Origin of the sequence: Rhodococcus sp. DMU2021 (genome assembly GCF_019641445.1) — a bacterium.
In the GTDB taxonomy this organism is placed as follows: Bacteria; Actinomycetota; Actinomycetes; order Mycobacteriales; family Mycobacteriaceae; genus Rhodococcus; species Rhodococcus pyridinivorans.
In genome coordinates this window covers 115344-173014 of record NZ_JAIFKB010000010.1, presented here as the reverse complement: position 1 = coordinate 173014, position 57671 = coordinate 115344, and the positions used below count along the sequence as shown (strand labels likewise).

General features: G+C 69.0%; 51 protein-coding genes and 2 pseudogenes (1 of these 53 only partly in view). 34 read left to right on the top strand and 19 right to left on the bottom strand.

Annotation, left to right across the window (positions count from 1 at the left end; translation table 11 throughout):
• The first annotated feature begins 111 nt into the window (after positions 1-111).
• The gene (locus K3M35_RS15635; RefSeq protein ID WP_220666660.1) at positions 112-756 is read left to right on the top strand and encodes a LysM peptidoglycan-binding domain-containing protein; all 645 of its coding nucleotides are present in this window, start codon (positions 112-114) and stop codon (positions 754-756) included.
• A gap of 27 nt (positions 757-783) precedes the next feature.
• Here K3M35_RS15635 and K3M35_RS15630 read toward each other — a convergent pair whose 3' ends face one another.
• Together K3M35_RS15630 and K3M35_RS15625 are read right to left on the bottom strand one after the other, a co-directional pair.
• Positions 784-1221, bottom strand: coding sequence for a carboxymuconolactone decarboxylase family protein (locus K3M35_RS15630; RefSeq protein ID WP_220666659.1), 438 nt, complete (start codon positions 1219-1221; stop codon positions 784-786).
• 98 nt (positions 1222-1319) lie between these two features.
• Positions 1320-1694, bottom strand: a complete 375-nt coding sequence (locus K3M35_RS15625) for a helix-turn-helix domain-containing protein (protein WP_006552145.1) — start codon at positions 1692-1694, stop codon at positions 1320-1322.
• A gap of 120 nt (positions 1695-1814) precedes the next feature.
• On the opposite strand from K3M35_RS15625, the gene K3M35_RS15620 reads away from it, so the two are divergent.
• The 4 genes from K3M35_RS15620 to K3M35_RS15605 all read left to right on the top strand — a co-directional run bounded on the left by K3M35_RS15620 (position 1815) and on the right by K3M35_RS15605 (position 7142).
• Positions 1815-2660: an SDR family oxidoreductase gene (locus K3M35_RS15620; protein ID WP_064061028.1), complete on the top strand. Its 846-nt coding sequence runs from the start codon at positions 1815-1817 to the stop codon at positions 2658-2660.
• 50 nt (positions 2661-2710) lie between these two features.
• On the top strand, positions 2711-5203 hold the full coding sequence (gene pepN, locus K3M35_RS15615) for an aminopeptidase N (RefSeq protein WP_220666658.1): 2493 nt from the start codon (positions 2711-2713) through the stop codon (positions 5201-5203).
• Positions 5200-6330: a tyrosine-type recombinase/integrase gene (locus tag K3M35_RS15610; RefSeq protein ID WP_071935018.1), complete on the top strand. Its 1131-nt coding sequence runs from the start codon at positions 5200-5202 to the stop codon at positions 6328-6330. The genes pepN and K3M35_RS15610 overlap by 4 nt, the downstream gene beginning before the upstream one ends.
• Before the next feature lie 128 nt (positions 6331-6458).
• Entirely contained in the window at positions 6459-7142 is a 684-nt protein-coding gene (locus K3M35_RS15605; protein ID WP_064061030.1) for a DNA alkylation repair protein, read from the top strand.
• Between the two features lie 867 nt (positions 7143-8009).
• Here the strand turns inward: K3M35_RS15605 and K3M35_RS15600 are convergent.
• Positions 8010-8147 (bottom strand): hypothetical protein, encoded by a 138-nt coding sequence (locus K3M35_RS15600; protein ID WP_155738849.1) that lies wholly within the window; start codon positions 8145-8147, stop codon positions 8010-8012.
• A gap of 273 nt (positions 8148-8420) precedes the next feature.
• Between K3M35_RS15600 and K3M35_RS15595 the strand changes: the two genes are divergently transcribed.
• On the top strand, positions 8421-10787 hold the full coding sequence (locus K3M35_RS15595) for a phosphoketolase (RefSeq protein ID WP_220666657.1): 2367 nt from the start codon (positions 8421-8423) through the stop codon (positions 10785-10787).
• Between the two features lie 3 nt (positions 10788-10790).
• Here the strand turns inward: K3M35_RS15595 and K3M35_RS15590 are convergent, their stop codons facing one another.
• The 4 genes from K3M35_RS15590 to K3M35_RS15575 form a co-directional block, all read right to left on the bottom strand.
• Complete coding sequence (locus K3M35_RS15590) at positions 10791-11555, bottom strand: HAD family phosphatase (protein WP_019289511.1); 765 nt, start codon at positions 11553-11555, stop codon at positions 10791-10793.
• Positions 11556-11571: 16 nt separating this feature from the next.
• Positions 11572-14058, bottom strand: coding sequence for a glycoside hydrolase family 65 protein (locus K3M35_RS15585; protein WP_019289512.1), 2487 nt, complete (start codon positions 14056-14058; stop codon positions 11572-11574).
• Positions 14055-14906 carry a trehalose-phosphatase gene (otsB, locus tag K3M35_RS15580; RefSeq protein ID WP_230810854.1) on the bottom strand — a complete coding sequence of 284 codons (852 nt, stop codon included), beginning with the start codon at positions 14904-14906 and terminating at the stop codon, positions 14055-14057. The genes K3M35_RS15585 and otsB overlap by 4 nt, the downstream gene beginning before the upstream one ends.
• 72 nt (positions 14907-14978) lie before the next feature.
• A complete protein-coding gene (locus K3M35_RS15575; protein WP_220666656.1) occupies positions 14979-16046 on the bottom strand; it encodes a helix-turn-helix domain-containing protein in 1068 nt (355 codons plus the stop codon).
• Positions 16047-16166: 120 nt separating this feature from the next.
• On the opposite strand from K3M35_RS15575, the gene K3M35_RS15570 reads away from it, so the two are divergent.
• Positions 16167-16628: a 6,7-dimethyl-8-ribityllumazine synthase gene (locus K3M35_RS15570; RefSeq protein ID WP_006552156.1), complete on the top strand. Its 462-nt coding sequence runs from the start codon at positions 16167-16169 to the stop codon at positions 16626-16628.
• A gap of 25 nt (positions 16629-16653) precedes the next feature.
• On the opposite strand, the gene K3M35_RS15565 is transcribed toward K3M35_RS15570, so the two are convergent.
• Positions 16654-17277: an SDR family NAD(P)-dependent oxidoreductase gene (locus tag K3M35_RS15565; RefSeq protein WP_255312744.1), complete on the bottom strand. Its 624-nt coding sequence runs from the start codon at positions 17275-17277 to the stop codon at positions 16654-16656.
• Here K3M35_RS15565 and K3M35_RS26915 point away from each other — a divergent pair.
• Both K3M35_RS26915 and K3M35_RS26910 read left to right on the top strand, forming a co-directional pair.
• A pseudogene (locus K3M35_RS26915) lies at positions 17186-17608 on the top strand (AraC family transcriptional regulator ligand-binding domain-containing protein); the annotation flags it as partial. The gene K3M35_RS15565 and the pseudogene K3M35_RS26915 sit on opposite strands and share 92 nt — an antisense overlap.
• Positions 17609-17912: 304 nt before the next feature.
• Positions 17913-18062 (top strand): helix-turn-helix domain-containing protein, encoded by a 150-nt coding sequence (locus K3M35_RS26910; protein WP_367889057.1) that lies wholly within the window; start codon positions 17913-17915, stop codon positions 18060-18062.
• A 151-nt stretch (positions 18063-18213) separates the two neighbouring features.
• On the opposite strand, the gene K3M35_RS15555 is transcribed toward K3M35_RS26910, so the two are convergent.
• Positions 18214-19359: an MFS transporter gene (locus K3M35_RS15555; protein ID WP_006552159.1), complete on the bottom strand. Its 1146-nt coding sequence runs from the start codon at positions 19357-19359 to the stop codon at positions 18214-18216.
• On the bottom strand, positions 19356-20255 hold the full coding sequence (locus tag K3M35_RS15550) for a PAC2 family protein (protein ID WP_064062048.1): 900 nt from the start codon (positions 20253-20255) through the stop codon (positions 19356-19358). The genes K3M35_RS15555 and K3M35_RS15550 overlap by 4 nt, the downstream gene beginning before the upstream one ends.
• Positions 20256-20306: 51 nt before the next feature.
• On the opposite strand from K3M35_RS15550, the gene metH reads away from it, so the two are divergent.
• The 6 genes from metH to hisG all read left to right on the top strand — a co-directional run bounded on the left by metH (position 20307) and on the right by hisG (position 27609).
• The gene (gene metH, locus K3M35_RS15545) at positions 20307-23876 is read left to right on the top strand and encodes a methionine synthase (protein ID WP_024101032.1); all 3570 of its coding nucleotides are present in this window, start codon (positions 20307-20309) and stop codon (positions 23874-23876) included.
• Entirely contained in the window at positions 23869-24576 is a 708-nt protein-coding gene (locus tag K3M35_RS15540; protein WP_064851807.1) for an HAD family phosphatase, read from the top strand. The genes metH and K3M35_RS15540 overlap by 8 nt, the downstream gene beginning before the upstream one ends.
• A gap of 1 nt (position 24577) precedes the next feature.
• Entirely contained in the window at positions 24578-25438 is an 861-nt protein-coding gene (locus K3M35_RS15535) for a rhodanese-related sulfurtransferase (RefSeq protein ID WP_019289517.1), read from the top strand.
• Positions 25439-25442: 4 nt separating this feature from the next.
• Positions 25443-26330: a pseudouridine synthase gene (locus tag K3M35_RS15530; RefSeq protein WP_019289518.1), complete on the top strand. Its 888-nt coding sequence runs from the start codon at positions 25443-25445 to the stop codon at positions 26328-26330.
• 40 nt (positions 26331-26370) lie between these two features.
• A complete protein-coding gene (locus K3M35_RS15525; protein ID WP_170318512.1) occupies positions 26371-26652 on the top strand; it encodes a phosphoribosyl-ATP diphosphatase in 282 nt (93 codons plus the stop codon).
• 93 nt (positions 26653-26745) lie between these two features.
• Entirely contained in the window at positions 26746-27609 is an 864-nt protein-coding gene (gene hisG, locus K3M35_RS15520; protein WP_006552165.1) for an ATP phosphoribosyltransferase, read from the top strand.
• 41 nt (positions 27610-27650) lie between these two features.
• Here hisG and K3M35_RS15515 read toward each other — a convergent pair whose 3' ends face one another.
• Positions 27651-28490 carry a thioesterase family protein gene (locus K3M35_RS15515; RefSeq protein ID WP_033098345.1) on the bottom strand — a complete coding sequence of 280 codons (840 nt, stop codon included), beginning with the start codon at positions 28488-28490 and terminating at the stop codon, positions 27651-27653.
• Positions 28487-29362 carry a RecB family exonuclease gene (locus K3M35_RS15510; RefSeq protein ID WP_220666655.1) on the bottom strand — a complete coding sequence of 292 codons (876 nt, stop codon included), beginning with the start codon at positions 29360-29362 and terminating at the stop codon, positions 28487-28489. Before K3M35_RS15510 ends, K3M35_RS15515 begins: the two co-directional genes overlap by 4 nt.
• A gap of 89 nt (positions 29363-29451) precedes the next feature.
• Between K3M35_RS15510 and K3M35_RS15505 the strand changes: the two genes are divergently transcribed.
• Complete coding sequence (locus K3M35_RS15505; protein WP_019289521.1) at positions 29452-30303, top strand: tRNA (adenine-N1)-methyltransferase; 852 nt, start codon at positions 29452-29454, stop codon at positions 30301-30303.
• A 21-nt stretch (positions 30304-30324) separates the two neighbouring features.
• On the opposite strand, the gene K3M35_RS15500 is transcribed toward K3M35_RS15505, so the two are convergent.
• Positions 30325-30804, bottom strand: coding sequence for a nuclear transport factor 2 family protein (locus K3M35_RS15500; protein ID WP_220666654.1), 480 nt, complete (start codon positions 30802-30804; stop codon positions 30325-30327).
• Between the two features lie 187 nt (positions 30805-30991).
• On the opposite strand from K3M35_RS15500, the gene arc reads away from it, so the two are divergent.
• The 6 genes from arc to prcA all read left to right on the top strand — a co-directional run bounded on the left by arc (position 30992) and on the right by prcA (position 36807).
• Positions 30992-32761 (top strand): proteasome ATPase, encoded by a 1770-nt coding sequence (gene arc, locus K3M35_RS15495; protein WP_024101038.1) that lies wholly within the window; start codon positions 30992-30994, stop codon positions 32759-32761.
• Between the two features lie 92 nt (positions 32762-32853).
• On the top strand, positions 32854-33240 hold the full coding sequence (locus tag K3M35_RS15490) for a nitroreductase family deazaflavin-dependent oxidoreductase (RefSeq protein ID WP_220666653.1): 387 nt from the start codon (positions 32854-32856) through the stop codon (positions 33238-33240).
• A gap of 55 nt (positions 33241-33295) precedes the next feature.
• Positions 33296-34789: a depupylase/deamidase Dop gene (dop, locus tag K3M35_RS15485; RefSeq protein ID WP_006552172.1), complete on the top strand. Its 1494-nt coding sequence runs from the start codon at positions 33296-33298 to the stop codon at positions 34787-34789.
• Between the two features lie 166 nt (positions 34790-34955).
• Positions 34956-35147, top strand: a complete 192-nt coding sequence (locus K3M35_RS15480) for a ubiquitin-like protein Pup (RefSeq protein WP_006552173.1) — start codon at positions 34956-34958, stop codon at positions 35145-35147.
• Positions 35144-35998: a proteasome subunit beta gene (gene prcB, locus K3M35_RS15475; protein WP_006552174.1), complete on the top strand. Its 855-nt coding sequence runs from the start codon at positions 35144-35146 to the stop codon at positions 35996-35998. The genes K3M35_RS15480 and prcB overlap by 4 nt, the downstream gene beginning before the upstream one ends.
• Positions 35995-36807 carry a proteasome subunit alpha gene (prcA, locus tag K3M35_RS15470; protein ID WP_220666652.1) on the top strand — a complete coding sequence of 271 codons (813 nt, stop codon included), beginning with the start codon at positions 35995-35997 and terminating at the stop codon, positions 36805-36807. The genes prcB and prcA overlap by 4 nt, the downstream gene beginning before the upstream one ends.
• On the opposite strand, the gene K3M35_RS15465 is transcribed toward prcA, so the two are convergent.
• Positions 36708-38306, bottom strand: a complete 1599-nt coding sequence (locus tag K3M35_RS15465) for a bifunctional phosphatase PAP2/diacylglycerol kinase family protein (protein WP_220666651.1) — start codon at positions 38304-38306, stop codon at positions 36708-36710. The two genes, prcA and K3M35_RS15465, sit on opposite strands and share 100 nt — an antisense overlap.
• A gap of 31 nt (positions 38307-38337) precedes the next feature.
• On the opposite strand from K3M35_RS15465, the gene pafA reads away from it, so the two are divergent.
• The 7 genes from pafA (at position 38338) to K3M35_RS26185 (ending at position 46981) form a co-directional block, all read left to right on the top strand.
• Positions 38338-39696, top strand: a complete 1359-nt coding sequence (pafA, locus tag K3M35_RS15460; protein ID WP_220666650.1) for a Pup--protein ligase — start codon at positions 38338-38340, stop codon at positions 39694-39696.
• Positions 39697-39784: 88 nt separating this feature from the next.
• Positions 39785-40780, top strand: coding sequence for a YafY family protein (locus K3M35_RS15455; RefSeq protein WP_064062096.1), 996 nt, complete (start codon positions 39785-39787; stop codon positions 40778-40780).
• On the top strand, positions 40777-41793 hold the full coding sequence (locus K3M35_RS15450; protein ID WP_193902032.1) for a YafY family protein: 1017 nt from the start codon (positions 40777-40779) through the stop codon (positions 41791-41793). Before K3M35_RS15455 ends, K3M35_RS15450 begins: the two co-directional genes overlap by 4 nt.
• A 127-nt stretch (positions 41794-41920) precedes the next feature.
• Positions 41921-42175: a Sec-independent protein translocase subunit TatA gene (tatA, locus tag K3M35_RS15445; RefSeq protein WP_033098352.1), complete on the top strand. Its 255-nt coding sequence runs from the start codon at positions 41921-41923 to the stop codon at positions 42173-42175.
• Positions 42176-42279: 104 nt separating this feature from the next.
• The gene (gene tatC / locus K3M35_RS15440) at positions 42280-43242 is read left to right on the top strand and encodes a twin-arginine translocase subunit TatC (protein WP_019289529.1); all 963 of its coding nucleotides are present in this window, start codon (positions 42280-42282) and stop codon (positions 43240-43242) included.
• A complete protein-coding gene (locus K3M35_RS15435) occupies positions 43239-45995 on the top strand; it encodes an RNA helicase (protein ID WP_033098354.1) in 2757 nt (918 codons plus the stop codon). Before tatC ends, K3M35_RS15435 begins: the two co-directional genes overlap by 4 nt.
• A 104-nt stretch (positions 45996-46099) precedes the next feature.
• The gene (locus K3M35_RS26185) at positions 46100-46981 is read left to right on the top strand and encodes a DUF4333 domain-containing protein (protein WP_252172712.1); all 882 of its coding nucleotides are present in this window, start codon (positions 46100-46102) and stop codon (positions 46979-46981) included.
• Between the two features lie 10 nt (positions 46982-46991).
• Here the strand turns inward: K3M35_RS26185 and K3M35_RS15425 are convergent, their stop codons facing one another.
• Positions 46992-47969, bottom strand: a complete 978-nt coding sequence (locus K3M35_RS15425) for a 5'-3' exonuclease (protein WP_217579769.1) — start codon at positions 47967-47969, stop codon at positions 46992-46994.
• Between the two features lie 35 nt (positions 47970-48004).
• Between K3M35_RS15425 and K3M35_RS15420 the strand changes: the two genes are divergently transcribed.
• Together K3M35_RS15420 and K3M35_RS15415 are read left to right on the top strand one after the other, a co-directional pair.
• A complete protein-coding gene (locus K3M35_RS15420; protein ID WP_159418188.1) occupies positions 48005-49135 on the top strand; it encodes a Xaa-Pro peptidase family protein in 1131 nt (376 codons plus the stop codon).
• Between the two features lie 45 nt (positions 49136-49180).
• Positions 49181-49927, top strand: coding sequence for an SDR family NAD(P)-dependent oxidoreductase (locus K3M35_RS15415; RefSeq protein ID WP_217579768.1), 747 nt, complete (start codon positions 49181-49183; stop codon positions 49925-49927).
• Between the two features lie 956 nt (positions 49928-50883).
• On the opposite strand, the gene K3M35_RS15410 is transcribed toward K3M35_RS15415, so the two are convergent.
• Positions 50884-52143 (bottom strand): acyl-CoA desaturase, encoded by a 1260-nt coding sequence (locus K3M35_RS15410; RefSeq protein ID WP_217579767.1) that lies wholly within the window; start codon positions 52141-52143, stop codon positions 50884-50886.
• Between the two features lie 217 nt (positions 52144-52360).
• Here K3M35_RS15410 and K3M35_RS26665 point away from each other — a divergent pair, with 217 nt between their 5' ends.
• Together K3M35_RS26665 and K3M35_RS15405 are read left to right on the top strand one after the other, a co-directional pair.
• Positions 52361-52522: a hypothetical protein gene (locus tag K3M35_RS26665; RefSeq protein WP_308257078.1), complete on the top strand. Its 162-nt coding sequence runs from the start codon at positions 52361-52363 to the stop codon at positions 52520-52522.
• Between the two features lie 301 nt (positions 52523-52823).
• Positions 52824-53276: a response regulator gene (locus K3M35_RS15405; protein WP_019289546.1), complete on the top strand. Its 453-nt coding sequence runs from the start codon at positions 52824-52826 to the stop codon at positions 53274-53276.
• A 39-nt stretch (positions 53277-53315) separates the two neighbouring features.
• On the opposite strand, the gene K3M35_RS15400 is transcribed toward K3M35_RS15405, so the two are convergent.
• From K3M35_RS15400 to K3M35_RS26180, 3 genes are all read right to left on the bottom strand, one after another.
• Entirely contained in the window at positions 53316-53567 is a 252-nt protein-coding gene (locus tag K3M35_RS15400; RefSeq protein WP_259444073.1) for a cold-shock protein, read from the bottom strand.
• A gap of 416 nt (positions 53568-53983) precedes the next feature.
• Positions 53984-54727, bottom strand: a complete 744-nt coding sequence (locus tag K3M35_RS15395) for a GAF and ANTAR domain-containing protein (protein ID WP_019289549.1) — start codon at positions 54725-54727, stop codon at positions 53984-53986.
• A complete protein-coding gene (locus K3M35_RS26180; protein ID WP_259444072.1) occupies positions 54727-54858 on the bottom strand; it encodes a hypothetical protein in 132 nt (43 codons plus the stop codon). Before K3M35_RS26180 ends, K3M35_RS15395 begins: the two co-directional genes overlap by 1 nt.
• Positions 54859-56461: 1603 nt before the next feature.
• Here K3M35_RS26180 and istA point away from each other — a divergent pair.
• A pseudogene (gene istA / locus K3M35_RS15390) lies at positions 56462-57671 on the top strand (IS21 family transposase); it runs 388 nt beyond the window's last position.

Sequence of the window (57671 nt, the reverse complement as noted above, 5' to 3'; positions counted from 1 at the left end):
ATACGAGATTCGGGTAGCGCGCTACGCGTGTGCCTGCTGCCTTTAGTGACCACCATGATCTTCGTCGATTCGATTCGGATCGCGGACGCTCGACACCACCGAGGTACGGTCATGGTTACGAAATACGAAGTCGTCGCAGGCGACACGCTCTCGAAGTTGGCGCAGAGGTTCTACGGTGACGCGACGCTGTTCCCCGTCATCGCCGTTCCGAACGGCATCACCGATCCGGACGAGATCACCGTCGGACAGGAACTGCTCATCCCGTACATCACCGAACGGCACACCGTTGCACCGGACGAGACACTGTCGGGATTGGCGCAACACTTCTACGGCGACGGGACCCTGTTCCCGGTGCTCGCGGCGGCCAACCACATCGCCGACCCGAATGTCATCCAGGGCGGCCGCTCACTGCTGATTCCCGAACTCGGGGACGTGGGGCACCACACCGTGGTCGCGGGAGAGACCCTCGGGGAGCTTGCACGCCGCTGGTACGGCGAGGCGCAGCTGTATCCGGTGATCTCGTTCCCGAACCACATCACCGACCCCGACCACGTCGAGGTCGGCCGCGTGCTGATTCGTCCGGGGCTCAACTACCGGCACACCGTCGTCCCTGGCGATACCCTGCGGGCTCTGGCGGAGGACCACTACGGGAACGCGGAGATGTTCGCGATGATTGCGGCTGCCAATCACATCGCTGATCCGAACAGGATCACCGTCGGGCAGGTGCTGTTCTTCCCGAACCTCACCAACTTCTGACCAGAGGGGCCGTGAGGCCGGTGCGGGTCACGTGGCGACGGGGTAGTGGCTCCGAACGGCGATGCGGTTCCACGCGTTCATGACGATCGCAAGCCACGTGACCGCGGAAACCTGCTCGTCACTGAGTGCACCGTTGTCCCACTCGTGACGACCGGGTTCCATGGGGCGTGTGACTTCTTCCGCCAGCGCGAGCGCGGCGCGCTCCTGGTCGGTGAAGTACTGCGACTCCCACCAGGCCGCGACGACCGCGAGACGATCGGTGGTCTCGCCCTTCTCCAGGGCGTCGCGCGTATGCATACGCAGGCAGAACGCGCATCCGTTGAGCTGCGACGTGCGGATCTTCACCAGTTCGGCGAGCTTCGCATCGAGACCGGCCTGCGAGACGGCCTCCTCGACCTCCTTGTTCAACGCCAGAACGTTCTTGTAGGCGGCCGGGTGCTGCTTACCGAGATTGATGTGCGCCATTGTGGATGTCCTTCCAGCGGGCGACATCGGCCGGAGCGACCGGCCGCTTCATTCTGTCAGCCGCATCCATGCCGGTGGGTGTGGTTCGCGCCTCCGGATCAGTGGGTGCGGTCGTACTCGTCCTGCGCGGCGACGATCTCGGGCATCGACTCCTCCACGACGTCGATGAGCGTCAGCAGGGGCGCGGTGATGCGGCGTCCGAGGTCGGTGAGCGAGTACTCGACATGCGGAGGGATCGTCCCCAGGACGGCGCGGTGGATCAGGCCGTCGCGTTCGAGGGTCTGCAGGGTCTGCGACAGCATGCGTTCGCTCACGCCGTCGACCCGGCGACGCAGTTCCGAGAACCGGCGCGTGTCGTCGACGAGGGCCGCCAGCACCAGCACACCCCAACGCCCGGTGATGTTCTGCAGCACCGGACGCGACGGGCACTCGCGCGCGAAGACGTCGGCTTCGGGGAGGCGATCGGTGCTCATGAATGCCGAGTATACGGCGGCTATGCGAGCGATGGATCCGACTCCAATGGTTGCACTTACGAAAAGTAAGTGATGGAATGGTGGCGTTCCCCATCCCGCTCGACCACTTCGAGGAGTCCCATGACCATCGCTGTCACCGGAGCTGCCGGCCACCTCGGCCGCCTGACCATCACCGCTCTCCGCACCCGCGGTATCGCCGCCGGCGACATCGTCGCCGTCGTGCGCGACGCCGCGAAGGCCGCAGACCTGGCGGCCGACGGGGTGCAGGTCCGTGTTGCGGACTACGCCGATGCGGCGTCCCTGCGCGACGCGCTGGCCGGTGTCGACAAGCTGCTTCTCGTCTCCGGCAGCGAAGTGGGGCAGCGACTGCCCCAGCACACCAACATCATCGACGCCGCCCAGGCCACCGGCGTCGCGTTCATCGCCTACACCTCGATCCTGAACGCGGCGACGAGCCCGCTGATCCTCGCCGGCGAACACAAGGCCACCGAGGAACTGCTCGCCGCCTCCGGTATCGACCACGCCCTGCTGCGCAACGGCTGGTACTGGGAGAACTACGACAGCTCGGTCGCCGCTGCCGCTGCCACCGGGGCGCTGTTCGGTTCGGCCGGCACAGGCCGCGTCGCCGGGGCCGCCCGCAAGGACTTCGCCGAAGCGTCCGCCGTGGTCCTCACGACCGAGGGACACGCCGGTGCCGTCTACGAACTCGGCGGTCAGCGACTGACCTACACCGAACTGGCGGAGGTCCTCTCCGACATCGTCGGCGTACCCGTGACCTACAAGGATCTGCCGAAGGAGGAGTACGCGACGATCCTCGAGAACGCCGGTGTGCCCGCACAGTTCGCCGCCGTGCTCGCCGACTCCGACGCGGGCATCGCCGTCGGCGCGCTCGACACCGACAGCGGAGATCTCGAACGCCTCATCGGGCGCCCCGCCACGCCGGCAGCCGAAGCGATCGGTGCCTGACACCCGCTAATCCCGTCGGGTCCGGGCGCGTGATGGCAGGATCAGGACTCGTGAGCTCCGCGAATCTGACCCGTGCCGAAACCGCCGCGCGCGCCCGCGCACTCGACGTGCACTCCTACCGCGTCGAACTCGACCTGCGGGGTGCCGTCGACGCCCGACGCACCGGATTCCCCACGGTCACGACGCTCGAATTCACCGCCTCCACCGACGAGGCCTGGCTCGATTTCATCGGCGACTCCGTCGAGTCGGTGACGATCAACGGTGAGCTCGTGCCCGTCGTCTACGACGGCGCGCGGATCACCATCGGTGGTCTGAAGGAGATCAACGTCGTCACCGTCGTCGCGACCGGCCGGTACAGCCGGTCGGGGGAGGGGCTGCACCGCTTCGTCGACCCCGTCGACGGCGAAACCTATCTCTACACCCAGTACGAACCGGCCGACGCCCGTCGCGTGTTCGCGTGCTTCGAACAGCCGGATCTCAAGGCGCCGTTCACCTTCGTGGTCACGGCCCCGCGCCGCTGGCAGGTGCTCTCGAACGAGGCCGCCGAGCGCACGGTGCAGCGCGACGACACCCAGACCGTGACGTTCGCGCCGACCCAGCCGATCTCCACCTACATCACCGCGATCGTCGCCGGCCCGTACCACCGGGTCGACGCGTCGTGGAGCCGCGACGAGCTGACGGTGCCACTGGGGGTGCTGTGCCGCGCGTCGCTCGCCGAGCATCTCGACGCCGACGAGATCGTCGAGGTCACCCGGCAGGGCATGGACTTCTACGCCGAGCACTTCGACTATCCGTATCCGTTCGGCAAGTACGACCAGGTGTTCGTGCCCGAATACAACCTCGGCGCGATGGAGAACCCCGGCTGCGTCACCTTCACCGAGGCGTACGTTTTCCGCGGTGCCGCCACCGCCGCCCAGCATCAGGGTCGCGCGAACACGATCCTCCACGAGATGGCCCACATGTGGTTCGGCGATCTGGTGACCATGAAGTGGTGGGACGACCTGTGGCTGAAGGAGTCGTTCGCCGATTTCATGGGCGCCTTCACCAGCGCTGAGGCCACCAAGTTCACCGACGCGTGGGTGGCCTTCGCGAACCGCCGCAAGGCCTGGGCGTATCTGCAGGACCAGCTGCCCACGACGCATCCGATCGTCGCCGACATCGTCGACCTCGAGGCCGCGAAGCTGAACTTCGACGGCATCACCTACGCCAAGGGCGCGAGCGTGCTCAAGCAGCTCGTGGCCTATGTCGGCCGCGACGCCTTCTTCGAAGGTGCCCGCCGGTACTTCCGCAAGCACGCCTTCGGCAACACCACCCTCGACGATCTGCTCGTCGAACTGTCGAGCACCTCCGGCCGCGACCTGACGTCGTGGGCGCAGGCGTGGCTGCAGACCACCGGCGTATCAACCCTGCATCTCGAGGAGTCCGGGACCGGGTACGAGATCGTGCAGGGCGATCCGCGCCCGCATCGCCTCGCCGTCGGCTGCTACGACTCCGACGACTCCGGCGACCTCGTCCGCACCCACCGCGTCGAGGTCGACCTCGCCGACGAACGCACCCCCGTCGACCTGCCCGAGGCGGCGCTGGTGCTGCTCAACGACGACGACCTCACCTACGCCAAGGTTCGCCTCGACACGCGGTCGCTCGACACGGTCGAGTCCTCCCTGGACCGCGTCCGCGAACCGCTCGCGCGCGGCCTGCTGTGGTCGGCGCTGTGGAACGCGACCCGCGACGGGGAACTCGCCGTCGACCGCTATCTGTCGATGGCCGCCGGGTTCGCCCCGTACGAGGCGGACATCGCGCTGCTCACCGCGGTGCTTGCCAACGCGGCCCAGGCCGTCGAACACTATGTGCCGGACTCGGCGCGCACCGATGCGCGGCGTCGCTGGCTCGACGCGGTCTGGGACGGAATGCACGGTGTCGCACCCGGCAGCGACGCCCAGCTGGCATTCGCCCGCGCGCTCGGTGTCGCGGCGAGCGTGGACGACCGGCACGCCGCCGACCTGCGAGCGATCCTGTGCGGCAACCTCGCACCGCCGGAGGGCCTGCGCCTCGACCCCGACCTGCGATGGAGCTGGTGGGCAGCGCTGACCACGACCGGCGACGCCGACGAGGCCGACCTCGACGAGGAACTGCGCAACGACGACACCGCCTCGGGACGCACCGCGCACCTGCGCGCGCTCGCCTCTCGCCCGCGCGCCGAGGTCAAGGCGCACGCGTGGGCGACGATCTTCGCCGACCACACCCTCACCAACGACCACCTCGACGCGACCATCGCCGGGTTCCGCGCCGGGGAGCGCCGCGACCTGATCTCCGCCTACGACACCGATTACTTCGCGGTGCTCTGTGAGACGTGGACGAGCCGCAGCATCGAGATCGCCCGCCGCATCGTCGTCGGATTGTTTCCCGCGGCCGACAGCCTCGAACCCGTCGACACCTGGCTCGAGGCCCACACCGATGCCCCGGCCGCGCTGCGGCGCCTGGTCATCGAACAGCGCGATCATCTCGCCCGCGACCTTCGTGTCCAGAGGATCAACACGCCGTGACCAGCCCGGATCTGCCCCGTCCCGAGGGGCCCGCGGTCCCGGACACGGTCGCCACCGCGATGCGGCGGCTGCGGGAGAAGGCGACTTCGGAGAACACCCGCGCCGCCCAGATCGGCGACTGGACGATCTTCACCCGCTGGTGCGAACGCACCGGGCACAGTCCGATGCCGGCCACCGCCGAGCAACTGAGCTGGTTCCTCACCGAGAAGGCCGCCGAAGTGCGCCCCGATGGACGCTGGGCGTACGCGCCGTCGACGCTGTCGCGCTGGGTGTCGACCATCAACAAGATGCACGCCCTGGCGGGCCTACCGAAACCCGGTGGGCACGAATCGGTCCGGGACCTGCTGCGAGGCATCCGACGCGATCGGGCCACCCCGCCGGCGCGCCGGACCCCGCTGCTCACCGACGACATCCGCACCATCCTCTCCGCGATGCGCGTCGAGGCGGCCGACGGCGGGTGGGCCGAACGCGTCGCCGAACGTCGCGACGCGGCGCTGCTGCTCATGGGATTGGCCGGGGCGCTGCGCCGCTCGGAGCTCACCGGGCTCGTCGTCTCCGACGTCGTCCCGCACCGCGCCGACGGGCTCTACGTGACGGTCCGCCGGTCCAAGACCGACCGCAGTGCGCGCGGCCGCACGGTCACCCTGCCGTACGGGTCCGATCCGCACACCTGTCCGGTGTGTGCCTATCGACGCTGGCGGGAGGTGCTCGACGCGTGGGACGAGTCCGGACGCGAGGCCGTCGTCGACCTGCTCGGTACCGCCGCGGCCGACCCGGCCGAGCACTGCTGCCGCGGTCTGGCGGCCGGGCGCACGCAGGACGGCGACCGGCCCCTGTTCCGGCCGGTGCACCACAGCGGCGCGGTGGGGACGACCGCGCTGTCGGGGCAGTCCGTGCACTCGATGATCCAGCGCCGCGCCCGCCGCGCCGGATTCAGCGACGACCTCGTCGCCACCCTGGGCGGGCACAGCCTGCGGGCCGGGTTCGTCACCCAGGCGGTGCGCGGCGGCGCGACCACACAGACGATCATGACGCAGACCGGACACGCGGACGAACGGATGGTCGCGCTGTACAGCCGCCACCACGCCGGTCTCGTCGGCAACGCGGTCACCCAACTCGGCCTGTGAACGGATCCGGGTGGATCCGATCCCACTCAGCGACGCCGAACCCACCCGAATCGACGATGGAACCAGCCCAGGCCGTCGCCCGACGCTCGTAGGCTGAGGCGCGACCGACATACGGACAGGAGATCGCGGTGGCACAGACGAAAACGGACGCTCCGACCATCGACGAGTTGCTCACCGAACTCGCTGCACTCGACGACCCGAAGATCCGCGCGGTGAACGAGAAACACGGCGACGACCACGGCGTGAACCTCAGCGCCCTGCGCGCCGTCGCCAAGCGGGTGAAGACGCAGCACGAGCTCGCGCAGCAACTCTGGGCCACCGGCGACACCGCCGCCCGGCTGCTCGCGCTGCTGATCTGCCGCCCGAAGGCGTTCACCGCCGACGAACTCGACACGATGGTCCGTGAGACCGGCACCCCGAAGGTGCACGACTGGTTCGTGAACTACGTCGTGAAGAAGAACCCGCACGCGGAGGAGCTGCGCGGGCGATGGATGACCGATCCAGATCCGATCGTCGCGAGCGCAGGCTGGGCACTCACCGCCGAGCGTGTCGTCAAGAACGCCGACGGCCTCGACCTGTCCGGCCTGCTCGACATCATCGACGCTCAGATGCGCGACGCCCCCGAACGATTGCAGTGGGCGATGAACACGTGCCTGGCGCAGGTCGGCATCGAACACCCCGACCACCGGGCCCGCGCGCTCGACATCGGCGAACGCCTCGAGGTGCTGAAGGACTATCCGACGTCACCGGGCTGCACGTCACCGTACGCGCCGGCCTGGATCGGCGAGATGGTGCAACGGAAGAGTACGTGAGCTATCGCAGGCCGCTGGGAAGGATACGACTATTCCTCATCGAGGGTTGCACTGCACGTTTGCGCGTCAGTGTTTATTTCCCACACGAACGCGTATTGGCTACCTTCGGCTACATCGATCGCCCCTGATTCCCTCAGATTGCAGCGCACTCCGAGCGAATTGCACTGCAGTAGTCCAGTCATGGAGTAGGGCTGCAATCCAATAGGAACATTCCGGATAGTATGGCGTGCCCCGGTCGGGATAATCACTTGATTCGCGATATGGACCGTAATATCCGCGGTGCACCCGTAGTCCTGATCTTCGTAAACGAGCGCAATCGTCGCTGTGGCGGGCTCGGATGATGGACTTGAGGTGTCGTTGGGGGGCGGGGGAGGAGGTTCTTGGCCCTGAGTGCTAACGATTACGCCGAGAACGGCCCCCAATGCGGTAATCAGTGCAGCCAACGCCCCGATGCCCTCTGCGGACTTCCAGAAACTCTTGCCTTCTCCGCTGGACTGGTCGGAGGGTGCGTTCATCGGATCCTCCCGCGTTCGTTGCAGTGGTTTCACAACGTTGGGTGAAGCGCCATCGGCATGGCTCCACCGGCGGCCTTGTGGCGGGCCCGGTTGGTGACATGACCAGTATGAGCTGTCCGAAGATGCGAAATTTCTGAATTGCCGATTTTCCCTGGAGTGTTCTCGCGGCGACATCCAATTTTGTGTGATAAGTAATGGAGTAATTTGGTGCGGGCAACTCTTTGCTGAGTGAATTTCGAGGTGGTGGCCTACGCGCAAATATCCCCGGAGCGACAGACGTCCCCGTACGCACCGGGCTGGATCGGCGAGATGGTGCGATGGAGGAACGAGGCGACGGCCACCCCCTCGTAGCTCACGCCACGTCGAGTGTGCGGATCTCCTGCCGGATCTCGTTCCACCCGGTGGTCCGTCCCGTCAGCAACCACACCCGGGCGTCGAACCAGTATCCGCGGCCACCGGCCACCGCCGTGACCAGGTGTGCGAACGCCACGAGCGCCCGATCACCCCCACCGCGCGGCCTGCGAACGGGATGGATCACCCGCCGCTGCGGTGCTTCGTAATCGACTGTGCGTTCCTGTGCGGTCCTGGCCCAGGGCATTCGCATTCGACTTCCGGTGTCGGATCGTTCCGGTCGGTACCGGGAGTGGGTACCTCCGCGATTGGGTACCGTTCCGAGCGAGGGTACGCGGCAGGCCGGGCCCCGCATGCGCATTCGCGGGAAAGCCCTGGCCGGCGCCGGATATCAGCGACGACGAGGAGAACGATGCAGCTCCCCACCACCGACACCGACTTCGGCACCCTCGACGCGTGGTGGCGGGCCGCGAACTATCTGTCCGTCGGCCAGATCTACCTCATGGACAATCCGCTGCTGCGCGAACCGCTGCGGCCCGAACACATCAAACCGCGGCTGCTCGGACACTGGGGCACCACACCGGGATTGAACTTCGTCTACGCGCACCTCAACCGCGCCATCACCACCCGCGACCTGGACATGATGTACGTCATGGGTCCCGGTCACGGCGGACCCGGACCGGTGGCCGCGGCGTGGCTCGAAGGCACCTACAGCGAGGTCTACCCGGATATCTCCCGCGACGAGGACGGCATGCGGCGCCTGTTCCGCCAGTTCTCGTTCCCCGGCGGCATTCCCAGCCACGTCGCCCCCGAGACCCCCGGATCGATCCACGAGGGCGGTGAACTCGGCTACTCCCTCTCGCATGCCTACGGCGCCGCCTTCGACAATCCCGATCTGATCGTCGCCGCGGTCGTCGGCGACGGCGAAGCCGAAACGGGGCCGCTGGCCGCGAGCTGGCATTCGACGAAATTCGTCGACCCGCGCCGCGACGGCGCGGTACTGCCGATCCTGCACCTCAACGGTTTCAAGATCGCCAACCCGACGGTGCTCGCGCGCATCGGCGAGGACGAACTGATCTCGCTGCTGCGTGGCTACGGGCACGAACCGATCGTCGTCGCCGGCGACCATCCCGCCGACATGCATCGGCGCTTCGCCGCCGCCCTCGACGCGGCGCTCGACCGCATCTCCGAGATCCAGCAGACCGCCCGCAGCTCAGGAAACGAGACCCGCCCGGCGTGGCCGATGATCGTGCTCCGGTCCCCGAAGGGCTGGACCGGCCCGGTGGAGGTCGACGACGCCCCGGTCGAGGGCACGTGGCGCGCCCACCAGGTGCCGATCGGTGATCCGCGCAGGAACGACGAGCACCGCCACCTCCTCGAGGAGTGGCTGCGCAGCTACCGGCCGAAGGAGTTGTTCGACGACGACGGCGTTCCCGTCGCGGCCCTGCGCGACCTCGCGCCCCGTGGCACCCGGCGGATGAGCGCCAACCCGCACGCCAACGGGGGAGCGGTGCTGCGGGATCTGATCCTGCCCGACTTCCGCGACTACGCCGTCGACGTTCCCGAACCGGCCACCGCCACCGGCGAGGCCACCCGCATCCTCGGCACCTTCCTGCGCGACGTCATGCGGCGCAACGCCACGAACTTCCGGATGTTCGCGCCCGACGAGAACAACTCCAACCGCCTCGACGCGGTCCTCGACGCCACCGACCGCACCTGGAACGCGCGCATCGAGCCGGGTGACGACCGGGTCGCCCCCGACGGCCGCGTCATGGAGATCCTGTCCGAACACACCTGCCAGGGCTGGCTCGAGGGGTATCTGCTCACCGGCCGGCACGGATTGTTCTCCAGCTACGAGGCTTTCGCGCACCTGGTCGACTCGATGGTGAACCAGCACGCCAAATGGCTGCTCACCACGAACCGGATCCGCTGGCGCCGCCCCATCCCGTCGCTGAACTACCTGCTCACCTCCCACGTGTGGCGGCAGGACCACAACGGCTTCTCGCACCAGGATCCCGGATTCATCGACCACGTCGTCAACAAGAAACCCGAGGTCGTGCGCGTCTACCTGCCGCCGGACGCCAACACCCTGCTTTCGGTGGCCGATCATTGCTTGCGCACCCGCCAGTACATCAACGTGATCGTCGCCGGGAAGCAACCGGCCGTACAGTTCCTCGATATCGACGACGCGATGACCCACTGCCGCAAGGGCATCGGGATCTGGCAGTGGGCCTCGACCGACCGCGACGTCGAACCGGATGTGGTGCTCGCCTGCGCCGGCGACATCCCCACGATGGAAACCCTCGCAGCCGTCGACATCCTGCACCGCCGCTTCCCCGACCTGCGGATCCGGGTGGTCAACGTCGTCGACCTCATGCGGCTGCAGGACGACCGGGCGCACCCGCACGGGCTGCCGGGCGCGCACTTCGACGCGCTGTTCACCACCGACAAGCCGGTGGTCTTCGCCTACCACGGCTATCCGTGGCTGATCCACCGTCTCGTCTACCGGCGCACCAACCACGAGAACTTCCACGTCCACGGCTACATCGAGGAGGGCACGACCACCACACCGTTCGACATGTGCGTGCTCAACCGCATCGACCGCTACCACCTCGCGCTCGACGTCCTCGACCGCGTCGAGCGGATCCGGCCGATCGCCGGGCACGCCCGCGAGGAACTCGAGAACATCCTCGCCGAACACACCCGCTACGTGCGTACCCACGGCGAGGACATGCCGGTGATCACCGACTGGCACTGGCAGGGCGTCGGAATTGACTGAGCGTCAAACCGATCCGCGGCGGGCCAGTCGCCCGGCGGTGAAGGCGTCGACGTCGACCTCGTCGAGGGAGGTCACCACCAGATCGGCGCCCGCGTCCTCGAGGTCGGCGGCGTCGTCGAAACGGGCGACACCGAGCGCCCACATGCCGCCGGCCTTCGCCGCCCGGATCCCGCTGATCGCGTCCTCGACGACCACGCACGCCTGGGCGGGCACCTCGAGTTCGTCGGCGGCGGTGAGGAACAGTTCCGGGTCGGGTTTGCCGTGGGCGACCGGGCGGCCGGACAGATCCGCGTCGAACCGGTCGAGCAGCGTCTCGCCAGGACGGTCGTGGGCGGGGACCGCCCGCAGGAACAGCCCGGCATTCTTCGACGAGGACGCCGCGGCCACCGCGATCCCCGCCGCCTGCACGGCCGCGACGAAGCGCACCCCGTCGTCGTAGGCGCGGAACCGGCGCTCGTCGATCAACCGCAGCAACCGGGCCTGCTTGCGCTGGGCGTAGTCCACCGCGCGGCGCTCGGCGTCGGGCACCGCGAAGTATTCGAGCGCGGCGCGGGCGCCGTCCATCCGCGGCCGACCCGACAGCACCTGCCGGTACACCGCCGCGGTGAACGCGTCGTCGGTCCAGGAGGTCTCGGGTTGCAGGTCGCGCCAGTCGCCGGTCATCAACTCCGCCAGCGCTTCCCGCCACGCCGTCTCGTGCGGTGAATCGACGAGCACCCCGTCGACGTCGAAGATCACCGCACGGAACCGCGACTGCGTCTCGGGCACGATGTCCTCCTCGCGGTCAGGCAGGGACGGCGGCGAGCCGGAACTCGTGCGACTCGCCGGCGCCGAGCTCGACGAGTTCGCCGTCCACCGCGACCTGCACCGGCACCCGGAAGCCCTCGGTCTCGGCGCGCACCGACAGCTTGTCGCCGTCGATCCGCACCCGCAGGGGAGTGCCGCGGTACCGCATGGAGAACGACACCCCGTCGAGGTGCGAGACGAGCTTGGGCCGGAAGACGAGCACGTCGCCGTACGCGCGGGCACCGACGTAGTAGCGCTGCACCAGATCGAGGGTGCCGCCCATGACCCCCATGTGGATGCCTTCCTTGGTGGTGCCGCCCTGCAGGTCGCTGACATCGCTCTCGAGCGCGAGCTTGAACCGCAGCCACGACGACTGCGGATCGAAGGTCGCGAGCACACCGGCGAACGTCACGTGACTGAGCGTCGAGCCGTGCGAGGTGCGCTGGTCGTAGTAGTCGACGGTGCGGCGCACGAGGTCGCGATCGTAGGGATAACCGAGCTGCTCGAACACCTGGCGCAACTCGGCATCGTCGAACAGGAAGAACAGCATCACCGTGTCGGCCTGCTTGGCCACCTTGTAGGCATCCGGGTCGCGGCCCTCGGCGCGCAGGATGCGGTCCATCCGACCGATGTTGCCGTACTCCGTGCGGTAGTGCTCCCAGTCGAGTTCCTCGAGATCCTCGTAGCCCTCGAACTGGCTGATCACCCCGTCGTGGTAGGGCACGAACATTCTCCGGCTCATCTCCGACCAGGTCCGCAGTTCCTCGTCCGTGACTCGCAACCGGGCCCGCAGGGCCGTCCGCCGGCTCTTCGACAGCACCTCGAAGACGTCCAGGGCGCGCGCCGCGATCCACGCGACCATCACGTTGGTGTACGCGTTGTTGCGCAGACCGCCCTCGGTGGCTCCCGGATACCGCTCGTGGAATTCGTCCGGGCCCATCACGCCGTGGATCTCGTAGCGGTCCCGGTCGGGGTTGTAGTGCGCGATCGACGCCCAGAACCGCGCGATCTCGAGCATCATCTCGGCGCCGTAGTCGGCGAGGAAGTCGACGTCGTCGGTGGCCTGGTAGTAGTGCCACACGTTGTAGAAGATCGCGGCGCTGACGTGACGCTGGTTCCGGCTCAAGTCCGGATCCCATTGCCCCGACATCGGATTGAGATGCACCGTCTGGGTCTCCTCCGTGCCGTCGCTGCCGCTCTGCCAGGGGAACATCGCGCCGCGGTAACCGGCCTCGCTCGCCGCGGCCTGCGCCTCGCCCAACCGGCGGTAACGGTAGAGGATCAGTCCCTTGGTGATCTCGGGGACCCGCATGTTCAGGAAGGGATAGACGAACATCTCGTCCCAGAACACGTGCCCGCGATAAGCCTCGCCGTTGAGTCCGCGCGCCGGCACTCCCGCGTCGAGACGCGCGGTGTGCCGTGAGCAGACCTGCAGCACGTGCGAGACGTGCAGACGCAACAGCAACTGCGCGCGCGGCTCCCGCGGCAGCCGGATGTCGCAGATGTCCCACAACTCGTCCCAGGCCGCGACGTGCTCGTCGTACGCCTCGGCGAAATCCGGATAGCGCAACACGTGCCGGCCCGCCGACGCGAGGGGCTCGGTGATCGCGTCGTCGCGGGAGGTGAACATCGCCACCATCTTCTCGATGCGCACCGTCGAGCCCTCGGCGATGTCGAAGGAGAGGACCTGCTGGATGTAGTCCTCCATCTGGTACAGATCGCGGTCGACGAGCATCGCCCCGCACGAGCCCTCCCGGAACACCCGGGTGCGGGCGGCCTGGGCGATGTAGGTGTCGGACTGGCGGATCTGCACCTTCAGCGCGATCGTCTCGGGGCCGTAGGTGCGCGGCGAGACCGGATCGAGGTGCCGTGCCTCGAGATCGCGGTAGCGGGCCACGGCGCGGTTGGAGACCCGGCCGTCGAGGGCGGTGACGATCTCGACCCGCCCCGACCAGTTCTCCGGGGTCAGCGACCATTCGAGCGCCCCCTGGTTCGGATGCTCCATGCTCACGAACCGTCTGCTGCACAGCGACGTCTCGCGGCCGTGCCGATCCCGGAACCGCAGTTCGCGGACCACGGTGGCGGTGCGGATGTCGTAGACGTGCCGGTAGTCGAGGATCTCCATCTGTGCCAGGCGGATCGCCTCGCCGCCGTCGATGCGCAGCTTCAGCACGAGCCAGTTCGGGAGGTTGACCAGATCCTCGTTCAGGACCGGGCTGCCACCCATGATGGTGGTCTCGCGGTTGTAGCAACGATGCGCGTAGGTCCCCGGATAATGGACCTCGCCCATGTCTTCCCACTCGGCGGTGCCGCGTGAACAGAAGTAGCCGTTGCCCGTCGAGGTCAGGGCTTCGCGCAGGGGTTCGTCGTCTGGATCGAAACCGTCGTAGTCGAGGGTGAACTCCGGGTCGTACACGCGAACCTCCTGGCGGGTCGTACTCGACACGAACTGTCCGGCGGTGCTGTCACCCGGCGGCGCTGTCATCTACCCAGGGCCGACAGGAAACGTTCGACGTCGTCGACCGACGCGAGGACGAACTCGGCGTCGGTGCGGCGTCCGGCCATCTCCGGGTCGTCGGGGCTGCCGACGAGGATCCCGATGCCGCGACCCCGCAACGCCCGGAAGGCGTCCTCGTCGGTGATGTCGTCGCCGAGATAGAGCGGCACGACGTCGTCGGAGGCGAGACCGAGGACCTCGATCAGGTGCAGGACCGCCTTGCCTTTGTTCCAGTCCACGGCCGGTTTGAGTTCGTAGACCATCTTTCCCGGCACCACGGCGAGCCGGTCGGGGTTCTCCTGCAACAGCGTCTCGACGATCGCACCGACCCGGTCGTGCACCTCGGGGGAGGCCTGCCGGTAGTGCACGGCAACCGACGCGCGCTTCGGTTCGATGCCGACACCGTCGAGACCGTCCAGGCGGGTGCGCAGGGTCTCGGTGGTCTCGGTGATCAGATCGGTGAAGTCGGTGAGGACGTCGTGGGCGATCTGCCCGTGGGTGGGGCTCCAGATGTCGAAACCGTGGCTGCCGGCGACGACGAGATCGTCGACCCCCATGAGCTGCTGGACGACGTCGCGGTCGCGGCCGGTGACGATGCACACCGACACGCGGTCGGCGAGTTCACGGACGGTGCGGCGCATGGCATCCGACCACACCGCGTCCTCGGGACGGGCGACGATCGGGGTGAGCACACCGTCGTAGTCGAGGAAGACCGCGGGCCGGCGGCCCGCGAGACGATCGGACAGAGCGGCGCCGTCGAGTGCCGACGGTAGGTCCTCCACGGTGCGCGGCGCGGTCATCTGATCGGTACTCCTGTCGTCGCGGCGACCCGTCATGGTTCGCACCGTACACAAAGATCGAAAGGCTCGGCCGTGGATCCGGGGAGGGGGATCGGCCGGATGCAGCGGTCAGCGGACCGGGCGTCGCCAGTGCTCGTCCGCGGTGAGCCGGGAGCGGACGTGTTCGGCGGCATCGTCGTTGCGGAACGGGCCGGTCAGCAGGTCGGCGTAGACGTGTGAGACGGCGGCATGGCGCAGTCCGCTGCGACGGTCCATCCGTTCGAAGACCACCGGCGACCAGGGGATCGCCACCACGACGTCGCCGCCGTGCTCGACCGGGCGCAGGCCGAGACTGTCGGCGAAGTCGTCGGGGTCGTCGGCGTAGACCTCGAGCAGCGTCGGGGCCGCGTAGTCGGTGGCGCCGACGCCGGTGAGCGCGTAGGGGATGTCGATGCGTTCGGCCAGTCGCGCGCGGGTCGCGGTGACGCCCTCGGGGGCGGTGAACCGGCGGACCGCGCAGACCTTCCGCTCGGCGGCCCAGGCCCGCAGCATCGGTTCCCAGCGCGCCTCGACGATCGGGCCGCGCGGGACCCGGCGCACGAGCTCACGTTCGACGAGCACCTCGACGACGCGGTAGGTCGCGCCGGTGGACGCGCCGGACAGCTTGATCAGTTCCGGGACGGAGATCTCCCCGACGTGATCGGCGAGTGCGCGCACCACGCGGTCGGACGGTTCGCCGGTGAGCACCCCGGACGGGCGGCCCGGGCCGCGCCACGGGTCGGCGTCGGCGCCGCGGTCGCGGACCCACACCGCCGGGCGGTCGGCGACGAGCGAGAGGTTGCCGGTCGCGTCGGCGTAGGAGATGCCGTGCCGGTCGAGCTGGCGGCGCACCGGATCGGACAGATAGTGGGCGCACACGAAGCCGCGGTCGGAGTCGGACAGGTCGGCGGCGATGCGCGCGACGTCGCCGGAGAGCACACCTCGGGAGGCGACCACGGAGAAGGACACGGTGTCGCCGTCGGGGGCGGAGACGAGCATCCGGGTGGGTGCCTCGGGGGAGCGGGGGCGGTCGCTCGACAGCGACCAGCCGAGCGGCAGGCACGCCTCGAGTCGGGCGGTGGCGCGACGGTAGATGTCGATGTACCGCTCGGGGCGGGGACCGATGGTGTTCTCGGGGGCGGGAGCCGACTGTGTCACATCCACCACCGTAGTCACTCTGTGCATGACGGAAAAGAGAAATAATCGAAATCCCATAGGGCGGAACAGCCCCTCTCCCGCACCGCAAACTATGACGCGGCATGCGCTAGTTTCGTGACCATGACCGACATCACCGGACGCATCGCGTTCGTTCAGGCGACCTGGCACCGCACCATCGTCGACCAGGCACGTACAGGCTTCACCGAGGAGATCACCCGCCTCGGCGTCTCGCAGGACGCCCTGGACTTCTTCGAGGTCCCCGGCGCCTTCGAGATCCCGCTGCACGCCAAGCGACTGGCGAAGACCGGGCGTTACGACGCGATCGTCGCGGCCGGGCTGGTCGTCGACGGCGGCATCTACCGGCACGACTTCGTCGCCACCGCGGTGATCGACGGCCTGATGCGCGTCCAGCTCGACACCGATGTGCCGGTCTTCTCCGTCGTGCTCACCCCGCACAACTTCCACGAGCACGACGAGCACGTCGAGTACTTCACGCGGCACTTCGTCAAGAAGGGCGCCGAGGCGGCTCGCGCCGTCGACGCCACGGTGCGCTCGCTGCGCGCGCTGCCGACCGGAGACTGAGCCCCGGTCGGCAGCGCGCGTCGGATCAGCGTGCGCTGCCGGAGGGATTCTTCGCCGCCGAGTCCTCGCCGGCCGCTGCCTGGTTCGGAGCCTCGGTGCGCCGACGGTAGGCCGCCCGCGCGGTCTCGTCGGTGTTCAGTGCCAGCGACTGCAGACCGAATGCCGCGGTGATGCGGTGACGGGTCGCTTCCGGCACCGCCTTCCGCGCTCCGAGGATCGCGCCCGCCGTGCGGGGCACGTACCGCAGGCCGGGACGAGCCGTCGCGATCACCTGCACGATCGCGGCGGCGACCTCGTCCGGGCCGATCACGGCGTGCTCGGTCGCGGAGTACAGCGTGAGGCCGGGGGCGCCTTCGATGCCCACGACGGAGCCGAGATTGACGATGTGTCCGTAGTCCTGTTCGGTGAACCGCGCCGCGGCCGGCTTCGAACCGAGGATCACACCGCGGACGTTGATGTCGATCTGCCGGTCGGTGACCGTGTCGGTCTCCTCGAGGAACGCGCCGGTGGGCATGATGCCGGCGTTGTTGACGAGCACGTCGATCCCGCCGAACTCCATGTGGGCCAGGCTGAGGAATTCGTCGAAGGATCCTCGGTCGGTGACGTCCAGAGGCCACCGGAACACCGTGGTGCCGAAGCGCGCATCGATCCGGGCGGCGGTGCACGGGATCTTCGGTTACGCCCTGATGAGCTGTGCGACGGTGCGCGACGGCATCGAGGTGGGCACCCGTTTCTTCGATCTCACCTTCGCCTTCTCGCGCGCCGCCCTGGAGTATGCGGGCGACGAAGTCCGCTTCTGCCTCGACGACCGGCACGTGCCGGCGCAGCTGCGGGGCTTCCTGCTGGAGCGCGACGTCCCGGGGATTCTCGCCCATTGGGGTGCGCTGTGGGGGCAGCCGTCCGAGATCCGTCGCATCGAGGTGGCCGAATCGCTCGGTGAGCGGATCGCGCCGGTGTTTCGCGACCGGGGGTTCCTGGTGAAGACGACGGCGTCGACGCATGCGGTGGTAGTGGACGCGCGGGCGTTGGACCGGCCCATGCCGACCGCGAGCCCGGAGGCCGCCGCCGTACTGCTGCGGGAGTGCGCGGAACTGCTGCAGCGCAGACAGAACCACGGCGAGCGAGGCGCCCGCGTGCGGGAAGTGCTGCTGCGCCGGGCCGCGGAGGGCCCCACGCAGGACCAGGTGGCCGCGGAGCTGGGGTCGAGTGTGCGCACCCTCCGGCGGCAGCTGGGGGAGGAGGGGGCCTCGTACCGGGCGATCGTGGCCGAGACGCTGGGGGACGATGGCGGGGGAGCTGCTGGATGCGGGCCTGCCGGTGGAGAGGGTGACGCACCGTCTGGGCTACGCCGATGCGTCGAGCTTCTCGGTGGCGTTCCAGCGGTGGACCGGCCGGACGCCGGGTGGGCGAGGACGGGAGAGACGCTCGGTCTGAGGCGACTGCGGGACCGGTTCGAGAGCTCTTGGAGATATTCGGAACAATACGGAAATCATAGAAAATCAGAATCCATCCCCCTTCAGGACCTACTCACCGCACAGCGGGGCACCAGCTACCAACCACCAAACTTGCCAGGAGAACGTCGGTGTCAGCGGCTCGATGCCTCCGGGCGTCGAGTCATGGCCAGGGGAACGAGCACACCGAGCAGCGCGGCAGGCAGCAGGAACGCGAGGACCGGGTCGGCGCCGTACACCGGCGTCAGCAGGAGAGGGGAGAAGGCCGCACCGCCGAAGCGGAAGGCCTGCACGACGGACACCGCGCCACCGCGGTTGCCGCCCGGCCCACCGAGCACCGCGGCGTTGACCCCGACGAGGATGAACTGCGAAGCGATACCTGCCAGGAACCACGCGACGCCGAGCACGACGAGCCACGGGACGGTACCGACGACCACGACCAGCGCTGCGCCGCTCACCGCGCCGATGAGCACGATCGCGCGGGCACCGACGCGGTCGATGAGCATCCCGACCGGCCGGGAACTGAGGATGCCGGCGAGTCCGAACACGGTGAGTACCACGCCGCGTTCGGACGGGGACAACCCGAAGTCGTCCTCGACCCGGAAGGCGAGGAGGAATCCGAGTCCGCCGAGCGCACCCCAACCGAGCAATGCGACCAGCCCGATACGCAGGACGCGCGGGGTCAGCGCGTCGCGCAGTCGGACCCGAGTGGTACCGGACGGGTCGTCGCGCACCGATTCGGGCAGGCCGGCGAGCGCCAGGAGCAGCGCGGCGCCGGCAAGCACGACGAACGCCCATCTCCAGCTCACCTCGGCGGCGAGACCGCCGATCAGTGGGGCGACGGTTTGGCCGGCGGCCTGCATCGCCCCGAACAATCCGAGAGCGCGGCCGAGCCTGTCCTTCGGGGTGATAACGGCCAGCGCCGCGAGCAGCAGCGGAGTGGTGAACGCGTTGGCCGCGCCCTGCAGCATGCGGGTGCCGATGAGCACCGAGAAGGTCGGCGCCAGCGCCGCGGCGATCGAGACCGCCGCGTAGACGAGATAGGCGGTGCGCACGGTGCGGACGCGTCCCCACCGTGCGCCGAGCGTGCCGGAGAACAGCATCGCGGCGGCGAACACACCGAGATAGGCGGTGACCGTCGTCGCGGCTGTGCCGGTGGACACACCGGTGTCGGCGCCGATCTCCGGCAGCATCGACACGACGACACTGCCGCCGAAGGGACCGAGGAAGCCGCCCGCGTACAGCGCCGTGCGCTGCAGCGGTTCGCGCAGATCCCTCACTTGTTGAAGCCGCCGGGGCCCCGTCGCCGCAGATAGCGTTCGAACTCGGCGGCGAGGGCGTCGCCGTCGATCTTGGCGATGACCTCGGAGATGTCCTCCTCGGCCTCGGCGTCGCCGCGCTCCTCGAGGGTGCGCACGTACTCGGCGATCTCCTCGTCGTCCTCGATCATGGCGGTGACGGTCTGTTCCCACTCCTCGGCGAGGAGGGGGAGTTCGCCAAGGGGCACCTCGAGGTCGAGGACGTCCTCGACGCGGCGCAGCAGCGCCACGGTGGCCTTGGGGTTCGGCGGGTTGGACACATAGTGGGGGATCGCCGCCCAGAACGACACCGCGGGGATGCCCGCGCGGACGAAGGCGTCCTGCAGCACGCCGGTGATCCCGGTGGGTCCTTCGTAGCGGGAGGTCTGCAGCTTGAAGCGTTCGGCGGCCTCGGAGCTGTAGGCGGTGCCGGTCACCGGGACCGGGCGGGTGTGCGGGGTGTCGGCGAGCAGTGCGCCGAGCAGGACGACGGTGTGGACCTCGAACTCGTCGACGAGTTCGATGATGGCGTCGCAGAAGCTGCGCCAGCGCATGCTCGGCTCGATGCCGTGCAGGAGGACGATGTCGCGGTCGCTGCCGGGCGGGGAGCACAGCGACAGCCGGGTGGTGGGCCAGTCGATCTCGCGGGTGACCCCGTCGACGAGCCGCACCTGCGGCCGGTTGACCTGGTAGTCGTAGTACTCCTCGGAGTCCAGCTCCGCGAACGGCTCGGCGTCCCAGATCAACTCGAGGTGTTCGACGGCGCCGCTGGCGGCGTCGCCGGCGTCGTTCCACCCTTCGAAGGCGGCGACGAGCACCGGATCGCGCAGGACGGGGACGTCCTGGTCCGGGGTCTCGGGAAACTCGGGTGTACTCACTCGTCCAGCCTACGACCCGGCCCGATCCGGGCGCCCACTAGTCTGAAGGGCATGTCCACCCCACTTCATTCTGTCCTGCTCGATGCGCTGAGCCAGCGCGTTGTCATCGGAGACGGGGCGATGGGCACCATGTTGCAGGCCGCGGATCTGTCGCTCGACGACTTCCGCGGTTTGGAGGGGTGCAACGAGATCCTCAATGAATCTCGTCCCGATGTGATCCGGGGGATCCACCGGGCGTACTTCGAGGCCGGCGCCGATGTCGTCTCGACGAACACCTTCGGCTGCAACCTGCCCAACCTCGCCGACTACGACATCGCCGACCGCATCCGTGAGCTGTCCGAGCTCGGTACCCGCCTCGCCCGCGAGGTCGCCGACGAGATGGGTCCCGGCGCCGACGGCATGGCCCGGATGGTGATCGGGTCGATGGGTCCGGGTACGAAGCTGCCCACCCTCGGCCACGCGCCGTTCGCTGCGCTGCGCGACGCCTACGGTGAGGCGGCGCTGGGCATGCTCGACGGTGGTGCCGACGCGATCCTGGTGGAGACCTGTCAGGACCTGTTGCAGGCGAAGGCCGCGATCATCGGTAGCAAGCGGGCGATGGAGCAGGCCGGTCGCCGGATCCCGATCGTTACCCACGTGACAGTGGAGACCACCGGCACGATGCTGCTCGGTTCCGAGATCGGTGCCGCGCTGACCGCCCTCGAGCCGCTCGGCATCGACCTGATCGGGTTGAACTGCGCGACCGGTCCGGCGGAGATGAGCGAGCACCTGCGGTATCTGTCGCAGCACGCGACGATCCCGGTGTCGGTGATGCCGAATGCGGGTCTGCCGGTGCTGGGCGCGAACGGCGCCGAGTACCCGCTGCAGCCGGAGGAGCTCGCCGAGGCCCTGGCCGGTTTCGTCTCCGAGTACGGGTTGACCTTCGTCGGTGGCTGCTGCGGCACCACCCCCGAGCACATCCGGCAGGTTGCGGCGGCGGTGCGGGGGGTGCAGCCGGCGCCGCGCGCCGCGCAGCCGGAGCCGGGTGTGTCGTCGCTGTATACCTCGGTGCCGTTCGAGCAGGACGCGTCGATCCTGATGATCGGTGAGCGGACCAACACGAACGGGTCGAAGGCGTTCCGTGAGGCGATGCTCGCCGCGGATTGGCAGAAGTGCCTGGACATCGCGAAGGATCAGATCCGCGACGGTGCGCACATGCTTGATCTGAACGTCGACTATGTCGGGCGTGACGGGGCGGCGGACATGGCGGAGCTGGCGTCGCGGTTCGCGACGTCGTCGACGTTGCCGATCATGATCGACTCGACGGAGCCGGACGTGATCAAGGCGGGTCTCGAGCATCTCGGTGGTCGGTGTGCGGTGAACTCGGTGAACTACGAGGACGGCGACGGTCCGGGTTCGCGGTTCGAGCGGATCATGGAGCACGTCGTCGAGCACGGCGCGGCGGTGGTCGCGTTGACGATCGACGAGGAGGGCCAGGCCCGCACCGCCGAGCACAAGGTGCGCATCGCCGAGCGGTTGATCGCGGATCTGACCGGTCGGTGGGGGTTGTCGCCGCAGGACATCATCGTCGATGCGTTGACCTTCCCGATCTCGACGGGTCAGGAGGAGGTGCGGCGCGATGCGATCGAGACGATCGAGGCGATCCGCCGCCTCCACGAGGCGCATCCGGAGGTGCACTTCACGCTGGGCATCTCGAATGTGTCGTTCGGTCTGAATCCGGCGGCGCGGCAGGTGTTGAACTCGGTGTTCCTGAACGAGTGCACCGCGGCGGGTCTGGATACGGCGATCGTGCACGCGTCGAAGATTCTGCCGATGGCGCGGATCCCGGAGGAACAGCGGCAGGTCGCGCTGGATCTGGTGTACGACCGGCGCAGCGAAGGTTACGACCCGCTGCAGAAGCTGATGGAGCTGTTCGAGGGGGTGTCGGCGGCGTCGGCACGCGAGTCGCGGGCGCAGGAGCTGGCGGCGTTGCCGCTGTTCGAGCGGCTCGAGCGGCGCATCGTCGACGGCGAGCGCAACGGTCTCGAGGACGATCTGACCGAGGCGATGAGGACCACCCCGCCGCTGGCGATCATCAACGACACGCTGCTGTCGGGCATGAAGACTGTCGGTGAGCTGTTCGGGTCGGGTCAGATGCAGTTGCCGTTCGTGCTGCAGTCCGCCGAAGTGATGAAGACCGCGGTGGCGTTCCTCGAGCCGCACATGGAGTCGACGGGCGACGAGGGCAAGGGCCGGATCGTGCTGGCGACGGTCAAGGGCGATGTGCACGACATCGGCAAGAACCTCGTGGACATCATCCTGTCGAACAACGGCTACGAGGTGGTCAACCTCGGCATCAAGCAGCCGATCGCGACGATCCTCGACGCGGCGGTGGACAAGCGCGCCGATGTGATCGGCATGTCGGGTCTGCTGGTGAAGTCGACGGTGGTGATGAAGGAGAACCTCGAGGAGCTCAACTCCCGCGGGGTCGCGGAGCAGTTCCCGGTGTTGCTCGGTGGTGCGGCGCTGACCCGCAGTTACGTCGAGAACGATCTGGCGGAGGTCTACGAGGGCAAGGTGTCCTACGCGCGCGATGCGTTCGAGGGTCTGTCGCTGATGGACCGGGTCATGGCCGAGAAGCGCGGTGAGGGTCCGGCGCCGGACAGTCCGGAGGCGATCGAGGCCGCCCGCAAGGCCGCCGAGCGCAAGGAGCGGCACGAGCGCAGCAAGCGGATCGCGGAGAAGCGCAAGGCCGCGGAAACGCCGGCGGAGATCCCCGAGCGCAGTGACGTCGCGAAGGATCTGCCGGTGCCGACGCCGCCGTTCTGGGGCACCCGGGTGATCAAGGGCATCCCGCTGGCCGACTATGCGGCGCTGGTCGACGAGCGTGCGCTGTTCCTGGGGCAGTGGGGCCTGCGCGGGCAGCGCGGTGGCGACGGCCCGAGCTACGAGGAGCTCGTGGAGACCGAGGGCCGGCCGCGGTTGCGGTACTGGCTGGACCGGTTGGCGACCGAGGGCATCCTGCAGCACGCGGCGGTGGTGTACGGCTACTTCCCGGCGGTGTCCGAGGGTGACGACGTGGTGGTGCTGACCGAGCCGCGCCCGGATGCTCCCGAGCGTTACCGGTTCACCTTCCCGCGGCAGCAGCGTTCGCGGTTCCTGTGCATCGCCGATTTCGTGCGGTCGCGGGAGGATGCGCTCGCGTCGGGCCAGGTGGATGTGTGGCCGTTCCAGTTGGTGACGATGGGGCAGCCGATCGCGGACTTCGCGAACGAGTTGTTCGCGTCGAATTCGTACCGCGACTATCTCGAGGTGCACGGCATCGGTGTGCAGCTGACCGAGGCGCTGGCCGAGTACTGGCATCGGCGGGTGCGGCAGGAGCTGGCGTTCGCCGAGGGCGGCACGGCCGCGGACGAGGATCCGGAGGAGGTCGCGGAGTACTTCAAGCTTGCCTACCGCGGTGCCCGGTTCGCGTTCGGTTACGGCGCGTGCCCGAATCTCGAGGACCGCATCAAACTGGTCGAGCTGCTCGAACCCGAGCGGATCGGGGTGGAGCTGTCGGAGGAGCTGCAGTTGCATCCCGAACAGTCCACCGATGCGTTCGTGCTGCACCACCCGGAGGCGAAGTATTTCAATGTCTGATCGGGTGGAGGCGCCGCTCGCGGTGCAGACCGGTGCGCTGCGGGCGGTGCTGTGGGACATGGACGGCACCCTGCTCGAATCGGAACGCTTGTGGGACATCGGGATGCACGAGTTGTCGTTGCATCTCGGTGGGCCGATGAGCGACGAGACCCGCATCTCCACGATCGGGGGGCCGATGGATCTGGCGGTGCTGCGCACCTTCGCCGGGTTGGGTCTGGAACCGACCCCGGACGAGGCGGCGGCTGCGGCGGCGTGGCTGACCGACTACATGGGCCGGTTGTTCGCCGACGGGCTCACGTGGCGGCCCGGCGCGCAGGCCGCGCTGCGCACCGTCCGCGAGGCGGGACTGGGGTCGGTGCTGGTGACCAACACCGAGCGGGCGTTGTGTGAGGTGGCCCTCGCGACCCTGGGCCGTGAGCATTTCGATCATTCGGTGTGTGGCGACGAGGTGCCGGCCGGCAAACCCGATCCGGCGCCCTACCGTCGGGCTGCGGAGTTGCTCGGTCTGGATCCGGCGCAGTGTCTGGCGGTGGAGGATTCTCCGACCGGGGCGGCCGCGGCGGATGCGGCCGGGTGCACGGTGCTGGTGGTGCCGTCACTGGTGGATGTGCCCGGCTCGGAGCGGCGGGTGTTCCGGTCCACGCTCGAGGGGTTGAGCGCCGAGGATCTGCACGAGCTGCACGGTGCGGGGGTGCCCTGAGGTGGCGGTCCCGAAGATCGTGCTGTTCTACAAGTTCACCCCGTTGCCCGACCCGGAGGCGATCCGGTTGTGGCAGCACACCCTCGCGTCGTCGCTGGGGTTGACCGGGCGGATTCTCATCTCGGAGCACGGCATCAACGGCACCGTCGGCGGTGACATCGCCGACGTGAAGAAGTACGTGCGTGGCTTGCGCGGTTATGCGGCCTTCAAGGACACCGATATCAAGTGGTCCGACGGCACCGGCGACGACTTTCCGCGGCTGTCGGTGAAGGTACGTCCGGAGATCGTGACGTTCGGGGTGCCCGACGAGGTGAAGGTCGACGAGAACGGCATCGTCGACGGCGGCACCCATCTGTCGCCGCACGGCGTGCACGAGCTGGTCGCCGAGCGCGGCGACGAGGTGGTGTTCTTCGACGGCCGCAACCGCTTCGAGGCGCAGATCGGCCGGTTCCGGGATGCGATCGTGCCGGATGTCGCCACGACCCGCGATTTCGTCGCCGAGCTCGACAGCGGACGCTACGACCATCTCAAGAACCGCCCGGTGGTCACCTACTGCACCGGTGGGGTGCGCTGTGAGGTGCTGTCGGCGTTGATGCGCAATCGCGGGTTCGAAGAGGTCTACCAGCTCGACGGTGGCATCGTCCGCTACGGCGAGACCTTCGGAGACGAGGGCCTGTGGGAGGGTTCGCTGTACGTCTTCGACGGGCGGATGAACGTCGAGTTCAGCGCCGAGGCGCCGGTGATCGGCCGCTGCACCCTGTGCGGGACGCCGACCTCGCGGTACCGGAATCATCCGGATCTCCACGGCCGGGAGTTGACTCTGGTGTGCGAGGGCTGCGTCCCGGACCTCGTGGAGGCGTAGACCGGTGCGTGCTGCACCGCTGCCGGTGCGCGACGGGCTCGGCCCCGACCGCATCCGGATGCCCGCCGATGTCGACGCGGCCACGATCGTCGAGTTCCTGCAGGCCGGCCACCCCGAGGAGGACTGGGCGGCGCACATGGGGGCGGGGGAGTTGGTCGACGAGCACGGCCGCCGCGTCGATGCGTGCACGCCGTATCAGCCGACGCGGTTCGTGTACTTCTACCGCGATCCGCCGCCGGAGGTGCCGGTGCCGTTCCCGGTGCGTGTGTTGCATCGGGAGGACGGTCTCGTGGTGGTGGACAAGCCGCATTTCCTGGCGACGATCCCGCGCGGAGCGCACATCCGCGAGTCGGTGGTGGTGCGGTTGCGGCGCGAGCTGGAGTTGCCGCATCTGGTGCCGGTGCACCGGCTCGACCGGATGACCGCCGGGGTGCTGCTGTGCACGACGGATCCGGCATGGCGGCGGCCCTATCAGGAGCTGTTCGAGCGTCAGCGGGTGCGCAAGGTGTACGAGGCGGTCGCCGGTTATCGGTCCGACCTGTCGTTCCCGCAGGTGGTGCGCACGCGGATCGTCAAGCGGCACGGGGAGCCGACGGCCGAGCAGTTCGCCGACGAACCGAATTCGGAGACGCGCATCGAGCTGGTCGAGCGGCGTGGGGAGCTGGCCCGTTACCGGTTGTTCCCGCGCACCGGTCGCACCCACCAGCTGCGGCTGCATCTGGCGTCGTTGGGGGTGCCGATCGTGGGGGACAACTTCTATCCGTGGTTCCGGCGGCGCGACGCGGACGATTTCACCGATCCGCTGCGGTTGCTGGCGCGGTCGCTGGAGTTCACCGATCCGATCAGCGGGGTGGAGCGGCGGTTCGTCAGCGGGCGGGAACTCGAGTTCTGAGCGAGGGTTGGTGTCCTGGCTGTGGGGCCGGTGGCGGGGCATGAAACAATCGACCCCTGTGAAGACCTTCGATTCCCTGTTCGCCGAGCTGTCCGAACGCGCCGCGACCCGCCCCGAGGGCTCCGGCACCGTCGCCGCCCTGGACGCCGGCGTGCATTTCCAGGGCAAGAAGGTACTCGAAGAGGCCGGTGAGGTGTGGATCGCCGCCGAGTACCAGTCCGACGAGGAACTGTCCGAGGAGATTTCGCAGCTGCTGTACTGGGTGCAGGTGCTGATGGTGGGGCGGGGTCTGAAGCTCGAGGACGTCTACAAGCATCTGTGACGGCCGGTGGCCCGCTGTGCCGGTGCCGCCGTCCGTGCCCCCTGTAGATCCCTTCCTCGCTTCTGCTCGTCGTTCGAAAGGACCCAATCCGTCATGCTGCGCGTCGCAGTCCCCAACAAAGGTTCGCTGTCCGAGTCCGCCGCCGAGATCCTGCAGGAGGCCGGCTACCGTCGACGCACCGACTCGCGGGATCTGACGGTCATCGACCCGGTCAACGACGTCGAGTTCTTCTTCCTGCGGCCGAAGGACATCGCGATCTACGTCGGTTCCGGCGAGCTGGATCTGGGGATCACCGGCCGCGACCTGGCGATGGATTCGGGGGCTCCGGTCACCGAGCGGTTGTCGCTGGGCTTCGGGTCCTCGCGTTTCCGGTACGCCGCGCCGAAGGGCCGCGACTGGTCGGTCGAGGATCTGCAGGGTCTGCGCATCGCCACCTCGTACGCGAATCTGGTGCGTCGTGATCTCGCCGCCCGCGGCATCGAGGCCGAGGTGATCCGGCTCGACGGTGCGGTGGAGATCTCCATCCAGCTCGGGGTCGCCGACGCGATCGCCGATGTGGTCGGCTCGGGCCGGACGTTGCGGCAGCACGATCTCGTCGCCTTCGGCGAGTCGTTGTGCGATTCGGAGGGTGTGCTGATCGAGCGGGAGGATTCGGATCGCTCGGATCGGGCCCGCAACCAGTTGATCGCCCGTCTCGAGGGTGTGGTCTTCGCGCAGCAGTACGTGATGATCGATTACGACTGCCCGAAGCACCTGCTCGAGCAGGCCGTGCAGGTCACGCCCGGTCTCGAGTCGCCGACGATCTCGCCGTTGGCGAACGAGAATTCGGTGGCGGTGCGGGCGATGGTGCCGCGCAAGGGCCACAACGCGGTGATGGACCGGCTCGCCGAGATCGGTGCCCGCGCGATCCTCGCGTCGAACATCCGCTCGTGCCGGGCGATGCGCGCCCCCGAATAGACGCGCACCGATCCCGACATCTTCCGGTGCGGTCCCGCTGATCAGCGGGACCGCACCTGCACGTTCTGGGCGATGCGGCCGAGCGCGCCGGTCTCGTCGTAGAGCAGACCGGCGGTCATGCCGACCCCGTCGGGTCCGACGGACATCTCCGCGGCGATCCCCACCCAGTCCTGTTCGCGGAACTCGGGGGCGCGGAACAGGTGCACGGTCAGTTCGGTGTTGAGGAAGGTGTACTCGCGGGGGTCGAGTTTGGATCCGACACCGTTGGCGACGTCGGCGACGCTCATCAACCGGTCGAGCCCGCTGGGGGTTTCGCCTTCCACGAGGGCGATCTCGCTGCGCACCCACGCCGACGACAGGCCGGGAGCGCCGAAGGGGACGATGATGCGCCATTCGACGGTGTCGATGTAGCCGCCCTTCCAGAAGACGTGCGGGGCGGTGGCTTCGAAGTGGTCGGGGGCGGGCAGCGGGGTTTCGGAGGTCCGCGCGACCTGCGGCAGGTCGATGGTTTCGAGGCGCCAGCCGGTGCCGCGCGCCACCGGGCGGTCGGTGCCGTCGGGGGCGGTGGCCCACAATTCGGCGACGACCAGTTCGATGCGGCGACCGGGTCGTTCGATGTGGGTGCGCACCTCGAGGTCGGTGAGGGGGACGGGGCCGAGCAGTTCGACGGTGAGCCGGCTCAGGCGGGTGTCGGGGCGGGGCCGGTGCCGGTCGATGGCGCGGGCGAGCAGCGCCGAGGGTGGGGCGCCGTGCTGCAGGTGCGGTCCCCAGGTGCTGACGGTGTGTTCGGTGGGGCGGAACACCGCGATCTCGACGTCGTCGACCGGGCCGGTGGGGGTGGTCGGCCGGGGGACCGGCACGTAGTAGGCGGCGTCGCTCACTCGGGATTCTCCTGCTGCTCGATGCGGTGGGGCGCGCCCAGTGTCGATTGCGTCGCAACGCCGTCGGCGGGATACGGCGGTGGGGTACCGCCGAACGCCGGGCACAATGCCCGATGATCGCACCACCGGCAGCCGGGACCGGGATTGGGGCGGAAGTCGCCGCTGGCGCGCAACTGCCGGATCGTCGCCCACATCGCCCGCACGATCCGTTCGAAGCGACGCAGTTCCTCGGGGTCGGGCCGGTAGTGCAGCACCTGACCGTCGCCGAGATACAGCAGCCGCAGCGAGGCCGGGACGATGCCGCGTTGCCGCCACACGATCAGCGCGTAGAACTTCAGCTGGAACAGCGCCGCCCGCTCGCCGCGCAGGGACGGGGCGCGGCCGGTCTTGTAGTCGACGACATGCACCGCACCGGTGGCGTCGACATCGAGGCGGTCGATGATGCCGCGCAGCGGGACGTCGCCGTCGAGGGTGGTCTCCACCCGCAGTTCGCAGCCGTCGGCGGTGACCGCGGTGGGGTCCTCGACGGTGAAGTAGGTGTCCAGCAGCGCGGCGGCCTCGGCGAGGAACCCCGCGTCGTCGGTGTCCACGCCCAGATCGGGGGTGGCGGCGAGGACCCGGGCCAGGGCGTCGGGCAGCAGGGTCTGCGCGGAGGTGGCGGTGCGGGCCGGTCCGTCGAGGCCGAACAACGCTTCGAGGGCGGCGTGCACGACGGTGCCGCGTGCCTGGGCGCGGGTCGGGGGTGCGGTGAGCCGGTCGACGGCCTTGAAGCGGTAGAGCAGCGGGCAGCGGGTGAAGTCGGCGGCCCGGGAGGGGGACAGGGCGACCGGCCGCGTCGTGTCGGTGGGGGGTGTGGGCGCAGCTGTGGTCACACCTGGCAGGCTAGGACGCGGGTCCGACACGGTGCCGGACCCGCGTGCCCGATCCCGGGTGCGGGGCTGGAACGAAGGTGGACACGGCGATGGCGGTAGGCGGACTCGGGCGCAGCGGACCCTTCCAGGTGGGGGACCGGGTGCAGTTGACCGACGCCAAGGGCCGCAAGTACACCGTGGTGCTCGAACCGGGCAAGGAGTTCCACACCCATCGCGGCGGGATCCTGCACGACGATCTGATCGGCACCGACGAGGGTGTGGTGGTCACCTCCACCAACGGCACCCCCTATCTGGCGTTGCGTCCGCTGCTCGTCGACTATGTGATGTCGATGCCGCGCGGTGCGCAGGTGATCTACCCGAAGGACGCCGCGCAGATCGTGCAGGAGGGCGACATCTTTCCCGGCGCGACGGTGCTCGAGGCCGGCGCCGGTTCCGGCGCGCTGACGTGTTCGCTGCTGCGCGCCGTCGGCGAGAGCGGCCGGGTGATCTCCTACGAGGTGCGCGAGGACCATCTCGAATACGCCGAGCGCAATGTCGACACCTTCTTCGGGCAGCGCCCGGCGAACTGGACGACGGTGCTCGGCGATCTGGCGGACTACGACGTCGAGAAGTACGGCCGCGTCGACCGGGTGGTGCTGGACATGCTCGCCCCCTGGGATGTGCTCGAGACGGTGAAGAAGGCGCTGGTGCCCGGCGGGGTACTCATCGTCTATGTGGCGACGACGACGCAGCTGTCGCGGGTGGTCGAGGCGATGCGGGAGCAGACCTGCTGGACCGAGCCGCGTTCGTGGGAGTCGATGGTGCGCGGCTGGCACGTGGTGGGGCTGGCGGTGCGGCCGGAGCATCGGATGCAGGGGCACACGGCGTTCCTGGTCAGTGCCCGGCGCCTGCAGGACGGGGTGGAGACCCCGAAGCCGCAGCGCCGGCCCAGCAAGGGCTGAGCCGACGCCGACCCGCAGGGGTTATTCGCAGCTGAGCGTGCCCGCGGCCAGGATCGAGCAGGCGCTCTCGTCCGCGATGACCCAGGTGCCGTCGATCTGCTCGAAGGTCAGCGGCATCGGGGCGCCGCCGTGCGGGCCGGCGACCTCGGTGGTCGCGGTGACGGTGTCGGCGTCGACCGTGGTGATCTCGCCGACGGTGCCGGTGAGCGGGTAGCCGGCGAGCACACCGGTGAACTGATCGAGCACGGCGGTGCGCTCGGCGCCGTGCTCCACGACCGCGGCACGGTCCTCGGTGGTGGCGGCCGGGTCGAAGAACACGTCGATCTGTTCCTGCAGTTGCTCGACGGTGACCGCGGCGGTCACGGTGGTGCTGGTGGTCGTCGTTGCGCTGGTCGTGGCAGCGGTGTCGTCGCCGGCGTCGTCGGAGCTGCAGCCGGTCAGGGCGGTGAGGGCGGCGATCGCGGTGGCGGCGCAGAGTGTGCGAACTGGACGTGGGGTCACGGAGGAGTACCTTTCGAGAGAAACGGTCGACGCACGATATTTAGGGGAGCCTAACAGCGTGCCGGAGGTGCGGCGCCATGGCGCGCCCCACGCGCGACACATGTTCGGAACACGACTGTTTCGTGTCCTCCCCCATGTGGGGCGATGTCCCGGTAGCGTGGAATGACCGACAGTGGAGGGAGTCGCTATGAGCTCGTCAGAGAAGCCGGATGCGGTTGCGGCGGCACGCGAAATCGAAGAGTTGCGCGCAGAGGTGGCGACCTTGCGTCGTCGGCTCGGCGAACCGTCCGATCAGGTACGCGACCTCGAAGCCCGGCTCGAGTCCCTCACGGTCCGCAACGGCAAACTGCTCGAGACCCTCAAGGATGCGCGCCAGCAGCTGATCACGCTGCGCGAGGAGGTCGACCGGCTGGCCCAGCCGCCGAGCGGCTACGGGGTGCTGCTCGAGACGTTCGACGATCAGACCGTCGACGTGTTCACCTCGGGCCGCAAGATGCGGGTCGCGGTGTCCCCGAATCTCGAACTCGACACCTTCCGGCCCGGTCAGACGGTGCGGCTGAACGAGGCGTTGACCGTCGTGGAGGTCGGTGGTTTCGAACGCGTCGGCGAGATCACCACCCTGCGGGAGGTGCTCGACGACGGCACCCGCGCGCTGGTGGTCGGGCACGCCGACGAGGAACGCATCGTGTGGCTGGCCGCCCCGCTCGCCGCGGCCGCCGCCGACGACAAGACCGATCTGCTCGTCGACGACGAGAACTCGTTCACGCTGCGCCCCGGTGATTCGTTGCTGGTCGACAGCAAGGCCGGCTACGCCTTCGAACGGATCCCCAAGGCCGAGGTCGAGGATCTCGTGCTCGAGGAGGTCCCGGACGTCGGCTACAGCGACATCGGCGGTCTGGGCCGGCAGATCGAGCAGATCCGCGACGCGGTGGAGCTGCCCTTCCTGCACAAGGACCTGTTCCGCGAGTACTCGCTGCGCCCGCCGAAGGGTGTGCTGCTGTACGGCCCGCCCGGTTGCGGTAAGACCCTGATCGCGAAGGCGGTCGCGAACTCGCTGGCGAAGAAGATCGCCGAGGCCCGCGGGGACGATTCGAAGGAAGCGAAGTCGTTCTTCCTGAACATCAAGGGCCCGGAGCTGCTGAACAAGTTCGTCGGTGAGACCGAACGGCACATCCGGTTGATCTTCCAGCGGGCCCGGGAGAAGGCGTCCGAGGGCACCCCGGTGATCGTGTTCTTCGACGAGATGGATTCGATCTTCCGCACCCGCGGTTCCGGTGTGTCCTCCGATGTGGAGACCACGGTGGTGCCGCAGCTGCTCGCCGAGATCGACGGTGTCGAAGGGCTCGAGAACGTCATCGTCATCGGCGCGTCGAACCGTGAGGACATGATCGACCCGGCGATCCTGCGGCCCGGCCGCCTCGACGTGAAGATCAAGATCGAGCGTCCGGACGCGGAGGCCGCGCAGGACATCTTCTCGAAGTACCTGACCGAGAGCCTGCCGGTGCACGCCGACGATCTCGCCGAGTTCGGCGGCGATCGGGTCGCGTGCGTGCGGGCGATGATCGAGCGGGTCGTCGAGCGGATGTACGCCGAGTCCGAGGACAACCGTTTCCTCGAGGTCACCTACGCCAACGGCGACAAGGAGGTCCTGTACTTCAAGGACTTCAACTCCGGCGCGATGATCCAGAACATCGTCGACCGGGCGAAGAAGTATGCGATCAAGTCGGTGCTCGAGACCGGGGCGCCCGGTCTGCGGGTGCAGCACCTGCTCGATTCGATCGTCGACGAGTTCGCCGAGAACGAGGACCTGCCCAACACCACGAATCCGGACGACTGGGCCCGGATCTCGGGGAAGAAGGGCGAGCGGATCGTGTACATCCGCACCCTGGTCACCGGCAAGAACGCCAGCGCGAGCCGCGCGATCGACACCGAGTCGAACACCGGCCAGTACCTGTAGGAATCGACCCGCGACAATCGATCCGCGACGGCCGGGCCTTCCCTCCTCCGGAAGGTCCGGCCGTCGCGGCCTATCCAGGGGGAGGACCGACCGTGCCGTTGCCGCGCACCCTGGCCCGGTTCAACAAGATCGTCACCAACCGGGTCACCACCCCGTTCGCGCAGCTGCTGCCGGGCACCGCGGTGGTCGAGCATCGCGGGCGCCGCTCGGGCCGTATGTTCCGCACCCCGGTGCTGCTGTTCACCGTCGGTGACGATCTGCGGATCGCGTTGACCTACGGCGCCGACACCGATTGGGTGCGCAACGTGCGCGCCGCCGGCGAGGCGGTGGTGCACACCCGGGGCAGGGCGATCCCGGTGCGCGACCCGCGACTCGGGACCGATCCGCAGGCGAGCTGGGCGCCGCTGCCGGTGCGGGTGGCGCTGCAGGCGATCGGGGCGCACGGCTATCTGGACTGCACCCCGCAGCCGCACCGCTGACCGGTGGCGGGGCTGGTCACGACCGTGAGCGTCCGGATCGCCTAGGCTCGAGGGCATGCAGCGGATCATCGGTATCGAGGTCGAGTACGGGATCTCCTCACCCAACGAGCCATCGGCGAACCCGATCCTGACCTCCACGCAGGCGGTGCTGGCCTACGCGGCCGCCGAAGGGGTGCCGCGCGCCCGCCGCACCCGCTGGGACTACGAGGTCGAATCGCCCCTGCGCGACGCGCGGGGCTTCGATCTGGGGCGGTTCAACGGCCCGGCCCCGGTCATCGACGCCGACGAGGTCGGTGCCGCGAACATGATCCTGACCAACGGGGCGCGCCTGTACGTCGACCACGCCCACCCCGAATACTCCGCCCCGGAGGTCGCCGACCCCCTCGACGCGGTGATCTGGGACAAGGCCGGGGAACGGGTAATGGAGGCCGCCGCCCGGCACGCGTCGAGTGTGCCCGGCGCGCCGCGACTGCAGCTGTACAAGAACAATGTCGACGGCAAGGGCGCCTCCTACGGCACCCACGAGAACTACCTGATGGACCGGGAGACCCCGTTCTCCGCGGTGGTCGCGGGCCTGACCCCGTTCTTCGTCTCCCGGCAGGTCATCACCGGCTCCGGCCGGGTCGGGATCGGCCAGTCCGGTGACGAGCCCGGTTTCCAGCTCTCGCAGCGCGCCGACTACATCGAGGTCGAGGTCGGTCTCGAGACCACCCTCAAACGCGGCATCATCAACACCCGCGACGAGCCGCACGCCGACGCCGACAAATACCGGCGCCTGCACGTGATCATCGGCGATGCGAATCTGGCGGAGATGTCCACCTACCTCAAGGTCGGCACCACCGCGCTGGTGCTCGACCTGATCGAGGCCGGCATCGACCTGTCGGATCTGCAGCTCGCCCGCCCGGTCACCGCGGTGCACCACATCAGCCACGACCCGTCGCTGCGCAAGACCGTCGCGCTCGCCGACGGCCGGGAGCTGACAGGTCTGGCGCTGCAGCGGATCTACCACGAGCGGGTCGCGAAGTTCCACGACGGCACCGAGGACAAGCGGATCCTCGACATCCTCGACAAGTGGGCGATGGTGCTCGATCTGCTCGAACGCGACCCGATGGAATGCGCCGACCTGCTGGACTGGCCCGCGAAGCTGCGGCTGCTCGAGGGCTTCCGCAACCGCGAGGGACTGTCCTGGTCGGCGCCGCGCCTGCACATGGTCGACCTGCAGTACTCGGATGTGCGCCTGGACAAGGGCCTGTACAACCGCCTCGTGGCCCGCGGGTCGATGCAGCGGCTGGTGTCCGAGCAGCAGGTCCTCGATGCGGTGCACACCCCGCCTTCGGACACCCGCGCCTACTTCCGCGGTGAGTGCCTGCGCCGTTTCGGTGCCGATATCGCGGCGGCGAGCTGGGATTCGGTGATCTTCGATCTCGGTCGCGAATCGCTGGTGCGCATCCCGACGCTCGAGCCGCTGCGTGGCAGCCGCGCGCATGTCGGGGAGCTGCTCGAGACTGCGCAGTCGGCGGCGGAACTGGTCGATCAGCTCACTCACTGACCACCCCTCCCGGCGGAGGGCGGTGGCCGGATCACAGGCCGCGAGTACGCGTGTCGCCACCGGTGGACCGGTTCGCTGGGTAGGGTAGGAGTTCGAAGCAGCGGTGACCACACCGATCGTCGACCGGTGACGGTTCCGCGCCGAGTACAGGAGGAGGTCGGCGGCTATGGCACAGGAGCAGACCACACGCGGTGGCGGCGGAGACGACGACGAGGTCGTCGGTGACGGCGGTGCCGGTCAGGAGCGTCGCGAGAAGCTCGCCTCGGACACCGACGATCTTCTCGACGAGATCGACGACGTGCTCGAGGAGAACGCAGAGGACTTCGTGCGGGCATATGTGCAGAAAGGTGGCCAGTGACAGCCGAACGATCCTCTCTTCCCTACCGCGAGGTGCAGCCGAAGCTGCACCTCGCGTCGCCCTTGTCGTCGTTCTCCGACCACCTGCGGATGCACGCCCCGGAGATGCTGCCGGAGAACCGGTTCCGATTCGAACGAGGTGACCACGTGGACCTCGCCCCGCACGGCACCACCATCGTGGCGCTGACCTTCGACGGGGGTGTACTCATCGCCGGCGACCGGCGCGCGACCATGGGTAACCTGATCGCCTCCCGCGATGTCGACAAGGTGTTCATCACCGACAACTATTCGGCGGCCGGCATCGCCGGCACCGCGGGTCTGGCGATCGAGCTCGTGCGACTGTTCGCGGTCGAACTCGAGCACTACGAGAAGATCGAAGGTGTGCCGCTGACCTTCGACGGCAAGGCCAATCGGCTCTCGTCGATGGTGCGCGGCAATCTCGGTGCGGCCATGCAGGGCTTGGCCGTGGTGCCGTTGCTGGTCGGTTTCGACCTCGACGCGTCCGATGCGCACCGCGCCGGGCGGATCGTGTCCTACGACGTGGTCGGGGGCCGCTACGAGGAACGCGCCGGCTACCACGCGGTCGGCTCCGGATCGTTGTTCGCCCGCTCGTCGCTCAAGAAGCTCTACCGCGCCGATGCCGACGAGCAGAGCGCGCTGCGCAGCGCCGTCGAGGCGCTGTACGACGCGGCCGACGATGACACCGCCACCGGTGGTCCCGACACCACCCGCGGGATCTACCCGACGGCGGTGGTGATCACCGCGGCCGGGGCCGTGGCCGTCGCGGAGGAAACCCTGTCCGAGCTGGCCCGCACCATCGTGGCCGACCGCACCGCAGGAGATGCCCGGTGACACTTCCGTACTATGCGTCCGCCGAGCAGATCATGCGCGATCGCTCGGAGCTGGCCCGTAAGGGCATCGCCCGCGGCCGGTCGGTGATCGCGTTGACCTACGCCGGCGGTGTGCTGCTGGTGGCGGAGAATCCGTCGAAGGCGCTGCACAAGATCAGCGAACTGTACGACCGGGTCGGTTTCGCGGCCGTCGGCAAGTACAACGAGTTCGAGAATCTGCGGCGCGCCGGGATCATGCACGCCGACATGCGCGGCTACTCCTACGACCGGCGGGACGTGACCGGGCGGGCACTGGCGAACGCCTACGCGCAGACCCTCGGCACCATCTTCACCGAGCAGCCCAAGCCGTACGAGGTGGAGATCTGCGTCGCCGAGGTCGGGCGCGCTGACACCGACGACGGCCCGCAGCTGTACCGCATCACCTACGACGGCTCGATCGTCGACGAACCGCAGTTCGTGGTGATGGGCGGCAACACCGAACCGATCATCACCGCGCTGCGCTCGTCGTACAAGCCGGGTCTGTCGCTCGACGAGGCGGTCGCCGTGGCGGTGACCGCGCTGCAGCAGCCCGCCACCGCCGACGCGGCGCCGCGGGTGCTCGGCCGCGGGGAACTCGAGGTCGCGGTGCTCGAGAAGCAGCGGCCGCGCCGCGCCTTCCGGCGTATCTCGGGGGCGGCGCTCGACGCGCTGCTGACCAGCACCGGGTCCGCTCAGGCGGCGCCGTCGGAGACGCCCGCCGATCCGGCCCCCGAATCGGGGTCCGACACCGCGACCGGCTCGGAGACCGAGTCCGGTCCCGACGCGGGCTGATCCACCGCGAGCCGATAGACCGTCAACGCCGACGGCACCACCTCGAAGTCGAAACCGGTGCCGTCGGCGAGGACCTCCCCGTCGGTGGCCAACGCCACCGGATCCCCGATGACCTCCACCGCCAGGCCCGGGATGTGCCGCTGCCGATACATCGGTGACGCGCCGAGGGTGCCGGTCGCCGCAGCGAGGAGCAGACGCAGCCGCGAGAACCGACTCTCCGCGGGTAGATACCGCACGTCGAGGGTGCCCGGATCCAGATGCGCCCGGGACATCGGCACCTGATCTGCCGGGGTGTAGCGGCCGTTGCCGACGAACAGCAACCACACCGCCCGCCCCGCCCCGTCGATGCGGACCGGCATCGGGCTCGCCGTGCGCAGCACCGCGAGCATCGCCAACCCCGCCGCCGGCCACTTGCCGATCCGCGGTTCCCAGTGCTGCCGCAACCGCACCGCATCCGGATAGCCACCGAGGCTGGCGGTGTTGACGAACCGCCGCACCGTGCGCCCGTCCGGCCCGGTCACCGTCACCTGCCCGAGCCCGACGGCCACCGCCTGCCCGGCGGTGACCGCCCGCACCGTCTCCTCCAGATCGACCACGCCGAGATCGAGCGCGAAATGGTTGAGGGTGCCGCCGGGGAACACCGCCACCGGCAGCCGCGCGTCGACGGCGACGTCGAGCACCGCCGCGACGGTGCCGTCCCCGCCGCACACCCCCACCGCCTGCGGCCGATATTCGGTCAGCAGACGTTCCGACTGCTCCGCCGGATCACCGTCGGGATCCAGATCGACGCGACGCACCCTCGGCAGCGCGGCGGTGACCCGCGCGGCGATCTCCTCGGCGGTCCCGGCATCGCGGTTGACCACCAGCAGCATTCCGTCGCCGCCGGGCAGGGCGGGCGCGGCCGCCGCGACCTGCACGGTCGCCGGTTCGCGGCTGCGCACCGCCCACCAGCGGCGCGTCGACCACGCCACCGTCGCCCCGACCGCGGCGCCGACGACGACGTCGCCGGGCCAGTGCACGCCGGTGTGCACCCGCGAATAGGCCACCGCCGCGGCCAGCGGCGCCAGAACCGCCCCAGCCGCAGGGGATTCGAGCACCACCCCGGTCGCGAACGCCGCCGCCGACGCGGCGTGCCCGGACGGGAACGACGACGAGCGGGGGATCGGCACCGTGCGGCGCCGAAACTTCGGGTCGGTGCGCGCCGGGGGCCGGCGGCGCGGCAACAGCGGTTTGAGCAGCCCGTTGGTCAAGGCGCTGGCCCCGGCCACCGACAGCAGACCCCGCACCGCCCCGCGGCGGGCGTGACCGCCGGCGGTGGCGCACACCGCGGCGCACGCCACCCACAGCACACTGTGGTTGGCGGCGCGTCCGAGGTCGCGCAGCAGCGGGTCGGCAGGGGACGCGCGCAGCGCCCCGGAGCGCTCGAACAGGGCCCGGTCGGCGGTGCGGTAACGCTCGGGAACGATCACACCTCGACCGTAGATGTCGTTGCGACCCATGGGGGTCGGGTTCGCGCGGTACTGTCGAAGTGTGCAGCGACGAATCATGGGTATCGAGACGGAGTTCGGCGTCACGTGTACCTTCCACGGGCATCGTCGGTTGAGCCCCGACGAGGTGGCCCGCTATCTGTTCCGCCGGGTGGTGTCCTGGGGGCGCAGTTCGAACGTCTTCCTGCGGAACGGGGCGCGACTGTATCTCGATGTCGGTTCGCACCCCGAGTACGCCACCGCCGAGTGCGACGACCTGCTCCAGCTCGTCGAGCACGACCATGCCGGTGAGCGGGTCCTCGAGGAACTGCTCATCGACGCCGAGCAGCGTCTGGCCGAGGAAGGCATCGGCGGCGACATCTTCCTGTTCAAGAACAACACCGACTCGGCGGGCAACTCCTACGGCTGCCACGAGAACTATCTCGTCGCCCGCGTCGGCGAGTTCTCCCGCATCTCCGATGTGCTGCTGCCCTTCCTGGTGACCCGCCAGCTGATCTGCGGCGCCGGGAAGGTGCTGCAGACCCCCAAGGCCGCCACCTTCTGCCTGTCGCAACGCGCCGAGCACATCTGGGAGGGCGTCTCGTCGGCGACCACCCGGTCGCGGCCGATCATCAACACCCGCGACGAGCCGCACGCCGACGCCGAGAAGTACCGGCGCCTGCACGTGATCGTCGGGGACTCGAACATGTCCGAGACCACCACCATGCTCAAGGTGGGGTCGGCGGCGCTGGTGCTCGAGATGATCGAGGCCGGGGTGCCGTTCCGGGACTTCGCGCTCGACAACCCGATCCGCGCCATCCGCGAGGTCTCCCACGACCTGACGGGCCGGCGCCCGGTGCGCCTGGCCGGCGGCCGGCAGGCCAGCGCCCTGGACATCCAGCGCGAATACCACGCGCGGGCGGTGGACTATCTGCACCAGCGCGAACCCGACCCGCACGTCGCGCAGGTGGTGGACCTGTGGGGCCGCGTCCTCGACGCCGTCGAATCGCAGGACTTCGCGAAGGTCGACACCGAGATCGACTGGGTGATCAAGCGCAAGCTGTTCCAGCGCTACCAGGACCGCTACAACATGGAGCTGTCCGACCCGAAGATCGCCCAGCTCGACCTGGCCTATCACGACATCAAACGCGGACGCGGTGTGTTCGACCTGCTGCAACGCAAGGGACTGGCGGCGCGGGTGACCGACGACGAGTCCGTCGACGCCGCGGTGAACACCCCGCCGCAGACCACCCGCGCGAAGCTGCGCGGTGATTTCATCGCCGCCGCGCAGGCCGCGGGCCGCGATTTCACCGTCGACTGGGTGCATCTGAAGCTCAACGACCAGGCGCAGCGCACCGTGTTGTGCAAGGACCCGTTCCGGTCCGTGGACGAACGCGTCGAACGGCTCATCGCCTCCATGTGAGTACCGCCGTCCATCGGAGCGGACCGTCCGGTCCGCTCCGATGGACGGTGATGCGGTGCCGGCGGCGCGCGGGCACTAGGGTTGGCGCGTGGCGATCTCGAAAGTCGAACGGCTGGTGAACCTGGTCATCGCGCTGCTGTCCACCCGACAGTTCGTGACCGCGGAGAAGATCCGTGCCTCGGTGGCCGGCTACTCCGAATGCGCGAGCGACGAGGCGTTCAGCCGCATGTTCGAGCGGGACAAGAACGAACTGCGCGATCTCGGGGTGCCCCTCGAGACGGGCCGGCCGTCGCGGTCGTCGACGGTGGAGGGCTACCGCATCAACCGCGACGCCTACGAACTGCCCGAGATCGACCTCACCCGCGAGGAGACCGCCGCCGTGGCCGTCGCCGCCGCGCTGTGGGAATCGCCGGAGCTGACCGCCGCCGCGCAGGGCGCGGTGCTCAAGCTGCGCGCGGCCGGGATCCGTGTCGACTCCGACGGCGGGGAGGTCGTCGCGCCGCTGCCGCCGCGCGCCCGCGGTTCCGAACCCGCGTTGACGGCGTTGCTCGCCGCGATCGACGCGCGCCGCGCGGTGCGGTTCACCCACCGCAGTTCCCCCACCGAGCCGTGGTCGACGCGCACCGTCGAACCGTGGGGTGTGGTCACCGTGCACGGCCGCTGGTATCTCGTCGGCCACGACCGCGACCGCGACGCCGTGCGCACCTTCCGGCTCTCGCGCATCGGCGACGAGATCACCGCGATCGGCCCAGAGGGGGCGGTGCAGATCCCGGGGGGCGTGGATCTGCGGGGGCGGGTGCTCGCCGCGACCTCCCCGGCGGAGGTCAGCGGATCGGCACGCCTGTGGGTGGCCGATGGACGCGCGTGGGAGCTACGCCGGCTCGGACGGACCGGCGCGGCACGGCGGATCGGAGACCGCGACGGGGTGGAACTCGAGGTGCCGGTGCGCTCGTGGGAATGGATCGCCCGGATCGTCGCCGGGCAGGGCGCGGACGCGTTGGTGCTCGACCCACCGGAGTTACGGGCCGAGGTGCACCGCATCCTCGAACAGGCGGTCACGGATGCGGGGGAGGAGGAGCGATGAGCACACGACTGTCGGCGCGACTGGGACGACTGCTCAATCTCGTGCCCTACTTCCTGGCGCACCCGGGGATCAGCGCGGCCGAGGCTGCCCGCGATCTCGGGGTCACCCCCAAGCAGGTGATGGACGATCTGAACCAGCTGTGGGTGTGCGGCCTGCCCGGCTACGGACCCGGTGATCTGATCGACCTGTCGTTCTCCGAGGACAGCATCGTGGTGACCTTCACCGCCGGCATCGAACGACCCCTGCGGCTGACCTCCACCGAGGCCACCGCGCTGCTCGTGGCGCTGCGGTCGCTGCAGGAGATGCCCGGCGTCGTCGACCCGTCCGCGGCGCAGTCGGCGATCGCGAAGATCGAGGCGGCCGCCGGGACCGCCGCGCTGCCCGCCGACACCGCCACCGCGGCGACTGCCGAGCCTGATCCGGAGGCAGCCGGGGACTCCGACGCCGCCGGACAGGTGCGGGCCGCGGTGCGCGACGGGCGCGCCGTGCACCTGACCTACTATTCGGCTTCCCGCGACACCGTCTCCGAACGCGACGTCGACCCGATCCGCATCGTCATCATCGACGAACACGCCTACCTGCAGGCGTGGTGCCGCAGCGCCGAAGGAGTGCGGCTGTTCCGCTTCGACCGCATCGACGCCGCCACCGTGCTCGACGAGCCGACGCGACCGCCGCACCGGGCGATCACCGACGACGAGCACCTCGAACTGTTCGAGGGCGACCCGTCGCTGCCCGCCGCGCGGTTGCGCATCGCCCCGTCGTATACCTGGCTGCTCGACTACTACCCGCTCACCGACGTGCAGGTGCTTCCCGACGGCAGGTGCGAGGCGTCGATGCGGTACGCGTCGCCGGGGTGGATGGCGCGGCTGCTCGTCGGTCTCGGCGCCGGGGTGCAGGTGCTCGACCCACCGGAGTTGCGGGCCGCGGTGCGGGCGCGGGCCGAGGCGGCGCTGGCCGCCTACGCCGAGCTCGACGGGGAGAACGCGACCCGCGGCGCGGGTCCGACACCGTGACGGTCGCGTTGTGAAACATCTGTGTGAACCCTCCGCGAATTGTGGGTGGATACACCGGCGCGAAGCCTCGGGCTGTGCTCGAGGTCCGGTAGCATCGATCGGAGCCGATCAGTGGAGGTTGTTGTAAATGGGTGCAATGAGCCCCTGGCACTGGGCCATCGTGGCGCTGGTGGTCGTGATTCTCTTCGGTTCGAAGAAGCTGCCCGACGCCGCGCGCGGTCTCGGTCGTTCGCTCCGGATCTTCAAGAGCGAGGTCAAGGAGATGCAGAACGACGACGCCCGGGCGTCCACGCCGCAGCCGGCGCCGAATCCGTTGCCGGCCGCGCAGCCGACAGCCGATCCCGCCGCGCCGAACACGCACACCGAACCGCGGTCTGCCTGACCGACGTTCATCCTGCCGGGGCGCCCACCACGGGTGTCCCGGCGTTCCGCTGACCCCGGCACGCCCGCACGCCGGTGGTCTCGACAGGAGCTGAGAACCGCACCGTGCGCATCCCGTTCGATCCGCGCCGAAGCCGGCGCAAGACCAATCCCGACGGCACCATGTCGCTGGTCGAGCACCTCTACGAATTGCGCACGCGTCTGCTGATCGCTCTCGCTGCGATCGTGCTCACCACCATCCTCGGATTCGTCTGGTACAGCCGCAGCCTGTTCGGCCTCGACAGCCTCGGGGAGATCCTGCGCGGCCCCTACTGCGACCTACCCGCCTCGGCCCGCGCCGACCTGAGCAACGACGGCTCGTGCCGACTGCTCGCCACCGGACCGTTCGAGCAGTTCATGCTGCGCCTGAAGGTCGCCGCGACCGCCGGCATCGTCATGGCGTGCCCGATCTGGCTGTACCAACTGTGGGCGTTCGTCACCCCCGGCCTGTACCGCAAGGAACGCCGCTACGCGATCGGCTTCGTCACCTGCGGGGCGGCGCTGTTCGTCACCGGCGCGGTACTGGCCTATCTGGTGATCTCCCACGCGTTGTCGTTCCTGCTGTCCGTCGGCAACGACGTGCAGGTCACCGCCCTTTCGGGCGCCGAATACTTCGGGTTCCTCATCAACCTGCTGGTGATCTTCGGGGTGTCCTTCGAGATCCCGCTGGTGATCGTCGCGCTCAACGGCGTCGGGGTGCTGCCCTACGCCAAGCTCAAGGCGTGGCGGCGCGGGCTGATCATGGCGGTGTTCGTCTTCGCCGCCATCGCCACCCCCGGCCAGGATCCGTTCTCCATGCTCGCCCTGGCGTTGGCGCTCACGCTGCTCGTGGAGTTCGCCATCCAGATCGCCCGGCTGACCGACCGGCGCCGCGCCCGCAAGGCCCGCGCCGAGGGCTGGGCCGATCTCGACGACGACGAGGGTTCGACGATCCCGGCCCCGAGCCCGGTGGAGCCGGCAGCGCCGACGGCGCCCACCGACACCGTACGGACCGATCCGGCCCGCACCGACTACTCCGACACCCTGTGACCGGCGACCCCACTCCCGGCCCTGCCGGTAACGACGAGACCGGCACCGCGCCGCTCGTCCCCACCCCGCAGCTCGCGGAGTTCGCCACCGGCCTCGGGTTCCCGCTCGATCCGTTCCAGATCGAGGCGTGCCGCGCCCTCGAGGGTGGGCATTCGGTGCTGGTGTGCGCCCCCACCGGCGCCGGCAAGACCGTCGTCGGCGAGTTCGCGGTGTATCTGGCGCTGCAGGGCGGTTCCAAGTGCTTCTACACCACCCCGATCAAGGCGCTGAGCAACCAGAAGTACGCCGATCTGTGTGCCCGGCACGGCCGGGACTCGGTGGGTCTGCTCACCGGCGACCAGTCCATCAACTCCGATGCGCCGGTGGTGGTGATGACCACCGAGGTGCTGCGCAACATGATCTACGCGTCGTCCACCGCCCTGATCGGGCTCACCCACGTGGTGATGGACGAAGTGCACTTCCTCGCCGACCGGTTCCGCGGCGCGGTGTGGGAAGAGGTGATCCTGCACCTGCCGGAGGACGTGCGGCTGGCGTCGCTGTCGGCGACCGTGTCGAACGCCGAGGAGTTCGGCGACTGGATGACCACGGTGCGCGGCGACACCACCGTCGTCGTCGACGAGGTGCGGCCCATCCCGCTGCACCAGCACATGATGCTCGGCTCCCGTATCTACGACCTGTTCGACCGCCGCGCCGACACCGACACCGCCCCGACCCGGCGACGCCGCGACATCGTCGTCAACCCGGAGCTGGCGTCGGCGGTGCGGCAACGGCAGAGTCTGTCCGGGATGGACCGCTGGGGTGAACGCGGCCCCCGCTTCCGGCCGCCGCCGCGCCCGGAGGTCATCGTCCGTCTCGACCGCGACGGTCTGTTGCCGGCGATTACCTTCGTGTTCAGCCGCGCCGGTTGCGACGCCGCGGTGCAGCAGTGCCTGCGCTCGGGTCTGCACCTGACCGACGAGACCGAAGCCGCCGAGATCCGCCGGATCGTCGACGAGCACACCCGGGATCTGCCGCGCGGCGACCTCGAGGTCCTCGGCTACGCGTCGTGGCGCACCGCCCTCGAACGCGGCATCGCCGCCCACCACGCCGGGATGTTGCCGGCTTTCCGGCACACCGTCGAAGAGCTCTTCGTGCGGGGGCTGGTGCGGGCGGTGTTCGCCACCGAGACCCTCGCGCTGGGCATCAACATGCCGGCCCGCACCGTGGTGCTCGAAAAGCTCGTCAAGTTTAACGGCGACACCCACGCCGAGCTGACCCCCGGCGAGTACACGCAGCTGACCGGCCGGGCCGGGCGGCGCGGCATCGACGTCGAGGGCCACGCGGTGGTGCTGTGGCAGCCGGGCATCGAACCGGCGGCGGTCGCCGGGCTCGCCTCCACCCGCACCTTCCCGCTGCGCAGCTCGTTCCGCCCGTCCTACAACATGGCGGTCAACCTCATCGACGCCGTCGGGGTGGAGCGGTCGCGGGCGTTGCTCGAGATGTCCTTCGCCCAGTTCCAGGCCGACAAGTCGGTGGTCGGTCTCAAACGCGGCATCGACCGCAACGAGGCCACCCTCGCACAGCTGCGCGACCAACTCGGCGGTGAGGGCAGCGAGATCCTCGACTATCTGCGGTTGCGCGCCGAGCTGACCGACGCCGAACGCGCCCACGAGCGGCGCGGCAAGCAGGATCGTCGGGCCGCGGCGGTGGCGTCGCTGGTGACCCTGCGGCGCGGTGACATCATCGCCGTGCCCGCCGGTAAACACACCGGCCTGGCCGTGGTGGTGCTGCCGGACACCGACGCCGGCGATCCGCGGCCGCAGGTCGTCACCGCCGACGCGTGGTCCGGTCGCCTCTCCGCCGGGGACTTCCCGACCCCGGCGACGGTGCTGGGCACGCTGCGGCTGCCGCGGCACGTCGATCACCGCACCGGCCGTGGGCGCCGCGACATCGCGTCGGCGTTGCGGTCGAAGGGCCTCGTGCCGCCGCGCCGTCCCAAGCGCAGCACGTCCAAGGGCGACACCCGCGAGATCGACGCGTTGCGCCGCGAACTCAAGCACCATCCGGCCCGCAAGCACCCCGATCTGGACTCGCTGGCGCGTGCCGGGGAGCGCTACCACCGATTGCTGCGCGAAACCCAGCAGCAGCGCCGCAAGGCCGCCGCGGCGACGGATTCGCTGGCGCGCACCTTCGAGCGGATCGTCGCGCTGCTCACCGAACGCGGCTATCTCACCGAGGGTGACGATCCGGCGACCACCGAGGCGGGGGAGCGGCTCGCCCGCATCTACACCGAATCGGATCTGCTGGTCGCCGAATGCGTGCGTCGCCGTGCCTGGGCGGGACTGTCCGCCGCCGAACTCGCGGCGGTCGCCTCGGCGGTGATCTACGAGTCGCGCACCGACGAACCGGTCACCGTCGTCGGGCCGACCGGCCCGATCCGGCACGCGCTGGCCGAGACCACCCGGATCTGCGACGGCTTGCGGGCCGACGAGATCCGGCACCGGCTGCCCCCGACCCGCGAACCGGATCTGGGTTTCGTCACCGCCGCCTACACCTGGGCGTCGACCGCGTCGCTGACCGAGGCGCTCGTCGCTGCGGAGGCCGCCGGCAAGGAACTTTCACCCGGAGATTTCGTGCGGTGGTGCCGGCAGCTGATCGATCTGCTCGACCAGATCCGCACCTGCGCGGACGATCCGGAACTCGCCCGCACCGCCGGCAAGGCGGTCGGGGCGGTGCGTCGCGGGGTCGTCGCCGTCGATCCCACCGCCGAATGACCCGGCCCCTGCGGGGTGTCCGGGACGCCCGGTAGGCGTGTATGCCCGCGGCGGGTGGACGCTACCGTATGGGCACACAACGGGAAGGGTGAGTGGAGACGACGATGACCGGGCCGAACGAACCGCAGGACTCGCCGGGGCAGAAGCCGCCGGAATCGACGGATCCATGGGCACCCAACCCGACCTCCGGGGGCGGTGAGCAGCCCGGATCACCGTGGGCGCCGCCCGCCGGCCAGCAGCAGTGGGGGCAGGGCAGCGGCACCGGCTGGGGACAGTCGACCGCCGGGCAGTCGCCGTGGCAACCCGACACCGGTGCGGGCGGGAACGCTCCGCAGCCCGGGTGGGCGCCGCCCGCCGGGCAGCAGACTCCCGCGCAGCCCGGTGCCGGGCATCAGAATCCGTGGGGTGCGCCGACCGGTGCGCCGCAACAGGGCTGGGGTCCGGCCCCACAGCCGCCCGCCCCCGGCTGGGGGCAGCCGGCACCCGGTCAGCAGGCACCAGGACAGGCACCGGGCTGGGGTCAGCAACCGGGCGCACAGCAGCCGTGGGGCGCGCCCGGTCAGCAACCGACGCAGCCCGTCCCCGGGTGGGGTGGGCAGCAGCCCGCCGGGGCGCAGCCCTGGGGAGCGCCCGCGAACACCTGGCAGCAGCCCGGCGGCGCGCCTCAGCAGAACGGCAAGTCGAAGCTGCCGTGGATCCTCGGCGGCGCCGGGCTCGTCGTGGTGCTCGCCATCGTCGGGATCCTCGCCACGACGATGTTCGGTGGGAAGGTCCTCGACACCGAATCCACCCAGGCGGGCATCGCGAAGGTGCTCACCGAGTCCTACGGGGCCGGGCAGGTCGGCGACGTGCAGTGCCCCAGCGATCAGAAGGTCGAGGCCGGCCACAGCTTCACCTGCGCGGTCACCGTGGACGGCCAGTTCCGGGAGGTGACCGTCACCGTCACCGACGACAACGGCACCTACGAGGTCGGCCGCCCCAACTGACCGGAAGCGGTCAGCGGTCGGCCAGTGCCGCGATCAGCGCGGCCACCGGCCGTTCCAGACCCCACCGCTGCGCCAGCGTGGTGAGCTGCTCCGGATCGGCCGGTGCCGTCGGCAACACATCCGAGCGGGACAGGTCCACGTCCGCGTCGGTGGCGACCCGCACCACCGGCAGCGCCGCATCCAGATAGTCCGCCGCAGCGGCGAGTTTGACCCGCATGCCCTTCGCCATCGACGTCGACTCGTCGAGCGCGGCCGCGCGCACCGCGTCGAGGGAGCCGTACTGCTGCAGCAACGACGCGGCGGTCTTCTCCCCGACACCCTTGACGCCCGGCAGTCCGTCCGACGGGTCGCCGCGCAGCGCCGCGAGTTCGGCGTAGGCGGCGCCGGCCCGCTCGGCGGGCACCCCGTAGCGTTCGGCGACCAGCGCCGGATCGAACAACTCGGCCTTGGCCAGGCCACGCCCGGCGTAGAGCACCCGCACCGGCACCGGACTGTCGGTGACGACCTGCAGCAGGTCGCGGTCGCCGCTGACCACGATCACCCGATCGGTGGTTTCGCGGGCGGCGAGGGTGCCGAGCACGTCGTCGGCCTCGAAACCCGCTGCGCCGCCGGTGGCGATGCCGGCGGCGGCGAGCACCTCGAGAATCACCGGCACCTGCGGCAGCAGCGCAGGCGGGACCTCCTCGACGGTGCCGTCGGACCCGGCGGCGACCCGGTGCGCCTTGTAACTCGGGATCGCCGCGACCCGGAAGGCCGGGCGCCAATCCAGATCCAGGCACACCACCAGCCGGGTGGGACGGTGGGTGCGGATCAGCGAGGCCACCATGTCCACGAAGCCGCGCACCGCGTTGACCGGGCTGCCGTCGGGGGCGGTGACCTTCTCCGGGATGGCGTGGAAGGCGCGGAACCACAGGCTCGCGCCGTCGAGCAGCATCAACGTGGGGTCCGGTGCGGGCGTGGGGTTCTCCGGTGCGGTCACGGACCACATCCTGCCATCCGGCCGCGGCCACTAGTCTCGAAGACATGACCACTGCCGCCACCCGATTCCCCGCCGACCGTTACGCGGCCCGCCTGGCCCGCGCCGCCGAACTCGGTGCCGCCGCCGGCGTCGACGCGCTGCTCATCACCCCCGGACCGGACCTGCGGTATCTCACCGGCTCCCGCGCCGAGTCGTTCGAGCGCCTGACCTGCCTGGTGATCCCCACCGACGGTTCCGGCGCCACCGTGGTGGTGCCGCGGCTGGAACTGGCGTCGCTGAACGACTCCGCCATCGGTGAACTCGGTCTGCCGGTGCGGGATTGGGTGGACGGGCAGGACCCCTACGCGCTCGTGCGTGAACTCGTGGCGACCGCAGGGGCCTTCGCGGTGGCCGAGGCGATGCCGGCGCTGCACCTGGTGCCGCTGACCGCCCGGTTCGGCAGCGCCCCGGCGCTGGCGACGTCGGTGATCCGGCAGCTGCGGATGGTCAAGGACGCCGACGAGGTCGAGGCCTTGCGCCGCGCCGGTGCCGCCATCGACCGGGTGCATGCCCGCATGGGTGAATGGCTGCGCGCCGGGCGCACCGAAGCCGAGGTGGCTGCGGACATCACCGCCGCGATCCTCGAAGAGGGGCACACCGCGGCGGCGTTCGTCATCGTCGGTTCCGGCCCGCACGGCGCCGACCCGCACCACGAGGTGTCCGAGCGGGTCATCGAATCCGGCGACATCGTCGTCATCGACATCGGTGGTCCCGTCGAGCCGGGCTACTACTCGGATTCGACCCGCACCTACAGCATCGGCGAACCGAACCCGGAGATCGCGACGAAGATCGCGGTGCTCGAGAAGGCACAACAGACCGCGGTCGACGCGGTGCGTCCCGGGGTGCGCGCCGAGGACGTCGACGCCGCCGCCCGTAACCTGCTCGCCGCCGCCGGTTACGGGGAGGCGTTCGTGCACCGCACCGGGCACGGCATCGGACTGTCGGTGCACGAGGAGCCGTACATCGTCTCCGGCAACGACGACACCCTGCAGCCCGGCATGGCATTCAGCATCGAACCGGGCATCTACTTCCGCGGCGAATGGGGGGCGCGGATCGAGGACATCGTCGTCGTCACCGAGGACGGCTGCGAGTCGATGAATCTGCGTCCGCACGGGCTGACGGTGCTGCCGGGCTGAGACCCGACACTGCCTCCCGGAAATCGACCCGGGACACTGGGCCGCATGAACCACAGCGCGCAGAGAACCGTCGTCATCTTCGGGGGACGCAGCGAGATCGGCGTCGAGGTCGCCACCCGCCTCGCGCCGGGCCGCACCGTGATCCTGGCCGCGCGTCGCGCCGACGACCTCGCCGACGAGTGCGCCGCCGTGCGGGTAGCAGGCGCGACGGCGGTGCACCCGGTCGAGTTCGACGCCGACGCCCTCGACACACACACCGCGGTGCTCGACCGGATCGCTGCCTTCGGGCCGATCGATGTGGCAGTGCTGGCCTTCGGCATCCTCGGCGACCAGGCCCACGCGGAAACCGATGCGGCCCATGCGGTGTCGATCGTGCACACCGACTATCTCGCGCAGGTCGCGCTGCTCACCGACCTGGCCCAGCGGCTGCGCGCGCAGGGCTCGGGGCGGCTGGTGGTGTTCTCCTCCGTGGCCGGGTGGCGGGTGCGCCGCGCCAACTATGTGTACGGGTCGGCGAAGGCCGGCCTCGACGGTTTCGCGTCCGGCCTGGCGGATGCCTTGCACGGCAGCGGGGTGTCGTTGCTGCTGGTGCGCCCCGGTTTCGTGATCGGCCGGATGACGGAGGGCATGAGCCCTGCACCGTTGTCGAGCACCCCACCGCAGGTCGCCGGCGCGACGGTGCAGGCGCTGCACCGCGGGCGCGGGGAGGTGTGGGTGCCGGCGGTGCTGCGCCCGGTGTTCTTCGGGATGCGCCTGCTGCCGCGGGCGATGTGGCGGCGTTTGCCGCGCTGACGACTGCGGCAGACGGCGAGCGCTTCGCACAGACCGGGCCGATGTCGCTTGTCTCCCGCGTAGCCCTTGTCCGTATAGAGCGCCCTTGTCCGTATAGAGCCGGTCGTCGCGGACTCCGGCCTTTGAGGGCTCCGTGGTGCGGTTGCAGATCTTGGCCCGCGGTGCTGCATCGGGAACAGCCGATCAGGATTCCGTCCATGAGGCGACGAAAGTGCTGTTTGAGTCAGCTATTCGAGACCGACATGCAGGACGGTTAAGCAGGACGGTCGGACGGCCGTCTTCCGCAGGACGCGATCGAGTGCCGGACCGTGTCGGGGTGTGCTGTTTGAGGATCGGTCCGCAGACTTGATCTTGTTCCGAAAACGAACGTATATGAAACATCCGCGGCGGAAGCGGGCGATCTGATCTTCAGTGATAACGGCAGTTTTTTCGCGGGGCTAGGTGACGTTGCTCCGCGAACCCTAGTACCCGCCCGGGATAGAAACATTCCGGGCGCGGGTGGATGGTGTCGCTGTTCCACAGCACGTTCATTGTCGGCGAAGACCTCGAAGGCTTCCAGCTCGGCAGAGGCGAGGATCGCCTCGACACACTGCTTGGACCCGCTCGCATGGTTGGCCATCGCTCGATATTCGTCGCCACGCACCAGGCGCGGTCCTGCGGCCGTCAGAGGTTCGGAGAGGGCAGGTTGCGGAACCGGTTGTCTCGGAATCTACGGCCGCAGCACGCTGAGTCCGTGCCCGAAAGGTGCGATTGTTCCTGGTCAAGGGTGGGTCCGGAAGGCCTGGCACGGCGGCGGCTTCGCCTTCACCCTGCTGGTGGGGACTGCCTAAGCCTGAAAGTCGCTTCACCGCAGAGGGGTTCGGCACGTCTATGCTGCGGGGGCAGTCCGCGCGGGGGCGGTCCATCGTGTTCGGTGCTGGGAGATGTGAAGTTGCGATCGATACGGACGACGCCGGTCACTTCCGGCGCGTGAACCTGCGTGCTTCGACGCGGACCTCGGTGTACGCACGCAGCGCCGACAGCAGCCCGCGGCGCCGCCCGGTCTCGGCATCGATCCGCGGTGCCTCGGTGGTCCGCGAGCCGGTGGGCCGGAACTTGTGTTCCGACGACGTCTCGGGTGCATCGTCCGAGGTCCGCTCGAGGAAACGGTCCGGCAGGGCAAGCTTGTGGATCGTGCGCAGCGCAAGCAGGTACTGCTTGCCCAGCGGCCCGCTGGTGTACGGCAGGTCGTATTCGGCGCATAGTGCCCGCACGCGTACGGCGATCTCGGGGTACCGGTTCGACGGCAGGTCGGGGAACAGGTGGTGCTCGATCTGGTAGCTGAGGTTGCCGGTTAAAAATCCCAGGACCGGGCCGGCGTCGATGTTGGCGCTGCCGAGCATCTGCCGCAGATACCACTGGTCCCGCGTCTCGGTCTCGAACTGGTCGGCGGTGAACTTCTCGGCGCCGTCGGGGAAGTGCCCGCAGAAGATCACCGCGTACGCCCACAGGTTACGGATCAGGTTCGCTGCCGCGTTCGCCGCCAGCGTGTGTTTCCACGCCCGGCCGGTCAGGGCCGGGAACAGGACGAAGTCCTTGCCCACCTGCCGGATGATCTTGCGGGCGAACTGCCGGTTCGGTGCGCTGTCCAGCGTCCACGGGCCGACGCCGTGGAGTTTTTGTTGTGCTTCCAGGTCGTGCAACGCGATGCCCCACTCGAATGTGGCGGCCAGGATTACGTTCGCGAACGGCTGCAGCACGTTGATCGGGCGCCACTTCTCGTCCCGGGTCATCCGCAAAATGCCGAATCCCACATCGCTGTCCATCCCGACGATGTTGGTGTAGGTGTGATGCGCGTAGTTGTGCGCGCGCTTCCAGTGCTCGGACGGCCCGGTCTGGTCCCACTCCCACGTCGCGGAATGGATCTCCGGATCGTTCATCCAGTCCCATTGCCCGTGCATCACATTGTGCCCGAGCTCCATGTTCTCGATGACCTTGGCCAGCGCGAGCAGTGCCGCGCCCGCGACCCAGGCGGGACACCGACGACTACCGAACAGCATTGCCCGCGCACCCGACTCGAGGGCACGATGCAGGCGGATCACACGCCGGATGTACCGGGCGTCACGGATGCCGCGGGACTGTTCGACGTCGCGTCGGATCTCGTCCAGTTCCCGCCCGAGGGCGTCGATTTCGGCATCGGTGAGATGAGCGAACTCGTTGATATCGGTGATGGCCACCGAGGGTCCTCCGTCAAAAAGATAGGTTCACCGGCACCAACTATCGACGCAGGTCACTAGGTACAAGGCTACGGGAACTCGGGCATCGGCCGCGGTGCGACCGAGCCGAGGTCATCGCAGGCACTTATCCCGTGTAACGCCCAGAAACGCAGGCGCTTGCTCACCGGCTTGCCCGTTGGCTCCCCGGGTGCGGCCCTGAAGCAGTGACGGGCCCCAGATAGTCGCCCAGCAGAACCAGGACAACGACGCCGACGGCGATAAGACCGGTTTGTGGGGTCTTGCGGGTCTGCTCGGTCTACTCGGCCTCGCCGGACTCAAACGCCGAAACGAGCCGCACGTCCACAACACCCCGACTGTCGATCCCCACCGTCGCCCGTAAAGCTCTCGACCCGGGAACCCTTTTCCGCCCGCATCCTCATTTCTTCACCCCGAGGGTGCGGGCGGATCCGGTGATGCAGACACGTGCTCGTCGGCACCCCCGGACTCCGGCTCGTGACCGTGCCGCTGCGCCCGCGGATGATCAGCCGTGTCCGATCGCGTCGAATCCGTCCTCGTGCCGGTTCACGGCACGGTCCACCCGGCCCCCGAGCCGGGCACCGGCACGGGGGAGTCAAGGGGGCACCGGCGTAGCGTCGAACGGGTTCGAAGACTATGCACTCAGAATTCCGGGAGAACGCACGATGACCGACTTTGCGCAGCCCGTCGTCGTGCTGCTCGTCGAGGACGACCCCGCCGACGAACTGTTGACCGCCGAAGCCCTGGGCGAGCACAAGATCACCAACCGGGTGCATGTGGTGCGGGATGGGTACCAGGCTCTGCGTTTTCTGCACCGGCACGGCCCGTACAGCGAGGCGCCCCGCTCGGATCTGATCCTCCTCGATGTGCACCTGCCTCGGTCCAGCGGAATCGAGGTGTTGGACCGGATCCGGCTCGATCCGGATCTGCGGGCCATTCCCGTGGTGATGCTCACCGCCTCGGTCGCCGAGGAAGATCTCCTGCGCAGCCGCCGGCTGCCGGCCGATGCCTACATCGTCAAACCGGTCGATCTTGCGCAACTCGCTGCGGTGGTCCGCCGCATCGACGACTTCTTCTTCCAGGTCGTCCACGCCCCCACCCCCGCTGATCCCCGCTGAGACAGGGGAATCGAGCAGAGCGGCGCTTCGGGTCGTCACTCACAGCCGACGTACCCGGCGGGCGTGGCACCGCTTCGGGCCCACACCCACGTCGAAGTCCACGTCTTGGTCGTCCTGGAAGACGGGGACGTTGCTGCATTCGATGTCGGTGTGCTCGACGAACAGGTCGCCGCCGCCGTCGGGAGCGATGAAACCGAAGCCTTTCGCACCGTTGAACCACTTGATCACGCCGCGTGCCACCGCCACCCGCCCTTCCTCGATACCGCCGAGGTCGATGCCTGATTGTGTCATCGCTAGGTTCGATGAGCGGTGGCATTCGACGAGGACGCGAGGACCTTCAGCACGGCAGGGCCGCCGCGAGGGCGGGGGAGGACCGATTCTCCGGGTCGGTCGCAGGGTGGTCCTCTGTGTGTTCGGCAAGAGCCCTGAACCTCAAGGTGGACGTCACTTGCTGCTGCACCCCCACGGACGGTGACCGAGCGGCGACGCTGCACGGTGGCGTTGCCGGGCCTCGAGTTCCCCGAATCCGTGACTCTCCGAGTGTCGATGTCCACGACTGCGCCCCGTGGCACCGTCCCCCGCGGAGCGGCCCTGTCTCCGCGGCGACCGCGGATCCTGCGTGCCTGGATGTAACGCTAGAGGCGAAAGTCCATATGTGTTTGTCGGCGGTACTGCGGACCGCCGGGCGGTCGCTTTCGTCGGAACGATCAGGGATTGTGGGCGCGGCCGTGCCGCTCAAGCATGGCGCGGGCCAGGTCGGCGACTTTGAGGTTCATCTGCTGGGAGGTGCGGCGCAGTGCGTCGAAGGCCTCGTCGGCGGTCATCTTCTCCAGTCCCATCAGCAGGCCGACGGCGGTGCCGATCTCGCGGTTGCTGTGCAGCCCGGCCCGCAAAGACGCGATGTCCTGATCGCGGCTGACCGCGGTCGCGGTCACCGACGCGAAGGCAGCAAGCACACCGGCCTGGGCGGCGGCCTGGGTGGTGAACGCGCCCGGAGTGGTGGAGAACAGGTTCAGGGCACCGATCTTGTGCTGGTCGATGGTCAACCGGAAGCCCATCACTGCGCGCACCGGGGTGGTCTCGACCACCGCGCGGGCGAGTTCGGGCCACTGGGAGGCGGTGCGCAGATCGGCGTCGATCTGCGGGATGTTCTCGGTGATCGCATCGACGCACGGGCCTTGTCCGAGGCGTCGCTCCAATGCGTCGATGCGGGCAGCGATGTCATCGGTGGCGGCGACGGTGACGTGCTGTCCGCGCTGCTGCAACATCACGCTGGCGTGGTCGCAACCCGGTACCAGCAGGGTGGCGGCGACGCAGATCGCCGCGTACACCTCGCTCGCGTCGGAGCCGCTGTACAAGATCTCGGCCAGCGCGGAGAACACCGTGGCCGGATCCGCCCGGGTCGGCTCGGGGATCAGCGGGGACTCGGCCACCGCGTCCTTGTCGGTCATCACATAAGGATTTCACGCCCCCGATGGCAGCCGGCACCGGGGATGACCCGCACGGTAACCACCACCAGGTGGCCACCCGCGGTGAAGGCGAGCCCACCGACCGTGTCCATCCGCAGTGCGGACGGTGCCATCACTGTCCTACCGCAGAGGCGGCACGGACCCGGGATCTGTCGCAGGGGCACGCTCCTTCGGCATCGCGCCCCTGCTCGCGATCGTCGTCGAGCGGTGGCGGGACCTCACGTAGGTCGCGGTCGGATGATGCGACCGAGGTGGAGAACCGAGCACCGATCTGCGCGATGACCAGCCAGGGAACCCAGTTCACGGGGGCAATGAGCCGAACCGAAGCAGGCTTACCGGATGGTACGTAAATCCGGTAGTTTCACTCGGGTCGAGAGCACACCCGAGGATAGTGGCACCGTCAGCTGCGCTACTGAACCGACGGCACCTCTACCGTGCCGACCCGAAAGCCGACGACCGCTCCCACGCTACGCCTCTGCCCGGGTGTTCTATTCTCAGCGTCGCCGAGTCGCAATGCGATCAGTGCCCCCGACGGGTACGGACGGCCCCACGTCCCCTGCGGGAATCGGCCCCCGCACGATGCTCGCGCATCACTTCAGGGCGGAGCCGGTGCGAACCCGAAGTTTGTTTACTCAGGCAAATCCGAACGTATACTCGAATAACCCCTTCCGCCAGGGTGGATGACCGGCCGACACTTCCGTCCAGGAAGGGTCGGCCGGTCGGCACCGTCGAATCCACAAAAAGTCCACTTCTGCGGGGTTCGCCCGGCTCGACTCCCGGACGCGGCCCCGTCTGGCTGTGCCCACTTCTGAGCTGGGGGAACGCTGGGGGAGGGTCCTACCGGCACGAAGGCCAGGATCCGACACGTCCCCGAGGAAGCGGTGTCCTGCGTCATTCGACCTGAGGCACGAAGAGGCCACTGACCAGCAGTGCCTCAACCATGTGGCAAAGCGGCGCCGTGGCGTTTCTGCCACCTTGGTGAGGCAAGCCCTTGGCCGGCTATCGGGACATACGTTGCTCGACGGGTAGAGGCGCTCGCGTGACGAGCGATCCCTGGCGCTCGTGAGGCGTTGCGCAACGGTTATGACGAAGACGCACTGCTGCATGCCAAGACCAACCCCGGCGACCGGCACGATACATTCTTTGAGGACCAGAACGCGCAACACTGCATCGACAATTGCACACGTACGCAGCATCGCGGGCACTACGGTGCTCATCACGCCGCGGCGGAACGATGCCGCTGTCCCAGTCGTTCCTATCGATGTACTGCAGATCCGGTCTTTTCTTGTCTGCGCGTAGCCCGATAAACTGATCGGCACCACCGGCACCCCCTGCGCGGTGGTCGAGACCCCGCCGACGTGGCTTCCGCCCCGCCGACGGGGTTTCTCGTCGATGTGAACACACAGCTATCGCTGGGGTCGGAATGATGGGACGCTGGGCGAGGCCGGATCGGCTGTGCCCTGCAGGGGGCTGCGCAGCCGTTCCGGCCGCCACCGGCGCATTTCTGCCACCACTGGCACGTTCGCTCGATGACAGAAGTGAAAGCGGACATGCCAATCTCCCTGTAGACGGACACCTCTGTCCCTGCTGACGGACAGCTGATCTCCCTGTCGATGGACGTGGGGCCGGCGGTGTGTCGGTCCTGAACCAGACGCCCCTCCGGGGTTTTGCTCGAGGTCTTCGACCACCACCGAGCGACTCCCACCGGAGGGACGCATGAAGAAGTCTGACAGGGACATCATGGAAATTCTCGAAGCCTACGACGCGACCGGCAGCGCGCATTCCGCCGCACAGCTGGCCGGTGTCGATCCGAAAACCGTCCGGCGCTACGTCACCGCCCGTGACGCGGGGCTGACACTGGCCGGTCCCACTCGGCGACCACGCCTCATCGACGACTACCTGGCGAAGATCGAAGAGTGGATCGACCGCAGCAAGGGCAAGGTCCGTGCCGACATCGTCCACGAACGTTTGATCGAGCTCGGCTTCGACGGCACCGAACGCACCACCCGCCGGGCTGTGGCGGAGGCGAAGGCAGCGTGGCGGGCCGGGCATCGTCGCACCTACCGGCCTGGGGGCACCTCCCACGCAGTGGGGGAGGATCACCGAACCCGGCTTGTGGATGCAGTTCGATTGGGGCGCAGGACCGAAAGTACCCGGCCCCGACGGGATCATGCGCTCAACCCTGCTGTTCTGTGCCCGGCTGGCATGGTCACGCTACCGCGTCGTGATTCCGGTCTGGGACCAGACGTTGCCGACGTTGATCGCCTGTCTCGACGCCACGCTGCGCCGCTTCGGTGGGGTGCCGACCTACGCGTTGACCGACAATCCGCGCACCGTCAGCATCGATCACGTCGCCGGGATCCCGGTGCGGCATCCGCAGATCGTCTAGGCCGCCCGGCACTACGGCATGACGGTGCACACCTGCGTGCCCTTCGATCCGGAATCGAAGGGTGGCAGCGAAGCCACGGTCAAGATCGCCAAGGCGGATCTGGTGCCCACCGAAGCGAACCTGCTGCCGGACTACGCCTCGTTCGCCGACCTCGAAACCGCCTGCGACCGGTTCTGCGCCACCGTCAACGGCCGGCGGCATCGGGAAAGCGCCCGCATCCCCACCGAGGCGGTGGCCGAGGAACGTGCCCGTCTGCACACCCCGCCGACCAGCCCGCACACCCTGGCACTGGGCACCACCCGCAGCGTCGGCACCGACCAGACGATCCGGTTCGGGTCGGTGCGCTATTCGACCCCGCCCGGCCTGGTCGGCGCCGAAGTCTGGGTGCGGGCCGCCGGCACCGAGTTGGTCATCGTCGCCGATCTCGATGCCCTGCCCCGGACCCCGGCCTGGGCCCAGAACAGGAAAGGATTGAGTGAGGTTGCCCGGCACCGACTGTCGACGCCCGGGAATCCGAGCATCGACCCGGCGCACTAT

Bases quoted from the DNA above. Each gene is read 5' to 3' on its own strand.
- K3M35_RS15635 (WP_220666660.1), top strand. From the start codon at position 112: ATGGTTACGAAATACGAAGTCGTCGCAGGCGACACGCTCTCGAAGTTG.
- K3M35_RS15630 (WP_220666659.1), bottom strand. From the start codon at position 1,221: ATGGCGCACATCAATCTCGGTAAGCAGCACCCGGCCGCCTACAAGAAC.
- K3M35_RS15625 (WP_006552145.1), bottom strand. From the start codon at position 1,694: ATGAGCACCGATCGCCTCCCCGAAGCCGACGTCTTCGCGCGCGAGTGC.
- K3M35_RS15620 (WP_064061028.1), top strand. From the start codon at position 1,815: ATGACCATCGCTGTCACCGGAGCTGCCGGCCACCTCGGCCGCCTGACC.
- K3M35_RS15595 (WP_220666657.1), top strand. From the start codon at position 8,421: ATGCAGCTCCCCACCACCGACACCGACTTCGGCACCCTCGACGCGTGG.
- K3M35_RS15585 (WP_019289512.1), bottom strand. From the start codon at position 14,058: ATGACAGCGCCGCCGGGTGACAGCACCGCCGGACAGTTCGTGTCGAGT.
- otsB (WP_230810854.1), bottom strand. From the start codon at position 14,906: ATGACGGGTCGCCGCGACGACAGGAGTACCGATCAGATGACCGCGCCG.
- K3M35_RS15570 (WP_006552156.1), top strand. From the start codon at position 16,167: ATGACCGACATCACCGGACGCATCGCGTTCGTTCAGGCGACCTGGCAC.
- K3M35_RS26910 (WP_367889057.1), top strand. From the start codon at position 17,913: ATGGCGGGGGAGCTGCTGGATGCGGGCCTGCCGGTGGAGAGGGTGACG.
- metH (WP_024101032.1), top strand. From the start codon at position 20,307: ATGTCCACCCCACTTCATTCTGTCCTGCTCGATGCGCTGAGCCAGCGC.
- K3M35_RS15540 (WP_064851807.1), top strand. From the start codon at position 23,869: ATGTCTGATCGGGTGGAGGCGCCGCTCGCGGTGCAGACCGGTGCGCTG.
- K3M35_RS15525 (WP_170318512.1), top strand. From the start codon at position 26,371: ATGAAACAATCGACCCCTGTGAAGACCTTCGATTCCCTGTTCGCCGAG.
- hisG (WP_006552165.1), top strand. From the start codon at position 26,746: ATGCTGCGCGTCGCAGTCCCCAACAAAGGTTCGCTGTCCGAGTCCGCC.
- K3M35_RS15505 (WP_019289521.1), top strand. From the start codon at position 29,452: ATGGCGGTAGGCGGACTCGGGCGCAGCGGACCCTTCCAGGTGGGGGAC.
- arc (WP_024101038.1), top strand. From the start codon at position 30,992: ATGAGCTCGTCAGAGAAGCCGGATGCGGTTGCGGCGGCACGCGAAATC.
- dop (WP_006552172.1), top strand. From the start codon at position 33,296: ATGCAGCGGATCATCGGTATCGAGGTCGAGTACGGGATCTCCTCACCC.
- K3M35_RS15480 (WP_006552173.1), top strand. From the start codon at position 34,956: ATGGCACAGGAGCAGACCACACGCGGTGGCGGCGGAGACGACGACGAG.
- K3M35_RS15465 (WP_220666651.1), bottom strand. From the start codon at position 38,306: ATGGGTCGCAACGACATCTACGGTCGAGGTGTGATCGTTCCCGAGCGT.
- K3M35_RS15450 (WP_193902032.1), top strand. From the start codon at position 40,777: ATGAGCACACGACTGTCGGCGCGACTGGGACGACTGCTCAATCTCGTG.
- tatA (WP_033098352.1), top strand. From the start codon at position 41,921: ATGGGTGCAATGAGCCCCTGGCACTGGGCCATCGTGGCGCTGGTGGTC.
- K3M35_RS26185 (WP_252172712.1), top strand. From the start codon at position 46,100: ATGACCGGGCCGAACGAACCGCAGGACTCGCCGGGGCAGAAGCCGCCG.
- K3M35_RS15425 (WP_217579769.1), bottom strand. From the start codon at position 47,969: ATGTGGTCCGTGACCGCACCGGAGAACCCCACGCCCGCACCGGACCCC.
- K3M35_RS15420 (WP_159418188.1), top strand. From the start codon at position 48,005: ATGACCACTGCCGCCACCCGATTCCCCGCCGACCGTTACGCGGCCCGC.
- K3M35_RS15415 (WP_217579768.1), top strand. From the start codon at position 49,181: ATGAACCACAGCGCGCAGAGAACCGTCGTCATCTTCGGGGGACGCAGC.
- K3M35_RS15405 (WP_019289546.1), top strand. From the start codon at position 52,824: ATGACCGACTTTGCGCAGCCCGTCGTCGTGCTGCTCGTCGAGGACGAC.
- K3M35_RS15400 (WP_259444073.1), bottom strand. From the start codon at position 53,567: ATGACACAATCAGGCATCGACCTCGGCGGTATCGAGGAAGGGCGGGTG.
- K3M35_RS15395 (WP_019289549.1), bottom strand. From the start codon at position 54,727: ATGACCGACAAGGACGCGGTGGCCGAGTCCCCGCTGATCCCCGAGCCG.
- K3M35_RS26180 (WP_259444072.1), bottom strand. From the start codon at position 54,858: ATGGCACCGTCCGCACTGCGGATGGACACGGTCGGTGGGCTCGCCTTC.